The organism is Streptococcus sp. 20925_1_22, from assembly GCF_041431685.1.
Classification (GTDB): Bacteria; Bacillota; Bacilli; order Lactobacillales; family Streptococcaceae; genus Streptococcus.
On the sequence record NZ_JAPVYE010000010.1, the window covers coordinates 1 to 57,671 of the forward strand.

The following is a 57,671-nucleotide window of genomic DNA, read 5'->3' on the forward strand; positions in this document are numbered from 1 at the left end:
AATTGTTTGATTTTTTCTTAAGTTTTGCTATAATGAATATAATATGAATAGTGAGCACCCTTAGCTCAACTGGATAGAGTACCTGACTACGAATCAGGCGGTTAGAGGTTCGACTCCTCTAGGGTGCATTTGGCAACGAAGCCTTATGGCTCCGTTTTTAGATTGTTTAAACACCGGGAAGTAGCTCAGCTTGGTAGAGTACTTGGTTTGGGACCAAGGTGTCGCAGGTTCGAATCCTGTCTTCCCGACTAGATAACATTGAAGATAGATATACTTATCTATCTTTTTTCTTTTTTAAGAAAAAAGTGTGTCCAGTATCTATGACTTAGCTAACATATGTTGTTATTAAGACTTCTTACTTATTGTTGGATTTAATAAGTAATACAATCTTTTAGAACTACTGGTTTTGTCTCTTTATATAATCCTATTTGAAAGCAAGGGATTTGATTATTCAACTAGGTTTAGTTTGATTTTAAAGTCTAGTGTTCCAGAAGTTTAGTTTGTATCAAGCTGCTCAAATGTACTTTCCACTTGAGATGAGTAATATTAAAGATAAAAACCTCTGATAGCGGTGAATAGTTGCCTTCAGAGGTTTTTTATATGTGTTGAGTATGATTTACTACATCAAAGAGTATTCGTCAGATAACATAATGGTTTCTTTGCCCTTGTTATCAACGATGTAGACTTTTCTAGGAAAGAAAGGGTCAAATTGATAGTTTAAATCAAATGAAATAATAGTGTTGAAGTTCTTTTGTGAGAATCGTAGAGATACTCTTCCTTGGTGGTTGATGATTTCGAATTTGAGGACTGGGCGAAGTTCAAAGACCCCTTTGAGATTGTTATCAATGATGTACCAGAATGAATCGACAATTTCTTCAGGGAGGCTCGTCATGATGCCAAAGCTGGCATATCGGCCGAGAGTATTTGTAAATGCCATGGGAGACTCCTTTCTTACAGTCTGGATTTTCTTATATGATACCCGAAAATGCTTGAGATTGCAAGAATTTGACCTCTGGCAGGTCTGAATTAGACAAAAGAAAAAGAGCTTGCGCTCTTTGACAACTTTATCGATTCTTTAGTTCAACATAACGTTTGTACCAAATATTGACATAAGCATCTGAAAATGGACCTCTTCCGTTGTTAATCCAATCAACTAGGATTTTGACATTTTCTTTGAGAATGAAATCCAAATCATCAGAATAGTGCATCTGTTTTTTGTGACGTTCATATTCTTCTACATCCAACAGGCGTTTTTCACCATCAGCAAAGACTTTGACGTCTAAATCATAGTCAATGTATTTTAGAGCTTCATTATCCAGATAGTAAGGACTGGCTAGGTTGCAGTAGTATGAAGTTCCATTGTCGCGAATCATGGCAATGATATTAAACCAGTATTTTTTATGAAAATAGACAATGGCTGGTTCACGTGTTACCCAACGTCGGCCATCACTTTCTGTTACCAGTGTGTGGTCATTAACGCCAATAATGGCGTTTTCTGTTGTCTTTAGTACCATGGTATCTCGCCAGGTGCGGTGAAGATTCCCATCATGCTTATAACTTTGAATTGTAATAAAGTCGCCTTCTTTTGGAAGTTTCATAACTTACCAACTTTCTACAATTTATAAGTTTATCTTCTTTATTGTAACATATTTTCATAGAAATGCATAAGTTTTCATAGAAAATCTTAAAGATATTCTCTCAGAGCGCTGGCGATGTCGGAGAAATCATAGCCTTTGCGAGATAGAGCTTGGGTCAGACGCTGTTTTAAGTCATAGCCGTCGTATTTTTTTGAGTACTTGCGGTATTGCTTGTCTAGCTCTTTATAGAGCAGTTCTTGCTGGTTTTCTTGGTCTTCTTCGATTTGCAAATGCTGATAGGCGGTTTTGGCTTGACTATAGGAAAAACCTTTGTTTATCAAGGATTGAAGAATTTTATCTTGTAAGGCCTTGCTGGGCAGTTTTCCCTGGTATTTTCTGAGCAGCTTTTGGGCAACCTTGTCTGTTAGTTCAGTGAAATCAAACTGGCTCAATTCGTCTTCAATAATAGTGCTAGAAATCCCTTTTTGACTGAGTTTTTGTTTGAGAACAAAAGCGCCTTTGTCACCAGTGAGAAGGTTGGATTGGATAAAAGAATGAGCATATTTTCTATCATTAATCCAATTATCCTTTTTTAGATTGTCCAAGACCTGACTGATGATTTCTGGTTGGATGTCGTGCTGCGTTAAGTAGTCTTTAACTTCTTTAGCAGTTCTTTGCTTGAAGGAGAGATGATAGAGGGCTAGATTTTTTCCGTAAGAAAATTGGGCATAGTCTTGAATTTTTGATAGCTCCTGCTCTGTGATTTCCATTCCTTTGGACAGCATGAAGCGAACGATGGTGTCTTCTGTAATATAGAGCTTTTCACTGTCGTCCAACTCCAAGAGGTAGAGTCTTTTTTTCTTTTCGATTTTTGTGATTTTCATAAGAGATTTTGGTAGAATCCTTTCTTTTAGCCAAATGCTTCAAAGGCAGCTATCAAGCGCAGTTTGTCTGTATCAACATCCTTCTGGCCATAGTAGTCAAGAAAGAGCTCTGCGTATTGGGGGTCAGATAAATTATAAGTAAGAGACCAGATTGCCCAGTAAAGGTCAAGGTGGCGATCACTAAGGCCAGCGAGTCCAAGGTCAATAAAGCAGGAGAAGGTTGCTGCGTCTTTCAAAATGAAATTGGGTAAGCAGGCATCTCCGTGAATCAAGGCATCCACCGTCAGTAAGTGTCCCTGTTCTTGGATAAGCTGATATGCTTCCTCACGGCTTTGGATATGAAACTGAGGCAGTAAAGCTTTTTGATAAAAGCAACCTTTATGGTAATTTTCCTCTGCTTGTTCTTTATAGTGTTGGAGGCGATGCTGGATTGGGAAATGCTGGGGTTGGAGGCTGTGAAGTTTTCTGAGTGTGACAGCCATCGTTTGGCAAAGTTCTTCTGGCTGTTGGAGAAAGGCTAGGGCGTCCTTACCCTCGGCTTCTTTAGTCAGTAAGTAGTCTTTATCTGCTGTTAGGTAGTGAATGACCGGCACACCGAGTCCTTGCTCTTCAAACCATTTGGCAAGTGTGGCTTCTTGTGCTAACTGGCCTTTTTGATCGATTTTCAAATAATAGCCCGTATCGGCATAGAAAACACTGGCTACAGAATGTGAGGAACTGTCGTAAAAAGTGGCTCCCTCTAGATAAGTTCGTATTTGCTCAGGAAAATGGTCTACTGGAAGGGATGTCTTTTCTGCTTTCATACTTTTATTGTAACATATTCTCAACTAATGCGAGGCAGCGTGGTATAATAGAAGCATGAATGTGAAAGTGAAACAAAGAATCCCTTTGAAAATTAAGAAAATGGGGATTAATGGGGAAGGGATTGGATTTTATAAGAAAACGCTGGTCTTTGTGCCAGGGGCTTTGAAGGGTGAAGAAGTCTACTGTCAGGTGACCAGGGTTCAGCGTAATTTTATCGAGGCCAAGCTCTTGACCATCAACAAGCGGTCGAAATTTCGGGTGGAAGCGCCTTGTGAGATTTATGATAGCTGCGGGGGCTGTCAAATCATGCACCTCCACTATGACAAGCAGTTAGAGTTTAAGGAAGATTTGCTGCGTCAGGCCTTGAAAAAATTTGCGCCAGCTGGTTATGAAAACTATGAGATTCGTCCGACTATTGGTATGCAGGAGCCACTCTATTATCGGGCAAAACTTCAGTTTCAGACTCGGAAATATAAGGATGAGGTCAAGGCTGGGCTCTATGCCCAGAATTCCCACTATCTGGTCTCGCTGAAAAATTGTCTGGTTCAGGACAAGGTAACGCAAAAGATCATCAATAAGGTGGCTCGGCTTTTAGGCAAGTATAGGCTGCCCATCTATGATGAGAGAAAGACTGCTGGGGTACGAACAGTCATGATTCGCAGGGCCAGAAAGACAGGTCAGGTGCAGATGATTTTTGTGACAGGTCGCAAGCTAGACTTTTCTCCAGTCGTCCGAGACCTAGTGGCTGAATTTCCAGAGTTGGAGACAGTAGCGGTCAATTATCATACGAGCAAGTCCAGTGAGATTTACGGGGATAAGACAGAGATTATCTGGGGAGAGGAGGCTATCCAAGAAGGAGTGCTGGACTATGAGTTCTCCCTGTCGCCTCGAGCTTTTTATCAGCTCAATCCTGAGCAGACAGAGGTGCTCTACGGGGAGGCGGTTAAGGCGCTGGATGTGACGAAAGAAGAGCATTTGATTGATGCCTATTGCGGAGTGGGGACCATCGGCTTTGCCTTTGCTAAAAGAGTCAAGTCTCTGCGTGGCATGGACATCATCCCTGAGGCCATTGAAGACGCTAAACGCAATGCAAAACGCATGGGCTTTGACAATACACTCTATGAGGCTGGAACGGCAGAGGAAATTATTCCTCGCTGGTACGCTGAGGGTTATAGGGCGGATGCCTTGATTGTCGATCCGCCACGAACTGGTCTGGATGATAAGCTGCTGGGGACGATTGTCCGCTATGCACCTGAAAAGATGGTCTACGTTTCCTGCAATGTCTCAACTCTGGCTCGGGATTTAGTCAAGCTCTCTCAGGTCTACGATGTTCACTATATCCAGTCGGTTGATATGTTTCCGCATACCGCTCGGACCGAGGCAGTGGTGAAATTATCCAAGCGAGATAGCTCTCGTTCGAGTTAATCGTAAGCAGCTCGCAAGAGCTGACAAAATCATTCTAAAAAGGACTTAGTTTTCTTGTAATACAGAGCTAAGCCTTTTCTTTTGTCAAAATCGCAATGGTTTTATAGGGAGATCAGTTTCCGCCTAATCAATTAGTCACAAAAAGAGAACACTCGTCAAGTGTTCTCTAATGGCAATCAGTTATATTAGAATAAACCGAAGACTAGGACTGCAAGGACGGCACCAATAATTGGTCCGACAACTGGAATCCAAGCATAGCTCCAATCGCCATTTCCTTTATTTGGAATCGGAAGAAGACTGTGCATGATGCGAGGACCTAAGTCACGAGCTGGGTTTAGGGCATAACCTGTTGTTCCACCAAGCGAGAGACCAATTCCGACAATTAGTGTTCCAACTGCAAAAGTACCAATGCCTGCTTGCAGCTTATAAAGTCCAAGAGCGAAGATAGTCAGTACAAGAACAAAAGTTCCAAGGATTTCACTAATCAGGTTAGAGAAGGTATCTTTGATAGCTGGGCCTGTGCTAAATGTACCCAGGACGTTAGCCGGATTTTCTTCAGCGAGATAGTGAGGTTTGAACTGTAGGAAGACTAGGAACTGTCCGACCATAGCACCTGCAAACTGAGCAAGGACGTAAGGAAGAACAGATGCCCAAGGCAAATCACCTTTCAGAGCTACTCCGATAGTTAGGGCAGGATTCAGATGGGCTGGGCCAAGGTTGCCAGATACAAAAGCAGCGATGGCAACAGCAATCCCCCATCCCATGGTGATTACAATCCAGCCTGAATTGTGACTCTTAGTTTTGGGAAGAACCACACCTGCAACTACACCATTACCCAGAAGGAGCAAGAGCAGTGTTCCTAAAAATTCGCCAAATATTTCTTTCATCATCTATATTACTCCATTTAAAAGAAGGGGTGGCAGACAGTTGTTTTGCCTACCGCCTCTTCTCGTATTTTCTATTTTTTTAATTCTTCTAAATCGTTATTTGCAAGGGCAGCTTGAACATCTTTTCGATAAGCTGCTTTTTCTTCTTCTGTCCAGTCGTAGAATCGTCCCATTTCATCAAGAACAGGTTCTACAATCGCATCTAAGCTGTCCCGCATAAAGAGCATGTGGTTTGTCCGGCGCAGCAGGAAGTCAACAGGGCTGAGTGCTAATTCGTTACGCATAGCATAATGCAGTGACAAGGTATCCGCTAGGCTGAGACCTGGTGCTTGCTCGATGCTGTGTGCGAGGGCAAAGACTTTAGGAGCATTTGAACCGTAAAGGTTTGCAAGATAGAAGGCTTCTTTGCTGTCTAAGCCGCGTGAGACACCAAGTTGCGCAAAAGCTTCGATTTCGGAATCCACATTTGCTGGATTGAGCTCTCCGCCTGAAACAGGGTAGGTCTTCGAGTTGATGAGTTTGAAGCTACGGTCGAACTCTGCTTTGAGGATTTCAACCACGCGCTCCATCGCGCCTTCCGCCATCTTACGATAGTCCGTAATCTTACCGCCAGCAAGAGTCAAGAGGCCATTGTTATCACGTTCCAGGCTGGAACCGCGAGACACAGCAGATGGATCCAAGTGTTTTTCAGAAGTGCTGCTTTCGAGTTGAGTAACAGCCGCTTCAACATCTTCACGGGATTTTTCTTTGGCCAGATAGCTTTCAACAGTCGCAATCAGTGAATTGAAACTTTCGTCGCTAATGGTACCGTTATTTCCGCCGTTATAGTCAGAAGCGCTGTTTCCTGCAATGAGAGGACGAAGACCTGCCCAGCTGCTTTCGATATCGTCAATTGTGATGTTTGCTTCTGGGAAGCGATTATTGACAATGCCCAAGAGGTAATCCACATCTTCTTGTGTTACTTTTGGATGCTCTAGGTCGCCAGTGTAGTCAGTATCAGTCGTACCAAAGTAGGTTTTATTTTCACGTGGAAGAACAAAGACCATCCGGCCGTCTCCCAAGCCTGTGTCAAAGTAGACTGGCTGAGAAACCTTGATCTTGCTAGAGTCAACCACCAAGTGAACTCCCTTGGTTGGACGCATTTGTGAGTATTGCTCACCGTCATTTGATAGATTGCGCACCTTATCGCTCCAAGGTCCAGTTGTGTTGATGACCAAGCGAGCCTTGATTTCAAAGACTTCATCTGTCAAGAGGTCACGCGCAACAACGCCTGTAATCTTTCCAGATTCATCAAAAAGGAAGCCTTCTGCCTTGACATGGTTGGCAATCAGAGCGCCGTCTTGGTTGGCCCGTTTGATATTTTCAATTACGAGGCGCGCATCGTTGTTGCGGAAGTCAAGATAGACACCGCCACCGACCAAGCCTTCTTTCTTAAGTTCAGGTTCCCGTTCTAAGACTTCTTCTTTGCTGAGGACCTTATTGGCAGCAGGAGTGTTGTTGACACCGGCTAAGAGGTCATAGAGGTCCATAGCCACTTTGAGACGGAAGAGGCTGAAGGTAGCGCCCTCTTCTTCATAAACAGGAAGCAGCATAGGATCTGGTTTTGGAATATGGGGGGCAATTTGCTGTACCACAGCACGCTCAGAAACCGTATCTGATACCACCTCTACGTCGAATTGCTTGAGGTAACGAAGGCCACCATGGACCAGTTTGGTAGAACGGCTAGAAGTCCCTTCGGCAAAGTCCTGCATTTCAATCAGACCAGTCTCCAGGCCACTTGCAGCTGCTTGCAAGGCTACTCCAGCACCGGTAATCCCGCCGCCAATAATCAGGAGGTCCAAGGTGCGTTCCTGCATTTTTTTTATCGATAATTCACGTGTTTTCTTTGAAAATTCCATATTTATACACTTTCTAACTTAGTCATTTCATGCTTCTACTGACTTAATTATAAAAATATGAATCAGTATCAGTCGTCGATTTCTGCAAAGACTTGAGTTGCCTTAACGGCTTTTTTCCATCCTTTGTAGAGTTGTTCCTTACGGGATTCATTCATAGATGGTTCAAAGAGTTCTCCAGTTTCATTGAGAGTGCGGAGTTCGTCTAAGTCTTTCCAGTAGCCTACTGACAGTCCTGCCAAGAAGGCTGCACCAAGAGCAGTTGTTTCTAAGTTTTTAGCACGGGCAATATCGATTCCCAAAATGTCAGCCTGAAACTGCATGAGGAAGTTGTTCATAGCAGCACCGCCGTCGACTTTGAGGACTTGAATAGCAGTCTTGGCATCCACCTGCATAGTGTCAATGATGTCGCGTACTTGGTAAGCGATGGATTGAAGAGTAGCCTTGATAAAGTCTTCCTTGCTGGTTCCGCGTGTCAAGCCAAAGACAGATCCGCGGGCATTTTGATCCCAATACGGAGCGCCCAGACCTGTGAAGGCAGGTACGACATAGACTTCGTCATTGTTGTGAGAATTGAGAGCATATTTTTCAGATTCTGGTGAATTTTCAACCATCCGAAGACCGTCGCGCAGCCATTGAATAGCACTTCCGGCAATGAAGATAGAACCTTCTAAGGCATAGTAAACTTTGCCGTTGATACCGTAGCCAATAGTTGTCAAGAGGTTGTTTTCAGACAGCTGCATCTCTTCACCAGTATTCATGATAATGAATGAACCAGTTCCGTATGTATTCTTGACCATACCAGGCTCAAAAGCTAGCTGTCCAAAGAGAGCTGCCTGCTGGTCACCAGCCATACCAGAAATTGGAACTTCTCCACCGTAGAAATGGAATGGAGCGGTTTTACCATAGATTTCTGAGTTAGAACGAACTTTTGGAAGCATAGCCTTTGGAATGTTAAGGATTTCCAAAATTTCATCATCCCATTTAAGATCCTTGATATTATAGAGCATGGTACGAGCTGCATTTGAGTAATCGGTCACGTGAGCCGCGCCGTCAGTTAATTTCCAAACCAGCCAGGTATCAATAGTACCAAAGAGCAATTCGCCCTTTTCAGCTCTTTCTTGCGCACCTTCTACATGGTCCAAAATCCAGCGAACCTTGGTAGCAGAGAAGTAAGCGTCAATAATCAAACCAGTCTTTTCGTGGAATTTTTCCACATAGCCTTGGCTTTTCAGCTGTTCAGCCAGAGGAGCGGTCTGGCGAGATTGCCAAACGATAGCATTATAGATAGGAAGACCTGTATTTTTATCCCAGACGACAGTTGTTTCACGCTGGTTGGTAATTCCGATGGCTTCGATTTGATTAGGTTTGACTCCACTTTCGATGAAGGCGCCGGCGATAACGGACTGCACAGAGTTCCAAATTTCATTGGCATTGTGCTCAACCCATCCAGCTTGAGGGAAAATTTGAGTAAATTCTTTTTGACTGGAGCTAACTTTTTCTCCTTTTTTGTTAAAGATGATGGCGCGGGAACTAGTAGTTCCTTGGTCGATGGCCATGATGTATTTTTCTTGTGACATGAACTGTCCTCCTAGTAAAAATCTTGAGGTTGTTTCCTCTACAGTAACTAGTATATAAAATAAAACGCTTTCTTTTTTATCAACTTTTTTTAAATTTTAAAAAAATCTGAGGAGATTGTGCGAAAATCACAAAGAAACCTAGATTTCTCCAAGTTTCTTAATGAAATATCATGTGACGGATTTGAGCCAAATCTTCCAAATCCAAGTCATTTTTTAAATAATAGATAGGAACTTGCTGGGCCTGATGAATAGGATTGTTGGTAATAATGAGGTCATAATTTCGGGTAAGGTCGTAGGATTCAATCGTAATAAAGCGATTGTACTCTAAGTACCGCCTTAGAATGGCCGTCATCCTGGAAACAACGATAAAGCTATCTGTCAAGTCCATGCCTATCTTGATGACTTGACCGTCGTTTTCAGCAATGTACTCCATCAGCTGGAGCCATTCCCACAACACCTTTTTATCCAGAGATGTTCCCTGCTGGAAAATAGGCAGTTTGCTAAAAATAGTGTCTGCCACTTGTCGATAATCGTCTTCGCTCCATAAGTAAGGATGGCGCAATTCTAAATCATGCTTGTATTTGTCTTGCAAGAGACAGCCTTTGAAAAGAAAGACATGGGCGCAGAGCTGACTGAGTTCGTAGGTCACTTGATCTTCGATGTAGTCACCAAGCAAGTCCTGGCCCTTCATCTCTTGAATCAGTTGCGTAATCAGACCGGCAATTTCACCGCCAAAGCCTAGTATATACTCCATGGTATGCAGGGGTAAAATCCGATGAGAAAGTAGAAATGAAAAGAAAATCATCATTTCCCCATCTTCCTGACTTAGAGTGATGTGCTGTCCGGCAAAGAAATCATTTGTTCGGCGATGCAAGCGCTGGTAGAAGATATTTTTAAAATAGCCCTGCATTTTCTGCTCAATGTTTTGGAATTGACAGGCATTGACTCTTAGGCGCTGTTGGGTAATATGCGCCCAAAGGGCCAAGTCCAATCGCTGACCTTGAGAGAGTTGGGCTCCGCAGAGTTCTTCTAAGACGGCAACTTCCTGCCTTCTTTCTGATTTTTGAAGTTCTTTTTCCCAATCTTGACTAGACCAAACCTTGCGAAAGAGGCAGAAATAAAAATAGCGGATCTGGTGTTCAGGCCCTTTCAGGCGGCCATTTTGGATAGATAGCTCAAACTCTGATAAAATCTGATTTAGACCGGATATATGACGGCTGAGGGTTGCTTCACTGATCATGAGCTCTTGGGCTAATTGATGGGCTAAAAACTGTTGATGATAGAGCAAGTAGTTTAAAATCTGGTGTTTGATAGCATTGCCCAAAAAGAGTCTGCGAATGTCCCGTCCCTTGGTATCCGGTCCGATGGACAGACTGAGTGTTTCGTCTTGAAGCTGGATGGATAAGGTTGCATGATGGTCCATAGCCTTGTCGTTAATCAAGCTAATGTACTTGGTCAAGGTTGCTTTCGAGAAGCCTGTTTCAGACATGACGTCCTTCAAACTGGATGTAGAATGCTGCTGTAAATAAGACAGGACAATAAACTGCCCCGCTTCACTCTTTTCCATTAAGTCTGCAAGATACATACGAAAACCCTCTCAATTCACTAATCTTAGCTTATCACAAAAGGGAAAAAAGACGAAGCAATGTGCTTTATATTTTCTTATCGTTGCCTGAGGCAATAATGGAAGCATAAGTCTAACATCTTATCTATCTTAATTCGCTATTCCATTTCTTTTGAATAAGCATAAGAGGAGCAGACACTCCTGCTTTTTTTGCTTTGAGTCTGATAGCTTTTTTATGGTATAATTGTAGAAAAATGACGATGAAGGAGCAGCTATGGATAATGTGATTGATTTGTCTATCCCGGTGGCAGAAGTGATTGAGAAGCAGCCAGAAGTTTTGGATGTTCTGGTCGAGTTGGGCTTTACGCCTCTGGCCAATCCCGTTATGCGCAATACAGTCGGGCGCGTGGTTTCTATCAAAAAAGGTGCTGGTATGAATGGCATTGACCTTAATAAAATCAAGCAAACTCTGGAATTAAATGGCTATGAAGTGGTGGGGATTTAGGCATGGCTACTGAACGCATTGAAGTCCTCAAGTCTATCTTGCTGGATCTACATAACGGAGCTTCGGCAGAGTCCGTCCAGGAGCTTTTCAATGAGCATTTCGCTGGTGTGTCCGCTATTGAGATCAGTCTGATGGAGCATGAGCTAATGAACTCAGATACGGGAGTGACCTTTGAAGATGTCATGTCCCTCTGCAATGTCCATGCCAACCTCTTTAAAGGGGCCATTCAGAATGTAGAGGTGGCGGATACTGACCATCCAGGCCATCCGGTTCAGATCTTTAAGCAGGAAAATCTAGCCTTGCGGGCTGCCCTCATGCGGGTTCGCAGGCTCCTATCTACCTATGAAAGCACAGAAGATGAGGGCCTTCTTCCAGAAATCCGCAAGGGACTCCAGCGCCAGCTGGGTTTGGTGGAGCAGTTTGATATCCACTATCAACGCAAGGAAGAGCTCATGTTTCCCATCATGGAGAGCTACGGCCACGATTCGCCGCCCAAGGTCATGTGGGGGGTAGATGACCAGATTCGAGACCTTTTCCAAGAGGCTAAGATTGCTGCAGAGCAGCTGCCAGACACTTCGATTCAAGAAGTCAAGGAGAAATTTGAGACTTTTGCAGCTGAGTTTGAAGCTATGATTTTCAAGGAAGAGTCCATTTTACTGATGATTCTCTTGGAGTCCTTTCATCAGGACGACTGGCTCAAGATTGCTGAGGAGAGCGATGCTTATGGTTATGCTATCATCAAGCCAACGGAGAAATGGATTCCTGCGCGGCACTCATTCTCGGAGGAGGAAGCTGGGGATGCTGCTGATGAAGGAAGCGAAGCGCCAGCCAGCACAGAACAGACTAGTGATGGCAGGTTTCAGCAGGTCATTGATACGCCAGATGGTCAGGTCACCATTTCCTTTAAGCCCAAGGAAAAGAAGGAGCAAGCCTTTAATCGGGAGTCTCAGCAGTCTTTTGGTCATGGCTATCTGTCGATGGCGGAGGCCAATCTGATTTTGGATCATCTGCCCATGGAGATTACCTTTGTCAATAAGGACGATATTTTCCAGTATTATAATGAAAGTGTGCCAGCGGACGAGATGATTTTCAAGCGGACGCCGTCCCAGATAGGACGCAATGTCGAACTCTGCCACCCGCCCAAGTTTTTGGACAAGGTACGGCGGATTTTCAAGGCGCTGCGCGAGGGAGAGCGGGACAAGTTTGAGATGTGGTTCAAGTCGGAATCGCGGGGCAAGTTTGTCCATGTGACCTATGCAGCGGTGCGAGATGAATCTGGTGAATTTCAGGGGGTGCTGGAGTATGTGCAGAACATTCAGCCCTTCCGTGACATTGACCGTGATTTTTACCGAGATTTGGACTAGGTATTTGCAGTTAGAAAGTGAGAAAAATGAGTTACGAACAGGAATTTTTACAGGAGTTTGAAGCTTGGGTCAAGACCCAGGTCATGATTAACGAGATGGCGCTCAAGGAGAGCCAGGCGGTCTACGAGGCGGACCAGGATGAGCGTGCTAAGGAAGCAGCCATTCGTTATGAAAGTCGTCTCGATGCCTACCAGTTCCTTTTAGGGAAATTCGCCAACTATCAGGCGGGCAAGGGATTTCACGACCTGCCAGATGGACTTTTGGGTGAGAGAAATTATTGATTTTTCACTGGAAAGGTGATAGAATAGGTTCATCAGAGGTGTTTTGAATCCCACATTTTACAGAAAGTGGCGGTGCTGAGAAGTCCATAAGTGTGTCAAAACTGGTTGCTGATGGATAAAAAATGAAATAATTTTGTCTTTTTATTATAAAGACGAGAGTTGCGGGCTTTGCCCGAAATTGGGTGGTACCGCGGATAAACTCATTCGTCCCTGTCATGTAGATGGCAGGGGCGATTTTTTGTAGAAAGCGAGGGAGGAATGACAAGAGCAGAGTTGCCAGAACGAATCGAAACAGAACGGTTCGTGTTACGAGTCCGCACCGTGGCTGATGTTGTGGATATTTTTGACTATGCCAGTAGGCCAGAAGTTTCCTACCCAGCAGGCTTTCCGCCCGTCAAGACCTTGGAGGATGAGATTTATTATCTGGAGCATATCCTTCCTGAGCGCAATCAAAAGGAAAATCTCCCAGCAGGTTATGGGATTGTCGCTAAAGGAACTGATAAGGTCATCGGCTCTGTCGATTTCAACCATCGGCACGAAGACGATGTGCTGGAGATTGGCTATACCTTACACCCAGACTATTGGGGACGTGGTTATGCGCCCGAAGCAGCGCGTGCCTTGATTGACCTGGCTTTTAGAGAACTGGGGCTTCACAAGATTGAGCTGACTTGCTTTGGCTACAATGTCCAAAGTCAACGAGTTGCTGAGAAGCTTGGCTTCACCCTTGAAGCTCGCATTCGAGACCGTAAAGATGCCCAAGGCAAGCGTTGTGATGATTTGAGATATGGCTTGCTTAGGAGTGAGTGGGAGGTAATTTGATGTCTGAAGAAGACAAACAATTAATCTCATTATCAGAGGAGCAGTTACGTCAAATTGATGAGCAATACTCTGAATTAAGTGATAGCGATATTATTGAACGATTAGCTTATTTAGAAATTAATAGTAATCACAAACGTATAGTTATCTCCGATATTGAACCAACCAAGGGAATAATGTCAGTATCGAACCAAATTTTTGAGATTAAAAAGGATTTCCAAAAAATCAAGAATATGTTTGAATTGTTTGTTTCAGATGTCTCGGATTTTTTAAGTATTAAGAATAAACTTGAGTCAAAGGAATTAGAAATTGAAGATGCTGATATGAATCGCTTCATGATTCATTTGTTATCCAGCGGAAAATTGTTTGTTGATTTTAATGAAAACCAAATCAAACAAAAATATTCCAAGGATAGTGAGGAATTTGATTGTATACATAGTTTTGCAAGCTATCAGTATGATACGAACTTTGCCTATCGATTTTGCTATTCTTTGAGAAATTATTCGCAACATATTGACTTACCAGTAAATGAAGTAAAAGTTGTTAGCCCAGATGATGAAACAGTTTTAGTTGATTTCTATATTGATTTAGATTATCTTTTAAATTCCAACTTTAAATGGAAAAAAATAAAAATGGAGTTGATAAAACTAAACCAAGAAACATCTAAGATTGATGCTATAGCTCTAGTGAAAGAATATTTTAATGCTCTCACAGAACTCTATGGTAATTATAATAAATTGTTTTTAAAGTTAAATCATAATACATTAGTCGATATTAAATCAAAGTTGGAATCATTAAAATTGAAACATTCTCGGTATTATATTTTAAAGATAAGCAAGTACGATCTCAAATATAATCCTGGGAACTATACTATGTCAGCACTCGCAGCATTTGCAGAAATTGATGAAATTTATATTGAATTATCAAAAATTGGTTTGATAAATATTGTAAATAAAAATAGTTAAGGAGAACACACATGTCTAAACAACTTTCACCTAAATACAATCCAGCCGAGGTTGAGGCTGGTCGTTACCAAAAATGGCTTGAGGCTGATGTTTTCAAGCCTTCAGGAAATCAAAAGGCTAAGCCTTATTCGATCGTTATTCCACCACCAAACGTAACTGGGAAACTTCACCTTGGTCACGCTTGGGATACAACTCTTCAGGATATTATCATCCGTCAGAAGCGCATGCAAGGTTTTGACACGCTTTGGCTACCAGGTATGGATCACGCTGGGATTGCCACTCAAGCTAAAGTTGAAGAGCGCTTGCGTGGTGAAGGCATTTCCCGCTATGACCTTGGTCGTGAGAAATTCCTCGAGAAAGTCTGGGAATGGAAAGACGAATATGCCACTACCATCAAGGAACAATGGGGCAAGATGGGGCTCTCTGTAGACTACTCTCGTGAGCGTTTCACTCTTGACGAAGGTTTGTCAAAAGCCGTTCGCAAGGTCTTTGTGGACCTTTACAAGAAAGGCTGGATCTATCGTGGTGAGTTTATCATCAACTGGGACCCAGCAGCTCGCACAGCACTGTCTGATATCGAGGTGATCCACAAGGATGTCGAAGGTGCCTTCTACCACATGAACTACATGCTGGAAGATGGCTCACGCGCCCTTGAAGTTGCGACAACTCGTCCTGAGACCATGTTTGGGGACGTTGCGGTTGCGGTCAATCCAGAAGACTCACGCTACAAGGACTTAATTGGAAAAAATGTCATCCTTCCAATCGCTAATAAATTGATTCCAATCGTGGGAGACGAGCACGCAGACCCTGAATTTGGTACGGGTGTCGTGAAAATCACACCTGCTCACGATCCAAACGACTTCTTGGTCGGTCAACGTCACAACTTGCCACAAGTCAACGTTATGAATGACGACGGAACTATGAATGACTTGGCCTTCGAATTTGCAGGCATGGACCGTTTTGAAGCTCGTAAGGCAGTCGTGGCTAAGTTGGAAGAATTCGGTGCCCTTGTTAAAATCGAAAAACGTGTTCACAGCGTTGGTCACTCAGAGCGGACTGGCGTTATGGTTGAGCCGCGTCTGTCTACCCAGTGGTTCGTCAAGATGGACCAATTGGCTAAGAATGCTATTGCCAACCAAGACACAGAGGATAAGGTTGAGTTCTACCCACCTCGTTTCAACGATACCTTCCTCCAATGGATGGAAAATGTCCACGACTGGGTTATCTCTCGTCAGCTCTGGTGGGGTCACCAAATCCCTGCTTGGTACAATGCAGACGGTGAAATCTATGTGGGCGAAGAAGCACCAGAAGGTGACGGATGGACTCAAGATGAAGACGTCTTAGATACATGGTTCAGTTCTGCCCTTTGGCCCTTCTCAACTATGGGCTGGCCTGATGTCGACTCAGAAGACTTTAAGCGTTACTTCCCAACCTCAACCTTGGTAACTGGTTATGATATTATTCCATTCTGGGTATCTCGGATGATTTTCCAAGGTTTGGAATTTACTGGCAAGTCGCCATTCAAAAATGCCTTGATTCACGGTCTCATTCGTGACGAGCAAGGACGTAAGATGTCCAAGTCACTGGGCAATGGGATTGACCCAATGGATGTTATTGATAAGTACGGAACAGATAGCCTGCGTTGGTTCCTCTCAAACGGTTCTGCCCCTGGCCAAGACGTGCGCTTCAGCTATGAAAAGATGGATGCTTCTTGGAACTTCATTAACAAAATCTGGAACATTTCCCGCTATATCCTCATGAATAATGAAGGTTTGACGCTGGATGCGGCGCGTGAGAATGTCGCTCAGGTGGCGGCTGGTCAGGCAGGTAATGTCACCGACCGCTGGATTCTCCACAACCTCAATGAAACCATTGGCAAGGTGACTGAGAACTTCGACAAGTTTGAGTTTGGTGTGGCTGGTCACATCCTCTACAACTTCATTTGGGATGAATTTGCTGACTGGTATGTGGAGCTGACCAAGGAAGTGCTATACAGCGACAATGACGACGAGAAAGTCATCACTCGCTCTGTACTCCTCTACACGCTGGACCAAATCCTGCGCCTGCTCCATCCAATCATGCCTTTCGTGACCGAGGAAATCTTTGGACAAATCTCAGAAGGAACCATTGTGACAGCGGCTTATCCAGTGGTTCGTCCAGAATTTGAAAATGTCGAGGCAGCAGCTGGCGTGGAAGCCCTCAAGGATCTGATTCGTTCGGTGCGCAATAGCAGAGCTGAGGTCAATGTGGCGCCAAGTAAGCCGATTACCATCTTGATTAAGACGACAGATAGCGCGCTGGAAACCTTCTTCAAGGATAATGTCAACTACATCAAGCGCTTCACCAATCCTGAGCATCTGGAAATCGCAGCAGACCTTGCAGTGCCAGAGCTGGTCATGTCCAGCATCATCACAGGCGCAGAAATCTACCTGCCACTTGCTGACCTCCTCAATATCGAGGAAGAACTGGTTCGTCTCGAAAAAGAACTAGCCAAGTGGCAAAAAGAACTGGATATGGTCGGCAAGAAACTCTCTAACGAGCGATTCGTGGCTAACGCCAAACCAGAAGTCGTCCAAAAAGAACGTGACAAACAAGCCGACTACCAAGCTAAGTACGATGCGACAGTGGCGCGGATTGATGAGATGAAGAAACTCGTGTAAGTTATTAAAATCAGTTGTGAATTTGACTTAATTTCACAACTGATTTTTAAGTTGATTTATGGTATAATGAATGATAAAAAGCAAAAAAATAATAGGAGGCCGATATGAAAATAAATGCAATTGATTTATTTTGTGGCGTAGGCGGTCTAACGTATGGAGTTCAACAAGCTGGGATAAATGTGGTTGCTGGCTACGATATTGATGACAAAAGCAAATTTGCATACGAATATAATAATGACGCAAAATTTATTTTAAAAGATATAAAGGAAATTGAGGATGATGAAATATTAGCTTTGTATCCAAAAGATACAGATATAAAAATATTGATTGGTTGTGCTCCCTGTCAACCATTCTCGTCCTATAGCCATAAATACCAAAACAACGAGAATACTCTAAAAAAAATAGATCTATTAGATTACTTTGGAAAACAAATTGAACTTGTACAACCGGATATAGTTTCAATGGAAAATGTTCCTCAAATGGAAAAGAGGGAAGTTTTTCAGCGTTTTAGAACTTTATTAGAAAAGAATGGTTATAAGGTAACTTTTAAGGTCGTGTACGCACCAGAATATGGTGTGCCTCAAATGAGAAAACGCCTACTTTTACTTGCTTCTAAATTGGGTGATATCTCATTACTTGAACCAGAATTTAATTCAGAAAGTTATCCGACTCTTCGTGACGCAATTGAAAACTTACCGAAAATAAAAGCTGGGGAAACATATGCTAAAGATCCATTGCATAGAAGTAGAAATATGTCTACTTTAAATTTAAAAAGAATCCAACAATCAAAACCTGGTGGTACGTGGAGAGACTGGGATGAAGATTTACTTTTGGAAGCGTACAAAAAAGAAAGTGGGCAGTCGTTTGGTTCAGTTTATGGTCGATTAGAGTGGGATAAACCAGCTAATACCATTACTACTCAGTTTCCTGGCATAGGTAATGGTCGCTTTGGCCACCCAGAACAAGATAGAGCACTTAGTCTTCGAGAGGGGGCATTACTCCAAACCTTCCCCTCAAATTATCAGTTTGTTAGCCCTAAACAGGGTGGGAATTATCCAATAGGCCAAGTAGCGTTACAAATTGGGAATGCAGTGCCACCTAAATTAGGTGAGATTATTGGTAGAAGTATTATAAAACATTTGGAGGAACTTGATGAATTCTAACAAAGAGTACCCTATACATATTAGTCCCGAAATTTTGGAGCTTTTAGGACCTAGTCTTTATACAAATATTTATTATATATTAGCAGAACTTATTGCAAATAGTTATGATGCTGATGCGGAAAATGTTTGGTTAGATCTGTCTGGAGATTCCATTATTATAGAAGATGATGGACATGGTATGACTTATGCAGAGACAGTTAATAAATATCTTGAAGTTGCAAAATCAACAAGAAATACAGAAGCTGAATCAAAGAGTAGAAAATTCCAGAGACCTAAAATGGGAAGAAAGGGAATAGGTAAACTTGCGGCTCTGGCTGTTTCAACTGAAGTTAATGTAAAAACTAAGTCAAATGGTGAATTATCTGGTTTTGTTTTAACAAGAAATGTCCCAAAAGATCGTAACCTTCATCCAATTCCAGAATCAGAAATCACATTTTCAAATATTTCTGAATCAGGTACTAGGATTGAGATGCTGAATTCGGAATTTAAGCTACCTGCTACGACAATAACAGTAAAAAATAATCTAGCTAAATTTTTCCCTCAGTTAAGTTCAAATCCTAAAAATCCATTTGTACTCCATATTAAGGGAAAAGATGGTATTAATAAAAAATTAGATAATTTCGTGGATTCATTGGCGACATCGTTAGATTCTCTATTGTTATTAGGAGAAGATAAGTATGCTATTTTAGATAAATTTGAAAATACTGCACCAAAGTATGCAAAAGATAATCTGAAAAAAGAACCACCTCGAACTCTTTCTTATAATATAAATAATAATCAAGGAGAACAAGAAAATAGAGAATTGAAGATAGAAGGTTGGATTGGAACATACCATACAACAAGAGGATTAAAAGCAAAAGAATCTTCCGATTTTCCTGATAATTTTTTAGCTATTTATTCAAATGGAAAGTTAGGTCAATTTAATATATTAAACGAAATTGGACAAAATCGATTGAATGAAGTTTATGTTGTAGGTCAATTGTATGTTGATGAATTTGAGGAAACTAATTTACCCGACATGGCATTAAGCAACAGGCAAGGGTATAAAACTGATGATATCAGATTTCAAATTTTCCTTGCAGAGGCTAAAAAGCTCCTTACCCAAGTTCTACAATTGAAAGAAAAGGCAATTAAAGCTAAAAATAAAAATTCTGAAAAAAGTAAAAAGGAGAAAAAAATAAAAGAAGAGGAACTGTTATCTAAAAAGGTAGAGACGTCAATTGAGTATATGGAAAAGGTTATCCAAACTCAGAGTTTTAATAAAAAAGATGCAGAAAAAATTTTTACAGATTTGGGAATTAAAAAAATTGCGACAGATCAAGATAGTAGAAAAATTTTAATTAGTCATACGAGGAGTGATCAGCAATTAAACAATATTTTATACGGCTTATTATTGTTGAATGGCTTCTCTCCAGATGAAATTATTTACACAAGTGATCCTAGCTACAAGTCAGTTGTACCATATGGACTAGATGTTTTCGAGTATCTTAGAGAGTTTTTTATTAAGAGTTATTCGAAGAAAGAAATATATGTGTTGTATGTTTACTCTGACAATTCTTCTAAAAGACCTGGAGTTTTACAGGAGATAGGAGCCGGTTGGGTTGTTAAGACTAAGCATGGAATTATTAAAGCTGGAAAAACTAATCCTGAACCTCCTTTGAATATCTCTATCACTTATCCTAGTATTTATTTAGATAAAAAAGCCAATAGGGTGTTTACGACAGAAAATCACTTTAGAGTTTTGTATGCGTTGATTGACTCTATTTGCTCAATGTTTAATAAAGAGATTAAGTCTTTTAAGGAAAATAGGGATTATTTTGAAAATAATAATGGAGCTATTATTGATGAAAGTTCATTTGATTTCAAAATAAATAGTGAGGAGATAATTCTATGAAAGAATCAAAATTAAAACATATAGATATAGTTCAGTCAACGATTAGTCGGATGGCGCAAAATTCATTTACAATCAAAGGTTGGACTATCACAATATTAGTTGGATTATTTGTTTTTTTACAAAAGGATAATTTTAGAAATAATATGATCATTTATCTAGTTCCGATAATATTTTTTTGGATCTTGGATTCTTATTATTTATGGCAGGAGCGTCTTTTTAGGAAGTTATATAACGATGTAATAGTTAATGTAACTGAAGAATCAGATTTGTCTATGAATATTATACAATATAAAAATACTGTTAAATTTTTTAGTTCATTGTTCTCAGTATCAGAAATAATGGTTTATTTGCCACTTTTATTAATTACGTTGTTGCTTATATGCAACGGGAACTGAAAGCAGGTTAAATGTCGATTTTCCTAAGGCACCTGGAAAATATTTGTCAGGTATACTTTCTGTTTATGTGCGCTTTCGAGTAGGCTCTTATCGGATTATTGCAAAGGTTGATGATGAAGATTTTGTGATTCTGAATGTTCATGTAGGAGAGAGTTCGGAAGTCTATAAGTTTCGAGGCAGGATTGAACCTAAGTTCTTTTAAAAAATCGGTCATCTTACTTTACTTTTTACTGTAACCCTCACAACCAAGTTCAGTTTCACCTGAGCTTGGTTTTTCTCCCCATCCCCCCTTTCATCTCTCACCGACTTAATACTTTCTTTTAAGCCTTAAAAATGATAAAATAAGACAAACAAACTATAGGAGAACATAATGACTAAAGCAAATTTTGGTGTTGTTGGTATGGCTGTTATGGGCCGTAACCTTGCCCTAAATATCGAATCTCGTGGCTATACAGTTGCTATTTATAACCGCTCAGCAAATAAGACAGAGGACGTCATTGCCTCTCATCCTGAGAAAAACTTTGTGCCAAGCTATGATGTGGAGTCTTTTGTCAACTCTATCGAAAAACCACGTCGGATCATGCTGATGGTTCAAGCTGGTCCTGGTACAGATGCGACTATTCAGGCCTTGCTTCCTCACTTGGATAAGGGTGATATCCTGATTGACGGTGGGAATACTTTCTACAAAGATACCATTCGCCGTAATGAAGAGTTGGCTAACTCTGGTATCAACTTCATCGGTACAGGTGTTTCTGGTGGTGAAAAGGGCGCATTGGAAGGGCCATCTATTATGCCGGGTGGTCAAAAAGAGGCTTATGAGTTGGTAGCCGATGTATTGGAAGAAATCTCTGCTAAAGCTCCTGAAGACGGTGCACCATGTGTGACCTATATCGGTCCTGATGGTGCTGGTCACTATGTAAAAATGGTCCATAACGGGATTGAATATGGAGATATGCAGCTGATCGCTGAGAGTTATGACTTGATGCAGCACTTGCTGGGGCTTTCAGCTAGTGAAATGGCAGACATTTTCACAGAGTGGAACAAAGGCGAGCTGGACAGCTATCTGATTGAGATTACAGCGGATATCTTGACACGCAAGGACGATGAAGGTCAAGCTGGCCCAATCGTTGACTACATTCTGGATGCTGCTGGTAATAAGGGAACTGGTAAGTGGACCAGTCAATCTTCTTTGGATCTAGGTGTGCCGCTGCCATTGATTACAGAGTCAGTCTTTGCGCGTTACATTTCTACCTATAAAGATGAGCGTGTGGCTGCTAGCAAGGTATTACCAAAACCAGCTGCATTCACCTTTGAGGGAGACAAGGCAGAGCTGATTGAAAAGATCCGCCAAGCTCTTTACTTCTCAAAAATCATGTCTTATGCTCAAGGATTTGCTCAATTGCGTGTAGCTTCTAAGGGAAATAATTGGAATCTGCCGTTCGGAGAGATTGCTTCTATCTGGCGTGCTGGCTGTATCATCCGTGCTCGTTTCTTGCAAAAGATTACAGATGCTTATGGCCGTGACGCTGATCTTGCAAACCTGCTCTTAGATGAATACTTCATGGATATTACGGCTAAGTATCAGCAGGCAGTCCGTGATGTAGTCAGCTTGGCTGTACAGGCAGGAGTACCGGTGCCAACCTTCTCCAGCGCCATTGCTTACTTTGATAGCTACCGTGCGGAAAATCTGCCAGCGAATCTGATTCAGGCGCAGCGTGATTACTTTGGTGCTCATACATATAACCGTAAAGACAAAGAAGGTACCTACCACTATTCTTGGTACGACGAAAAATAGGATAGGCCTATGGCAAAGCGAATTTTACTAGTAGAAAATGAAAAAAATCTTGCACGATTTGTAAGTTTGGAACTGCAAAAGGAAAGCTTTCTTGTAGATTTGTCTGAGACTGGTCAAGAGGGACTGGCTTTGGCTAAAGATGTGGATTATGACTTGCTCTTGCTCAACTATGATCTTCAAGATATGACTGCCAGCAATTTTGCTCAGCAGCTGAGCTTGATTAAGCCTGCGTCCGTCATTATCGTTCTGGCTAGTCGTGAAGAGATTGCAGATCAGCAGGAAGCAATCCAGCATTTTGCTGTTTCCTACGTAGTCAAGCCTTTCATTATCAGTGACTTAGTGGAGCGTGTCTCCATCATTTTCCGCGGGCGGGACTTTATCGACCAGCACTGCAGCCTCTTAAAAATTCCGACCTCTTACAGGAATCTGCGAGTGGATATTAAAAATCATACAGTTTACCGCGGTGAGGAAGTCATTGCACTGACGCGGCGGGAGTACGATCTGCTGGTGACCCTGATGGGCAGCAATAAGGTCATGAGACGTGAGCAACTACTGGAGCGTGTCTGGAAGTACGAGAGTGCAACGGAGACCAACGTTGTAGATGTTTATATTCGTTATCTGCGCAGTAAAATTGATGTGGAGGGGCAGCCAAGCTATATCAAAACCGTTCGCGGTGTTGGTTATGCCATGCAAGAATAAAAAATTCAAAACTCTGTTCTCCTTAGGAGACGGAGTTTTTTTGCTCTTGTTATAGTATAGATAGGAGAACTAATGGGATTTTTCTAACTATTTTATGCAATCGTTTTCGTTGAAATATAGCAAAAATATAACTCTTGAAGAGAAAATGCAGTATTTTAGGTGCAAAAAAAGAGAAAATTTTTTTATAAAAGCCTTTACAAAATAAAAAATCGTGCTATAATAGATGTATCGATATGCAAACGATTTCACAAAAACGGACTTGTTTGTAAAAAATATAAGGAGGTCTGAATGATGAAAGATTCATTCAAGAACATTTTTAGCTTTGAATTTTGGCAAAAATTCGGTAAAGCTTTGATGGTGGTCGTTGCTGTTATGCCGGCAGCAGGACTGATGATTAGTATCGGTAAGACAGTTCCAATGATTAACCAAGATTGGGGAATCTTAGTCACTATTGGTGGCGTAATGGAACAAATTGGTTGGGGTGTTATCGGTAATCTTCATATTTTATTTGCTCTAGCTATTGGTGGAAACTGGGCTAAAGAACGAGCTGGCGGTGCCTTTGCGGCTGGTTTGTCCTTCATTTTAATTAATCGAATTACTGGTGTTCTATTTGGGGTAACTGGCGAATTGTTATCTAAACCAAATGCTACGGTGCACACTATGAGTTTCGGTATTAAATCATTGGATCTTTCTCTGAAAGTGTCTGATTATTTTGAATTAATTCTAGGAGCCCCTGCTCTTAAAATGGGAGTTTTTGTCGGAATTATTGCTGGTTTTGTCGGAGCAACTGCTTACAATAAATATTATAATTTCCGAAAACTTCCAGACGCCTTATCTTTCTTTAATGGGAAAAGATTTGTTCCTTTTGTTGTCATCTTAAACTCAACTATTATTGCTTTAATTCTTGGTGTATTTTGGCCGTTTATTCAGGCGGGAATTAATGCCTTTGGTATTTGGATTACAAATGCACCGCCAATTTTGGCACCATTTATCTATGGTACACTAGAACGTCTCTTGCTTCCATTTGGTTTGCACCACATGTTGACTATTCCAATGAACTATACTGAGCTAGGTGGTACCTACATAATCCAAACAGGAACAGACATTGGTAAAGAAATTGCTGGTCAAGATCCACTTTGGTTGGCTTGGGTTCAGGACTTAATTAGTCTGAAAGGAAGTAATCCATCTAAATATCAAGACCTTCTTGCCGCATATACTCCAGCTCGCTTCAAAGTTGGTCAGATGATTGGATCTTTCGGTATTCTTATGGGGGTAGTAGCAGCTATCTATCACAATGTGGATGCTGACAAGAAACACAAATACAAAGGTATGATGATTGCGACTGCTCTGGCAACCTTCTTGACAGGGGTTACTGAGCCAATCGAGTACATGTTCATGTTTGTAGCGACACCGCTATACATCATTTATGCTTTTGTACAAGGGGCAGCTTTTGCTATGGCTGATATTGTTGATTTGCGTGTTCACTCTTTTGGCTCAATTGAGTTCTTAACTCGTACCCCTATGACTGTTAAGGCTGGTCTTGGTGGAGATATCATCAACTTTATCTGGGTAACGATTCTCTTTGGTGTTGTGATGTACTTCATTTCTAACTTCATGATCAAGAAGTTCAACTATGCGACTCCAGGACGTAACGGTAACTATGAGACAGCAGAAGGTTCAGATGAAGCTTCTTCATCAGAGTCAACTGGTGGTAAAGTTGCTGCAGCTTCTCAAGCAGTAAATGTTATCAATCTTCTTGGCGGCCGCGCTAACATCGTTGATGTAGATGCATGTATGACTCGTCTGCGTGTGACTGTCAAGGATGCTGAAAAAGTTGGAACAGAAGAACAGTGGAAAGCTGAAGGCGCTATGGGCTTGGTTATGAAAGGCCAAGGCGTTCAAGCTATCTACGGACCAAAAGCTGACGTTCTCAAATCTGATATTCAAGACTTGTTGGATTCTGGTGAAGTGATTCCTGAAACACTTCCTAGCCAAAAAGCAGAATCAGCGGCTGCCAAAGTTACTTACAAAGGTGTGACTGAGGAGGTTGAAACTGTTGCGGACGGTCAAGTCATTGACTTGGCAGATGTTAAAGATCCAGTATTCTCACAAAAAATGATGGGTGATGGATTTGCAGTTGAGCCAGAAAATGGTAAAATTTATTCACCAGTTGCTGGTACAGTAACTAGCGTCTTCCCTAGCAAGCATGCTATCGGTCTTGTGACAGATAACGGCTTGGAAGTCTTAGTACATATTGGTTTGGAAACTGTTAGCCTTGAAGGTAAACCATTTGAAGTTCATGTTTCTGAAGGTCAAAAAGTTGCAGCTGGAGATCTTCTAGTCACAGCTGACTTGGAAGCAATCAAAGAAGCAGGACGTGAAACTTCAACAATCGTAGTCTTCACCAATGCAGCAGCCATCAAGTCTGTAACGGTAGAAAAACTTGGTCAAGCATCTGCTAAGACAGTTGTTGCTAAGGTTGAATTGTAATATAGAAAAGAGAAATCATGGCAAAATTCCTGACATTAAATACTCATAGTTGGATGGAAGAAGAGCAAGAAACCAAGCTTAATCAGCTTGCAGAACGCATTCTTCAAGAAAAATATGATGTCATTTGCCTGCAGGAAGTCAATCAATTAACGGAGTCTGAACAGGTTGTTCAGGCTCCTTTCTATCAGGCGGTTGAGGGTGCAATTGAGATTCATCAAGACCATTTTGCTCTTTGTTTGGTAGAAAAATTGGCTGAGGCAGGACTGGACTATCATTGGTCCTGGGCCTATAATCATATTGGGTTTGATATTTACAACGAAGGAGTGGCAATCCTATCTAGAAATCCTATGGCTCCTAGAGAAGTTCTGGTATCAGAGGCTAATGATCCTACGGATTACCATACCCGCAAGGTCTTGCTAGTCGAGACTGAGGTAGAAGGTCAATTGCTGACAATTGCCTCCTGCCATCTGTCTTGGTGGGATAAAGGTTTTCAGGGGGAATGGGCTAAGCTTGAAGCAGAGCTGCTAAAAGCAGAAAGTCCCTTGGTCCTGATGGGGGACTTCAACAATCCGGTCGGACAGCAAGGCTACCAGGCCATCTTAGCCAGTCCGCTGAAGCTGCAGGATAGTCATACCGCTGCAAAAGAAGCTAGCGGAGAGGCAACAGTAGAAGGGACTATCGCAGGCTGGGATGATAATAAGCATGCTCTGAAGATTGATTATGTTTTCACTAGTCAAGGGATGGACGTTGAGCGCTCCGCTGTCGTTTTTGACGGGAAAGAAACCCCTGTTGTCAGTGACCATTTCGGTTTAGAAGTGCAAGTGACTTTATAATAGTAAAAAGATGAGGCAAGACTGAGAATGAGACAGGTTTGCCTCTCTTTTTCTTTTTGATAAACATATTTTTAGATCAAAATGGTGAAATTTTACCCTCCAAACGGCTGTCTTTTGTTATTCTTGAAAACGTGTTATAATGAAGTATTAGGATTCTAGGAGGAAATGGTATGCGTTGTCCGAAATGTGGTGGGAATAAATCAAGTGTAGTTGATAGCAGACAGGCAGAAGATGGAAATACGATCCGCCGTCGCCGTGAGTGTGAAGAATGTCAGCACCGCTTCACGACCTACGAGCGCGTCGAAGAGAGAACCCTAGTGGTTGTCAAAAAGGACGGGACACGTGAGCAATTTTCTCGGGATAAGATTTTTAACGGTATTATTCGCTCCGCTCAAAAGCGGCCAGTATCTAGTGACGAAATAGAGGAGATTGTCAACCGAATCGAGCAAAAGGTCCGCAGTCAGAGCGACAATGAAATCAATAGTGAATATATTGGATCCTTAGTCATGGATGAACTGGCAGAGCTGGATGAAATCACCTACGTTCGTTTCGCCAGTGTTTACCGGAGTTTCAAGGATGTGGGCGAGCTAGAAAGCCTGCTCAAGCAGATTACCAAGGGGTCCAAGAAGAAAAAGGACAAATAAATGAAACCAAACCATCAGTTTTCTTTCTTGCGCAATAATGCAGTCAGCCCAGATATTGCTATCTTGACCAAGCTCTATCTGCCGATTCTGGGGAGAGAAGCGGTAACACTTTATCTTTATCTGCTGTCTTTTGGGGATAATGGACAAAAGCAGCACCTCTTCAGTCAGATTCTCAATCATTTAGATTTTGGACTTAATATTTTAGAAGAAAATTTTGAGCGTTTGGCGGCGATTAAGCTAGTGGACCTTTATCAAACAGATGACCGATATCTGATACAACTCCACCCGACCTTAACGGCGGAGGAATTTTTCAGCCATAATGTGTACAGCCGGCTCTTGGAAAAGAAAATCGGCGAAGCTGCTGCAGAAACCCTGCGACCAGAAAATCCTAGCGGAGAGAAATTGGTCAAACCTTTTATGCAGGTGTTTGGTATGGAAGCTGAGCAACCAAGAGCAGTGCGAAAGGTCAATGATTTTGATTTGGAGTACTTCAAGCAACGGATGGCTCAGGACAATCTTCGTTTTGCCAATGAAAAGGAAGATGTGCTAGAATTGTTTGCAATTGCTGAGCAGAAAAAGTGGACTTGGTATGAGACCTATGTCTTGGCTAGAGAAACTGCAGTTTCTCAGGTTATTTCGACCAAGCGGATGAAGCAAAAGCTAGCTCAGAAGCCAGCAGAAGGTCAGTTTTCTAAGCAAGAGCAGTCTATTATCCAAGAAGCGAAACGAACATCGCCAATGGTTTTCCTGGCAGAAATCAAAAAAACCCGTCAGGCTGCTATTACGCGGACGGAGAGAAAGCTTTTGCTGGATTTAGCTGAATTAGGCCTTTTGGACGAAGTTATCAACGTAATCTTGCTCTTGACCTTTAATAAGGTGGATTCAGCCAATCTCAATGAAAAGTATGCTCTCAAGGTAGCCAATGATTTTTCTTATCAAAAGGTGACGACAGCTGAGGAAGCTGTCTTGAAAATCCGTGAGCGCAACCAGCAGCCCCAGAACCGTCCAGCTAAATCTGGACAAGGCTCTACCAAGAGCAACGTACCTGACTGGAGTCAGCCGGATTATAAAAATGAAACGAGTGCAGAGAAGCAGGCCGAGCTTGAAGAGCAGAAACGTCGGCTCTTAGCCAAACTTGAAGGAGGAGGCGAATAAATGGAGAAAATAGGACAGAATATGCCTCATATGAATAGGGTGAGGCAGTTTGACTATCAGGAGCTGGTCAAGCAGATTATGGCCGATCCAGATGTGGCAGCCTTTATCCAGCAGGAAAAGCTGACCCAAGCTGAGATTCAGCGCAGTGTTTCCAAGTTTAACCAGTATATTACGGAGCGCAACCGCTTTTTGCTGGGGGATGAGACCTATATTGCTAAGGGCTATAAGCCAATCTTGGTGAAAAATGAAGGCTACGCGGATGTTGCCTATGAAGAGACGCCTGAGTTGATTGAGCAGGAGAGACAGGAAGCCATTAGAAGCCGTCTCAATCTTATCAGCCTACCAGCCAGTCTCAAGGAGGCCAGTCTGGCTCAGGTGGATCTGGATGATGTTGGTCGCTACAAGGCTTTTGAACTGTTGACCAACTTCATTGCTGAGTTTCCGAATTATCAGAAGGCTGTTTATCTCTACGGCGATTTTGGTGTCGGAAAAAGCTACATGATGGCTGCTCTGGCGCATGATTTGTCAGAAAAACGCAGTGTTTCAACGACACTGCTCCACTATCCGAGTTTTGTTTTGGATGTGAAGAATGCGATCAGTTCAGGCTTGGTCAAGGAGAAGATCGACCAGGTCAAGATAGCCCAAGTGCTGATCTTGGATGACATTGGCGCAGAGCAGTCCAGTCCTTGGATACGGGATGAGATTTTGCAGGTCATTCTCCAGCACCGCATGCAGGAAAATCTGCCAACTTTCTTTACTTCTAACTTTAGTTTTGCGGATTTAGAGCGTCACTTTGCCAGCTCTAAGAATGGCGATGAGACTTGGCAGGCCAAGCGAGTTATGGAGCGGATTAAGTTTCTGACTCAGGAGGTACGCCTAGAAGGAGAGAACCGCCGATGAATGAAACAATTAACTTGATGAAAGCTCATACGTCTGTTCGCCGCTTTACGGAGGCGCAGATTTCGGATAAGGAATTACGTGCCATCATTGATGCTGGGCGGGCTGCGTCCAGCTGGAAAAATTTCCAGTCATACTCTATCATTGTGGTGCGAAGCAAAGAGAAAAAAGAAGCTCTTTTTGATCTGGTGCCCCAAGAAGCCATTCGGCAGTCTTCGGCCTTCCTGCTTTTTGTTGGCGACCTCAATCGTGCCCAAAAAGGCGTTCACATGCATACGGAAGACTTTTATCCTGAGGGAACAGAAAACCTCCTGATTAGCTCAGTAGATGCCGCTTTGGCGGGGCAAAATACCCTGTTAGCAGCTGAAAGTTTGGGTTATGGCGGGGTAATCATTGGACTGGTTCGTTATGCTGCTAGTCAAATAGCGGAGCTTTTCAAACTGCCGGACTACACTTATCCAGTCTTTGGGATTGCTCTGGGAACTCCCAACCAGAACCATGCAGTCAAGCCACGTTTGCCTTATGAAGCAGTGGTCTTTGAGGAAGAATATCGTGAACAGGATTGTGCAACTATTCAAGCCTATGACTGCGTACAGACTGAATATGCTGGCGAGCGAGCTAAGGAAACCTGGAGTCAGCGCCTAGCTGCCCAATTTGGTCAGGAGCCTAATCAGGCTATTGACCAATTGTTCAAAGAAAAGAAATTAGAAAAATAGGGCGGAGTTTGGCTCTGTCCTAAAGAATGAAAGAGGAAAAACATGGCCTTACCAACTATTGCCATTGTCGGCCGTCCCAATGTCGGCAAATCAACGCTCTTCAATCGGATTGCAGGTGAGCGAATTTCCATTGTGGAAGATGTTGAAGGGGTGACCCGCGACCGAATCTATGCTACAGCAAGCTGGCTCAACCGTAAGTTTAGTATTATTGATACGGGCGGAATTGACGATGTTGACGCGCCTTTTATGGAGCAAATCAAACACCAAGCTGAGATCGCCATGGACGAAGCAGATGTTATCGTTTTTGTCGTGTCTGGCAAGGAAGGTATCACGGATGCGGACGAGTATGTGGCTCGCATGCTCTATAAGACTCATAAGCCGATTATTTTAGCGGTCAATAAGGTTGACAATCCCGAAATGCGCAATGAAATTTTTGATTTCTATGCGCTGGGATTGGGTGATCCATTCCCAGTTTCCTCAGTTCACGGGATTGGTACAGGGGATGTTCTGGACGCTATTGTTGAAAACCTGCCAAATGAAGAAGTCGTCGAAAATCCTGATATGATTAAGTTTAGCTTGATTGGCCGCCCTAATGTTGGCAAGTCTAGCTTGATCAATGCTATCTTGGGGGAAGACCGAGTCATTGCTAGTCCTGTGGCTGGTACAACGCGTGACGCTATTGATACGGTCTTTACGGACAGTGAAGGTCAGGAATTTACCATGATCGACACGGCTGGTATGCGCAAGTCAGGCAAGGTCTATGAAAATACGGAAAAGTACTCTGTCATGCGGGCTATGAGGGCGATCGATCGCTCAGATGTCGTTCTGATGGTGCTGAATGCCGAAGAAGGAATTCGTGAGTACGACAAGCGAATCGCTGGCTTTGCCCATGAAGCTGGAAAAGGTATTGTTATTGTTGTCAATAAGTGGGATACGCTGGACAAAGACAACCATACCATGAAAGACTGGGAAGAAGATATCCGAGACCAGTTCCAGTATTTGTCTTATGCGCCAATTATCTTTGTTTCTGCCCTGACCAAGCAGCGTCTCCATAAGCTGCCGGACATGATTAAGCAGATTAGTCAAAGCCAAAACACGCGTATTCCGTCAGCAGTGCTTAATGACGTTATCATGGATGCTATCGCGATTAATCCGACACCGACTGACAAGGGCAAGCGTCTCAAGATTTTTTATGCGACTCAGGTAGCGACCAAACCGCCGACCTTTGTCATCTTTGTCAACGAAGAAGAGCTCATGCACTTCTCTTATCTGCGTTTCTTGGAAAATCAAATCCGCAAGGCCTTTATCTTTGAAGGGACGCCCATTCACCTGATAGCAAGGAAGCGGAAGTAGAGTTTGAAAACAGCAATTTGACAAACATACGTTTATATGTAAAAATGAAAGTAAGCATAAGAGCTTGCTTTTCTTTTTTTATATCGAAAGTGTGGTATAATGGGGAGATAAATGTAAGGTGGTAATTATGGCAAAATTAATTCCTGGTAAGATTCGGACAGAAGGAATTGCCCTGGTTGAAAACAATAAGGTAGTAATCCTTGAGGTCAGTGATTCACTTTTATATGCTCGTGTAGATGAGTGCAATTTGCGCTATAGCTTGGATGATGATGTCATCTTTTGTTATTGTGACTTTTTCCAGAAGAAAAAATACTGCGCCCATCTGGCAGCCTTGGAGTATTATCTGAAAAATGCCCCATCAGGAAAAGATGTGCTAAAGAGTATGGAAGAAGAGGAGTTGACCAGTCAGGAGACCCAAGAGTTGGTTTCTTTTGGAAGCTTGTTCTTGGATAAGGTCTTGCCGGATAAATCCAATCAACAGGTTCGTTATGAGCTTTCGGCTACTGGTCAGGAGGATTCTTATACAGGACAGTTTCTCTGGAGTCTCCGAATCAGTCGCTTGCCGGACGAGCGCTCTTATGTTGTCCGAGACGTTCTTTCCTTCCTTCGGACCTTGGAAAAGGGCGGGCATTATCAGATTGGTAAGAGTTACTATGAGGCTATTCATTTGGAGGATTTTGATGAAGCCAGTCAAGATTTGCTCGTTTTCCTGCAGGGGCTAGTGCCTGACTATCAGGGGCAAGATTCCTCTTTGATTTTCCCAAATGCTGGGCGCAATCTTTTCTTCCCGGCTAGTATCTTTGAAGAGGGGGTTATCTTCCTGATGAATCTGTCTTCTTTCCGCTTAGAGTACAGCCTTTATGACTACAGTGAAGTCTTTTTCCAAGATTTGCATGAAGAGGCAGAAGTTTATACTTTCCAAGTGGAAGAGCATGAAGAGCATTTTGAGCTAGTCATTGCTGAGAAGAATTATAAGATGCTTTATGATGGGCAGTTTATCTTTTATGGAGATACCTTCTACCAGCTAAATCCTCAGCAGATTAGACTAATAAAGGCTTTACGGGAGTTGCCTATAGAGCATGATCGGTTGAAGCGCCTGCAATTCGACTTGTCAGAGAGAACAAAGCTGGCTTCCAGTTTGTCTGAGTTTAAAAAGGTTGGCCGAGTAGAAGCGCCTGAAAGTATGATGATTCATGACTTTACAGCCAAGTTTGCCTTTGACATCGGTCCTGACAAGCGTTTGATTTTGGACACTGTCTTTGACTATGGAGACAGGAAGGTGACGACTCGCAAAGATTTGGAACGTCTGCCTTTTGCGGGTAATTTTGAGCATGAGCAGCAAGTCTTTAAGCAAATGCTGCAGGCAGGTTTTGTGGCAGACTTTTACAGTCAGCGACCGCCTCTGAAGCCAGAAGAAATTTACCATTTCTTCTCGGAAGTGATTCCCAATTTTGAGGCTTTGGGCCGTGTCAGCATGACAGAAGAGTTAGAGGCACTGGCACAGACAGAAAGTCCAAGGATCTCTGTCAAGATGAAGGGCGGCCTCTTAGATATTGGTTTCGATTTTGCTGGCATTGCGCAGTCAGAGATTGACGCAGTTCTTGATTCGCTCTTTAAGGAGCAGGACTTCTTTATCAGTAAGTCCGGGCAAGTCTTGATTTTCGATGAAGAGACCAAGGAGATGAGTCGGACTTTGCAGCAGCTGCGGAGTAAGCGGACTAAAAATGGCTTCATTCAGACCAGCAGTCTGGCAGCTTATCAACTGGCAGAGTTTTTTAAGGGCAAGGATAGGGTACAGTTTTCAAAAGATGTACAGCAGCTGGCCTTTGACCTGACTCACCCTGAGGAATTTCCTCTTCCCCAGCTGCAAGTCAAGGCTGACCTTCGGGATTACCAAGAGACGGGTGTCAAGTGGTTATCCATGCTGGATAAGTATGGCTTCGGTGGCATCTTGGCTGACGATATGGGACTAGGGAAAACCCTGCAGACAATTTCTTTTCTGAGTTCGCGTATAGATGACTCTAAGAAAGTCTTAATCTTGGCGCCATCCAGCCTGATTTACAACTGGAGCGATGAGTTTGCTAAATTTGCTCCGCATTTGGATGTGGCGGTGGTGTATGGTCTGAAAAATGTTCGTGATGAGCTGATTGCGGAGAAGCATCAGATTACCATTACCAGCTATGCTTCCTTCAGGCAGGATGTGGAAGAATACCGGGATAATCACTTCCAGTATTTGATTTTGGATGAGGCTCAGGTGATGAAAAATGACCAGACCAAGATTGCGCAGTATTTGCGGGATTTTGAAGTGGAGCATACCTATGCCCTTTCTGGGACGCCGATTGAAAATAATCTGGGAGAACTTTGGTCTATTTTCCAGATTGTCATGCCAGGACTTTTGCCAAGCAAAAAGGAATTTTTAAAACTGCCGGCTGAGAAAGTCGCCCGTTATATCAAGCCATTTGTCATGCGGCGCAAGAAAGAAGATGTGCTGCAGGAGTTGCCTGATTTGATTGAAGTTGCCTATCGCAATGAATTGGCAGATAGCCAGAAGACCATTTATCTGGCTCTGCTCAAGCAGATGCAGGACAGAATTATCCATGCGACAGAAGATGAAATCAACCGCAGCAAGATAGAGATTCTGTCAGGTCTTATGCGCCTCCGCCAGATCTGTGACACTCCGAAGCTGTTTATGGATGATTACGAGGGCGAGAGCGGTAAGCTGGAAAGTTTGCGGGAATTACTTGAACAGATACAAGATGGTAATCGCCGTGTCCTCATATTTTCACAATTTCGTGGTATGCTAGATATCATCGAGAGTGAGCTGGACAAGATGGGCATGGAGTCCTTTAAGATTACAGGCTCTACTCCAGCCAAGGAGCGTCAGGACATGACAACAGCCTTCAATGAGGGCCAGCGTTCAGCCTTTCTGATTTCCCTCAAGGCTGGAGGTGTCGGTCTCAATCTGACTGGTGCAGACACAGTCATCTTGGTCGACCTCTGGTGGAATCCAGCGGTTGAGGCCCAGGCCATCGGCCGTGCCCACCGTATCGGTCAGGAGCGCAATGTCGAAGTCTATCGGATGATTACACGGGGTACGATTGAGGAGAAGATACAGGAGCTGCAGGAGAGCAAGCGCAATCTGGTTTCGACTATTCTCGATGGAGCTGAAGCCAAATCCAGTCTCTCTGTGGAGGAAATTCGAGAAATTCTGGGAATTTCAGCAGAATAGCTTGAAAAATAGCCTGAATAGTTTATAATAATGAAGGGTTGAAAGGAAAAAGATATGACTGATAAACAATTTCCTCTGGTGTCAGATGATGAAATCATGCTGACGGAAATGCCGCATATGAATCTTTATGATGAACTGGATCTCATTAGCAACATTACCGGAGACTATACAGACCGTAATTATTTGGAATGGATGCCGATTGTGGACTCCAACAGGCATGCTCCCATCGCTGCCAGTCAGGCTATCAGAAGACCGCTGCAAAAGCAGTCTGCTTTCAAGGATTTTAAAAAGCCGATTGATAAGAAAGATCCGGCCATTCGTTATGCTGAGCAGGCACGCGAGGAAGCTCGGGCAGATTTGAAAAAGAAGCGTTCAGCGCCTTATCTGACCAGCGACCTTCCGACTAAGGTCCGCAGCAGAAAGCTTCCGACAGCTTCTAATGCGGAAAGACCGAAGCCAACTGCCCCTTTTCAAAAGAATACATCGGGCGAATTTACGAAGTTTGGCGACAGGCTTCAGCAGGATAACTATATTTTGGCAGATATTCAGCCTGAGTACAGCCCTCATCCGCAGGAGCCGGAAGAAAAGCCTAAGAAGAACAATTATGATTTTTTGAAAACCAGTCAGATCTATAATCAGGATAAAGCTAAGGAAGAGCAGTTGAAGCATTCTAAGGCTCAAGAGCTGAACTTGACAGGTCTTGATAGCGATTAAAGCTGGCTTGCTCGAGTCTTTTCTGCCTGCAATTTTCTGATGTTTATAAGGAAAATTGCTAGTTGATTATGTAAATGTAAAATCTATCTGCATATAACATCCATTATCGGTTGAAGAAGACTGATGCTAGAAGCTGGGACTTACTGATTGGTCCGGCTTCTTTGGTGTTTTGGTGGTGCCTAAAAGCTTGTACATAAAGAAAATCCCTGCGGGCTGATTCCAGTCCGCGGAGATTTTCCTCTTTTGTCCTGCTTTTATGGCCTTGTATCTTAAGGAGTAATCATGACGAAAACCTATCATTTTATCGGGATTAAGGGCTCTGGTATGAGCGCTTTGGCTTTGATGTTGCACCAGATGGGCCATAAGGTTCAGGGCAGTGATGTTGATAAATATTATTTCACTCAGCGCGGTCTGGAGCAGGCTGGCATTTCCATCCTGCCTTTTGATGAAAAGAATATCCAGCCAGACTATGAAATCATTGCCGGCAATGCCTTTCGTCCGGATAACAATGTAGAAATTGCCTATGCAGACGCAAACGGTATTGGCTATAAACGCTACCATGAATTTTTAGGTGGCTTTATGCGTGACTTTGTCAGCTTGGGAGTGGCTGGTGCCCACGGGAAGACCTCTACAACGGGTATTCTCTCCCATGTTCTCTCCAATATCACGGATACTAGCTATCTGATTGGGGATGGCACAGGCCGCGGTTCTGTCAATGCCAAGTACTTTGTCTTTGAGTCGGACGAGTACGAGCGTCATTTCATGCCTTATCATCCGGAATATTCGATTATTACCAATATCGACTTTGACCATCCGGATTATTTCACGAGCCTGGAAGATGTCTTTAACGCTTTCAATGACTATGCCAAGCAGATTACCAAAGGACTCTTCATTTATGGAGAAGATGAGCAGCTGCGCCGGATTACGTCCAAGGCTCCGATTTACTACTATGGATTCAAGGAAGAAGGCAATGACTTTGTCGCTCACGACCTCTTGCGCTCCACCAGCGGTTCAGGATTTAAAGTTTCTTTCCGCGGTCAGGAACTGGGTGAGTTCCAAATTCCAAGCTTTGGCCGCCACAACATTATGAATGCGACAGCAGTCATCGGCCTCTTGTATACAGCAGGTCTTGATCTGAATCTAGTTCGGGAACACCTCAAGACCTTTGGCGGAGTTAAGCGCCGCTTTACTGAAAAGATTGTTAACGACACAGTCATCATTGATGACTTTGCTCACCATCCGACGGAAATTATTGCGACTCTGGATGCAGCTCGTCAGAAGTATCCAAGCAAGGAAATCGTGGCAATCTTCCAACCGCATACCTTCACTCGGACCATTGCTCTTTTGGACGAATTTGCGGATGCCCTTAATCAGGCTGACTCAGTCTACCTAGCTCAGATTTACGGATCTGCGCGTGAGGTGGACAATGGTGATGTTAAGGTCGAAGATTTGGCTGAAAAGATTGTGAAGCGGGCCAAGGTCATTGACGTGGATAATGTTTCTCCGCTTCTTGACCACGATAATGCCGTTTATGTCTTTATGGGAGCTGGAGACATCCAGACCTATGAATATTCCTTTGAACGTCTCCTGTCCAATCTTACCAGCAACGTTCAGTAGGAGGAGACTTGATGGAAGCACCGATTCGAATCAGGCAGGCCGACTTGAGCGACTGGGAGGAAATTCTTGCAATCGAGCAGCTGAATTTTCCAGCAGCAGAAGCAGCCAGTTCAGAAGTTCTCAAAGAGCGGATTGAGCAGATTCCAGATACTTTTTTGCTAGCAGAGCTGCATGGTCAGCTGGCGGGCTATATTGTTGGACCAGCTGTTCAGGCGCGATATTTGACAGATAACCTCTTTAGCAAGGTGGGTGCTAATCCTCCAGAAGGTGGCTTCATTGCCGTCCAAAGTCTGTCCGTCCATCCTGATTTTCAGAGGCAGGGGGTCGGAACCTTGTTGCTTGCAGCTCTCAAGGAGACAGCTGTTCAGCAAAATCGACAGGGCATTAGCCTAACCTGTCATGATGACCTGATACCTTATTATGAGATGAATGGCTTCGTCCACGAAGGGATTTCTGATTCAACTCATGGTGGAGCCGTCTGGTCTGATATGGTGTGGGAAAATCCCAGTTTTAAGGAGAAGTGATGATTATCCGTCAAGCTCAAATGGCTGACTTAGACGCCATTTATGCGATTGAATTGGAAAATTTCAGTCCAGAAGAGGCTGTTAGCGGAGAAAGTCTAGCAGCTCATATCCAAAACCTATCTTCGACTTTTTTGGTGGTGGAAAAGGATGGTAAGATTCTAGGCTATCTGGAGGGACCTGTCCGTCCAGAACGTTATTTAAAGGATATTTCCTTTACAGAGGAGATTGAAGATTATGGTCATCTGGACGGTGGCTTTATCTCATTGACCAGCCTTTCTATCTCGAAAGATGCTCAGGGGATGGGAGTCGGCCGCAAGCTATTGGAAGCTATGAAAGAGATTGCTATAGCAGATGAACGCCACGGCATCAATCTGACCTGCCACGACTACCTCACCGCATACTACGAGAAGCATGACTTTGTAAATGAAGGTTTGTCAAAATCAACTTATGCAGGCGCTACTTGGTTTGATATGGTCTGGGAAAATCCTAGTCTCAAACTGCAAAAAAACCAATAATAAGCTAGAAAATCCTACTCTTATTGCATTTATCTGACTTTTAAGATATAATGTTAGGGATTATGATGAAGGAGGTCAAATTTTTGACTGAAAAATCACAAGACAAAGAGAAGAATCTGAGCTTTAAAGAGCAGATTTTGAAAGACTTAGCTGGAGAAAAGGAAGAACAAACTCCCTCTTCAACTAGCCAATCAGAAGCGGACGCTGCTTCTGCAAAAGAAACAGCAGCTGCGGAGGACTTTGAAGCTAGACCGGCTTCGGTAGATGTCTCCTACAAGGTTGCAGAGAATGAAAAGGCTCACCCTCAGGTCTATGGCCGAGTGGATGAGGAAGATAAGAAGCCCAATGAGGTTCTATCTCGGGCTAATCGGGCCAACAACACGGTCAAGAAAAAACGTCAAAACACCTTAGCCCGCAGGATTATGACAACGGTTCTGCTGATTGTCCTGCTGGGACTTGTAGTCACAGGAGTTGTCGGCTATACTTATGTATCTTCAGCTCTTAAACCTGTTGATGCAAACGCAACAGAATATGTGACGGTTGAAGTACCAGAAGGCTCTAGCTCTAAGCAGATTGGAGAAATCCTTGAGAAAAAGGGGCTGATTAAAAATGCCCAAGTTTTTAGTCTCTATTCCAAGATTAAAAGCTTTAACAATTACCAGTCTGGCTATTACAATCTCCAGAAGAGTATGGATCTAGATACCATTGCTCGGCAGCTTCAGGAAGGTGGAACAGATACGCCGCAACCACCAGTTGTTGGCAAGGTTACGATTCCTGAAGGATATACAATGGAGCAGATTGCAGAGGCTGTGACGGTTAATGCAGCTGCAACTTCTAAGAAGACTAGCAAGACGCCTTTTAGTAAGGACGATTTCCTAGCTAAGGTGCAGGATGAAGCTTTCATTTCCAAGATGGCGGCTAAATATCCACAGCTGCTGAGCACTTTACCAAGCAAGGACAGCGGAGTCAAGTACCGCTTAGAAGGTTACCTCTTCCCTGCCACTTATAACTATGGTGAGGATGCGGATTTGGAAAGCTTGATTGACCAGATGTTGGGCGCAATGAATACCAATCTGTCTTCTTATTACTCTACTATTGAAGCGAAGAACCTAACTGTTAATGAAGTTCTGACACTTGCTTCTCTGGTGGAAAAAGAAGGTTCAACAGACCAGGACCGCAAAGATATTGCCAGCGTCTTTTATAACCGTCTCAATCAAGCGATGCCGCTTCAGAGTAATATCGCCATCCTTTATGCTCAAGGCAAGCTAGGAAAGAAAACGACTCTGAAAGAGGACGCTGAGATTGATACCAATATCGACTCGCCTTTCAATGTCTATAAAAAAGAAGGGCTTATGCCTGGGCCGGTTGATAGTCCGAGCCTATCTGCTCTGGAGGCTACCATTAATCCAAGTAAGACGGACTACCTCTACTTTGTGGCAAATGTTGAAACAGGCGCTGTTTACTTCGCCAATACTTATGAGGAACACGCTAAAAATGTTGAGGAGCATGTCAATAGCAAGCTCACTCAATCCAGCAGCAGTTCTAATTAGACTGCTGTCATTGCAGATAAGAGAAAGCTAGTGCATTTAGTTCTAGCTTTCTCAGTCCTGCTATATAAAAAAGGGACTGATACAGACTTGTCTCAGCCTCTTGTTTTAGTTTTTAAATAAAAGAAAATAAAAGAAAAGAGAAAAAATGGCTGAAAAAACTTATCCTATGACCCTAGAGGAAAAGGAAAAACTAGAAAAAGAATTAGAAGAATTGAAATTGGTGCGTCGTCCAGAAGTGGTAGAACGCATCAAGATTGCCCGCTCATACGGCGATTTGTCAGAAAATAGTGAATACGAAGCTGCTAAGGACGAACAGGCTTTTGTGGAAGGTCAGATTTCTAGTCTGGAAACCAAGATTCGCTACGCTGAGATTGTAAACAGTGACGCTGTAGCCAAGGACGAGGTAGCTATCGGCAAAACAGTTACCATCCAAGAAGTAGGTGAAAGCGAAGAGGAAGTCTACATTATCGTTGGTTCTGCTGGTGCAGATGCTTTCGCAGGTAAGGTATCCAATGAAAGCCCGATTGGTCAAGCTCTAATTGGCAAGAAAACAGGCGATACTGCAACAGTCGAAACACCGGTTGGCAGCTACGACGTTAAAATTCTCAAGGTTGAAAAAACCGTTTAATAAATACCAAAAGGAACTGGCTAGAAGACTGGTTCTTTTTTCGTTTCTTTTAAGACAGAGAGTGTAGGCTAGATAAGAAGAGCAGGGGAAAAATAGAGAAAAGACAGATGGTTATGCTATAATGAGAATAAGCTAGAAAAGTAGGAGAACTGTATGCAAGAGCAAGATATTTATGGGAAATATGGGGCCTACCTGCCCAAGATTTTAGAGGATCTTAGTCAGCGTATTCAAGAGGCTAATGATCGAGTCAAGCAGGAAACAGGGCAGAAGCTTTTTGAGCATTTTAATGCACGGATCAAGCAGGCAGCCAGTATGGAAGAGAAATGTCAACGCAAGAATCTGCCTAGGGTGCCAGTGTCTGCCCTGAAAGAAATTCGTGATGCGATTGGGATTCGGATTGTTTGCGGTTTTATTGAGGACATCTATCAGACTATTGAGGTGCTTCGTCAGCTGGAAGGCTGTGAGATTGTTCTGGAAAAGGACTATATCCGGGCTGCCAAGCCTAATGGATATCGCTCCTACCACTTGATATTAGAGGTGGAGACTCCTTATGAGGACTGCCATGGTCAAAATCCCGGCCGCTATTTTGTAGAAATCCAGCTTCGGACCATTGCTATGGACTCTTGGGCCAGCTTAGAGCATCAGATGAAGTACAAGCATGAGATTAAAGACAGCAAGCGGATTGTCCGCGAGCTGAAACGCTGTGCGGATGAGCTGGCTTCCTGTGATGTGACCATGCAGACCATCCGCAATTTGATTCGAGAAAGTGAGTGAGATGATGAAGATTTTATTAGCTGAAGATGAGCAGCAGCTGTCTCGTGTCTTGGAAACAGCAATGACCCATGAAGGCTATCAGGTTGATATAGCCTTTGATGGGCAAGAAGCTGTGGACTTGGCCAAGGAAAATGCCTATGATTTGATGATTCTGGATATCATGATGCCGGTCAAGACAGGCATTGAAGCATTGAAAGAAATCCGCCAAACCGGCAATACGACCCACGTCATCATGCTGACAGCTATGTCAGAGGTGGATGACAAGGTCACAGGGCTGGATGCCGGTGCAGATGATTATCTGACCAAGCCCTTCTCTCTGAAAGAGCTTCTGGCTCGCCTGCGCTCTATGTCCAGACGGGTAGCGACTTTCACCCCCAATTTGCTGCAGATTGGCCAAACCAGCCTCAATGTCGGAGAGCATGAGCTCATTAGCTCCAACTCTATTCGCTTAGCTGGTAAGGAATCTAAAATGATGGAATTTCTCATGCTCAATGCCCAGAAGAGTCTTTCCACTCAGGAAATCTTCCGTCATGTTTGGTCCAAAGACGAGGATGAGGATTTGGACGAAGGCTTCGTCTGGATTTATATTTCCTATTTGCGTCAGAAGCTGAAGGCTATTCATGCTGACCTTGCTATCTTGGGTGAGGAAGGCGGCAGTTTCACTCTGGTGCCGCTGGAAGGAGATAGCCATGTTTCGGAAGCTTAAAATTCGGTTCATTCTGCTGGCTTCGGCGGCTATTGTCTGTATTTTGCTGACCATGATTGCTGTCTTAAACTCCGTTCGCTTTCTGCAGACCAACGGAGAAATCCAAGCCGTTCTCAATATTCTATCTGCCAATAATGGAGATTTTCCCAGCGTAGAAGAAACGGCAGAGAGCTTGCAAAACGACCGTATCACTATTGACACCATCTACCAATACCGCTATTTTAGCGTGGTCTATAAGGAAGACAAAACACTTTACTCCTCCAACTTAGACCATCTTTCCAATCTATCTAAGGAGCAGGCGCTCAGCTATGCTAACAAAGTGATTAAGGACAGCCGCAGCAGTGGGGTTTTTAAGGTAGGCAGTCAATTTTATTCCTACCAGATAACGCAGGATTCCAAGACCAAGCGCTATTTACTGGTGGTCTTAGATTCGACCAATTACCTCGAAAGCCGCAATGACTTCTTCTGGCTGTCTATCCAGTTATGCTTCTATAGCTTTATTTTCTTTGTCTTGGTCGTGTCTGGATTTTCCAACTTTGCCATCCGTCCCTATATCAAAAACTATGAAAACCAAAAACGTTTTATCACTAACGCAGGCCATGAACTGAAGACGCCATTGGCCATCATCTCAGCCAATACGGAGCTGCAAGAGCTGATGACTGGCGAAAATGAATGGACAGAAAGCACCAAGGAACAGGTCAAGCGCCTCAGTAATCTAATCAATCAAATGGTCGTTCTGGCCCGTCTGGAAGAGCAGCCAGATGTTACCTTGGTGGATGTGAATTTCTCAGAAGTTGTCAAAAAAGTGGCTGGAAACTTCAAGTCTGTCATCGAGAAGGCAGGTAAGAAGTACGAGATCAAGCTGCAGGAAGACATCCATGTCAAGGCAACTGAAGATGAACTTTATGAATTGGTTAGTATCCTGATTGACAATGCCTGCAAGTATTGTGACGAAGATGGACAAATTTTTGTCACCCTAACCAAGGCTAAGCGTGGGAAACGAGCTCGTCTGACGATAGCCAATAGTTACGCGGACGGTAAAAATGTTGATTACAGCCGTTTCTTTGATCGTTTCTATCGCGAAGACGAATCGCACAATCAGAAGCAGCCTGGCTACGGGATTGGCCTATCCATGGCAGAAAGTCTGGTGCGTATTTTCAAGGGCAGGATTTGGGTTTCATATAAGAAAGGCTTGATTGGCTTTACCGTTTTACTGTGATAGCGTCACCTCGTTCATCAGTTATTGCTTTGTTTGCTGAGCTTTTTGTATTGGTTACGCCCGATTCTTACTCGAGATTAAAAAATTCTTCTAGTATTAGCTAGAAGAATTTTTCTTTATCTTGACCGTTGCTTACCAGCATTGCGGTTCTTTTTCTTTTTGTTCTTTTGCTCAATAGCCTGCTGAGATTTTGGAGTAACATCTTTAGCCCGACTCGCCTTTTTCAAGCCTTTAGGAGGATTTTTTTCAAATTCCTCTGCTACCTGTTTTCTCAAGCGAGGTCGGATGATGTAGTTGATGATAAATTGCTGGATGATTTGGATAAATCCACCGACTACCCAGTAGAGAGTGACTGCAGCAGGGGAGAAGAAAGAGAAACCGACAATCATGATAGGACTCATATAAGAAGCCTGTTTCATGCTGTTTCTTTGAGTTTCATCTTCAATACCATGCAGAGAGAGCACCGACTGGATATAGTAGAGGATACCGACAATGGCAGTCAAAGCCAAGTCGCTTTTGGCTAGGTCTTTAATCCAGAGGAAGGAACTGCCTGCAACTCCTTGAGTATACTGTGCTGCAAAGAAGAGGGCTGAGAAGAAAGGCATTTGGATGAGCAAAGGCAGACAGCCAATACCGCCAAACATGCTGAGTCCATTTTCTTTTTGAGCAGCCATCAGTTCTTGCTGAGCCTGCATTTTCTCTTCCTGAGTCTCAGCATTTTTGATTCGCTCTTGGATTGGGGCAAAAATCGGTTTAAAGTAGTTCATCTTTTCAGACTGAAGCGTTGCCTTCCAAGACTGATAGATTCCCAGCGGAAGAATGATAATTCGCACGATGAGCGTAACGATAATAATCGCCAGACCATAACCCAGACCTGAATTCTTGGCAAAGAATTGGATACCATCCGCCATAGGCTGACCAATCACGTCCCAGATCAGACCAGAAGGATTGCCGGCCTTGTCGCGGCCTACACAGCCGGACAGGAAAAGAAGGGCAGCCAGTCCCATACCGGAGAATAAAAAGCGTTTGAAATGTTTCACGAGTTCATATCCTTTGTTTCTAAAAAATAATACCTATCTATTCTACTGTTTTTTTGCAAAATATACAATAGTTCTGCAGACCTAATTTGAAATTTTAAAGTCGGGATAGGAGTCGAAATTAGCCATAGTCACATCCAAATAACTGACCTTAGAAAAAGGTGTCGGTCCCTTGCGGATTTCTTGGATAAATTTGGCCATCAGAGCTGGGTCATCGGCCTGAGCCAGAATGCCAACAGTACCGTCATCATTGTTCCAGACCCGGCCGGTAATACCTCCGATTTCCAGCGCTAGAGAATAAACTCCCCAGCGGAATCCAACCCCTTGTACCCGTCCTTGGGCTATCATTTTTACTTTCTGCATGGCGTCCTCCTTTAGTGAGCGGACCGAGGGGATTTAAGCCCTCAGTATGAGTGCAAGTCTGTTAAATTGTGGTATAATGTTCTTATGAATATTATAACCTCAAAAGCCAATAATGTGGTAAAAAAAGCTAAAAAACTTCATCACAAAAAATACCGCAAGGATTCTTATTTGATCGAGGGCTGGCATTTATTTGAGGAAGCTGTCAGCAGCGGGGCAGAGCTGATTCGGATTTTTGCTTTAGCGGAATACGCAGAGCGATTAGCTGATTTTTCTCAAGTGATTTTTGTCAGTCCAGAGATTTTAGCAGATTTGGCTGATAGTAAGACACCACAGGGAATTGTCGCGGAAGTGGCTTTTGAAAGGGGAAAAATACCAGCGGAGTTAAGTGGACGCTATCTTTTCTTGGAGGACGTTCAGGATCCAGGTAATGTCGGTACCATCATTCGGACAGCTGATGCAGCTTGCTTTGATGGAGTCTTCATCTCTAGCTCGTCAGCAGACATCTATAACCTAAAAACGCTGCGCTCTATGCAGGGGAGTCATTTTCACCTGCCCGTTTATCGGATGGATACGGCTGATTTTATTAGGCTGGCTCAGTCTTCCCGTCTGCCAATTCTAGCGTCGACCTTGTCGTCAACATCTATCGATTACAGAAATGTAGATAGCAAAGAGAGCTTTGCTCTAGTCATGGGCAATGAAGGGCAGGGGATTAGTCCAGAAATGACAGCAGCAGCTGATGTTCTGCTCCATATTTCCATGAAGGGGCAGGCAGAAAGTCTCAATGTTGCGGTCGCCGCTGGTATTTTAATCTTTCATTTAAGCTAAAAATCAGAAAAAGAGATATAATAGTTGGCAAGGGAGGTGATTCTATGCCTTACAAACAGGACGAGGAATTTATGGCCTATGTTGGGCACTTGATTGAAAAGCCCAGTGTACAGCGCCTGAAGGAAATTCCCCATCATATTCATTCCAATAGACTTGAACATTCCATCAATGTAAGTTATACTAGTTACAGAATTGCCAAAAAATTTGGCTGGAATGCCCGCAGCACGGCACGCGGTGCCCTGCTTCATGACTTATTCTACTATGACTGGCGTGTGACCAAGTTTAAGAAGAGTCATGCTTGGGTTCATCCGAGGCTGGCAGTTCGCAATGCTCGTAAGATTACCAATCTTAATAAAGTCGAAGAGGACATTATCGTCAAGCATATGTGGGGCCTGACTTTGGCACCGCCTCGCTACAAAGAATCATTCGTTGTGACGATGGTGGACAAGTATTGGGCCGTCAAAGAAGCAACGGCACCTTGGAGACGCAAGGGCAGTAATCGCAAGCTCTTTCATCGAAAGATGCTAAAACCGTAAATGTTTTATTATAAAAGGAGTAACTATGAATCATTCTATTATTCAAGATCAATCAGATATTAATTCTTTCTATGCCAAGATTTATTCTATCGTTGGTGTCGGTATTGGAATCTCAGCAATCGTGTCTCTCTTGATGCTATTTGTCTTTCAAGATGCTATTTATACTATTTTGACAAGATCTGTCTGGATCTATTATGCAGCTATTGCAGTTGAGTTTATCCTTGTGTTGGTAGCATCTGGAACTGCTCGGAGCAATAGTCCGGCAGCGCTGCCAATGTTTTTAGCTTATTCAGCCATTAATGGATTTACCCTGAGTATTATCATGGCGCTGTATCTTCAGTCAACTGTTCTCTTAGCCTTTCTGACAACGACCGTTATGTTCTTTGCTATGGGCTTCATCGGCAAGGTGACCAAGAAGGATCTTTCTGGAATGGGCAGAGCTTGTATGGCCGGTTTGATTGGTATTATCGCTGCTAGCGTCCTTAATATCTTCTTGAGAAGCAGTGGCTTGGACTTTATCATCAGTATCGTTGGTGTCCTTATTTTCTCAGGACTCATCGCTTGGGACAATCAGAAAATCCGCTATGTCTATGAGCAGACCAATGGCAATCCAGGGAATGGCTGGGCAATTTCGCTGGCTCTGCATCTGTATCTGGACTTCATTAATCTCTTCCTCAGCTTGTTGCGTATTTTTGGAAGAAACAAATAACTCAGCTAAATAAGACTCAAGCATTGGACGTTTGCTCCAGTGCTTTTTGTTTCTCCTATGGATTTATGGTATAATAAACCCAGCAAATAGAAAGCGAGAACAGTATGAAAACTCCTTTTGTCAATCATGAAAAGTTAGCTGAGATTACGGCGCAGTTTCCAACACCTTTCCATCTTTATGATGAGAAGGGAATTCGGGAAAGAGCGCGTGCTCTGCATGAGGCCTTTTCTTGGAATCCAGGTTTTAAAGAGTACTTTGCCGTCAAGGCCACTCCCAATCCTGCTATTTTAAAAATCCTCAAAGAAGAAGGCTGCGGGGTGGACTGTGCCAGCTATGTCGAATTGCTCATGAGTCAAAAGCTAGGCTTTGCTGGACAGGACATCATGTTTTCGTCCAATAACACACCAGCTGAGGACTTTCAGTTTGCGCGTGACCTAGGAGCGACTATCAATCTGGATGCTTATGAAGATGTAGCTTTTCTAAAGGAAGCCGCTGGTATTCCCAAGGTCATTTCCTGCCGTTACAACCCTGGCGGTGTCTTTGAGCTGGGAACCAGCATTATGGATAATCCAGAAGAAGCCAAGTTTGGTATGACCAAGGACCAGCTGATTCAGGCTTTCAAAGAGCTCAAGGAGTTGGGAGCTGAGAAGTTTGGCATTCATGCTCTCTTGGCCTCAAATACTGTCAGCAATGACTACTATCCTGAACTGGCCTGTCAGCTTTTTGAGCTGGCTGTAGAAGTAGTGGCTGAGACAGGAGTTGAGTTGGACTTTATCAATCTCTCTGGTGGAGTCGGCATTAATTATCAGCCTGAAGGCGAGGAAAATGACATTGCGGTCATCGGTCAAGGAGTTCGTCAGGCCTATGAAGCTATTCTGACACCTGCTGGTCTAGGACAGGTCAAGATTTATACGGAGCTTGGCCGCTTCATGTTGGCGCCTTATGGCCTGCTGGTCACCAAGGTTACCCATAAGAAGCAGACCTACCGAACCTATCTGGGAGTGGATGCCTCTGCGGTCAATCTGCTGCGTCCTGCCATGTACGGTTCTTATCACCACATTACCAATATGGATCGACCCGAGGGAGAGACAGAGATTGTGGATGTTGTCGGCAGTCTTTGTGAGAATAACGATAAATTCGCCATTAATCGCCCGCTGCCTGTCAGCCAAATTGGCGATACACTAGTGATTCACGATACGGGTGCTCATGGTTTTTCTATGGGTTATCAGTACAATGCCAAGCTCCGCTCCAGCGAAATTCTCTTGGAACAAGATGGCAATATTCGCATGATTCGTCGGGCTGAAAAACCAGAAGATTATTTTGCGACACTGTATGGCTTTGATTTTGAAAAATAGAGAAAATTTGATATAATGAAGAGCAATGTAAAAATGGAAATAGAGGAGTTCTCGATATGAATTTAGTTTTAGCAATTTTCTTGATTATGGCAGCATTTGCTGGAGGCGTGATTTTGGGTATGTATCTGCTTCGTCGGCAAGTTGAGAAGGAATTTGCAGAAAATCCGCGTCTGAATGTAGAAGCAGTTCGGACCTTGCTTAGCGCTAGCGGTCAACGGCCAAATGAAGCGAAAGTACAGCAAGTCTATCGTCAAATTATCAGCCAGCAGAAAGCTGCGCTTGCTAAGAGCAAAAAGAAAAAATAATTTTCTAGTGGCTGGCTGTTAATACCAGTAGAGAAAATCTATAAAAAAATGGGGATTTGGAATCGGCTTCCAGTCCCTTGTTTTAGAAAGAAGACCTTATGGATAATCGACCAATCGGTTTTTTAGACTCAGGAGTGGGCGGTTTGACTGTAGTCCGTGAGCTCATGCGGCAGCTCCCCCACGAAGAGGTCATTTATATCGGAGATTCAGCGCGGGCTCCTTACGGTCCTAGGCCTGCCGAGCAGATTCGCGCTTATACCTGGCAATTGGTCAACTTTCTCCTGACCAAGGATGTTAAGATGATAGTCATTGCCTGCAATACAGCGACTGCTGTTGTCTGGGAAGAAGTGAAGGAAAAGCTGGATATTCCAGTACTAGGCGTGATTCTGCCGGGGGCTAGCGCGGCTATTAAGTCAACTGCCAGCGGCCGCATCGGTGTTATTGGAACGCCAATGACAGTTTCTTCTGATATCTATCGCCAGAAAATTGAAGCGCTCTCGCCGGAGATGCAGGTGGAAAGTTTGGCCTGCCCTAAGTTTGTGCCTTTGGTAGAGTCCAATGAACTTCATTCCAGTCTTACCAAAAAAGTGGTCTATGAAACCCTGCAACCTCTGGCTGGCCGAGTAGACACCCTTGTCTTGGGCTGTACCCACTATCCCTTGCTCCGGCCTATTATTCAAAATAGGATGGGACCAAATGTGAAGCTGATTGATAGCGGGGCAGAGTGCGTACGGGATATTTCTGTCCTGCTCAATTACTTTGAAATCAACCGCAGTCGGGAAAAACAGGAGTTCAATCACCAATTTTACACAACTGCCAATGCCAAGAGCTTTTCGGAGATTGCAGAAAGCTGGCTGGGCCTGAAAGTGAATGTGGAGCATGTAAGCTTATGACAAATAAAATTTATGAATACATTGACGAGAACAATTGGTATATCGGAGAATGGACTCGCTTTCGTAAGGCTGGCTATCATTTCAACGACATCCCATACAGGCTCTTGGAGCATATTGATGCGGAGTTGAGCGAGCTGATTGAGCGGGATTTGGAAGAAGAATACAATGCCTTTACCACAGTTGTGGTCAAATACGGATCGCCCATGTCTTATATCCAGTTTGTCCTCAGTATGATTAACGACCGCCAGAAGCGGGATTTTAAGGCGACCAGTCATAAGGGGGCTATTCTGATTACAGAAAAGGACTTGCTGCGCAAGGTTTTCTTCCTGTCTAAAGATGGAGTTAAGATGACTGACTTTTTTGGTCAGGGGCAGGAGTCGGAGATGGCTGTCGGAGATACGATCTTGATTGCGACGCGCAACGAAGGAAAGACAGCAGAGTTTCGCAAACTCTTTGAGAAGCTGGGCTATAAGGTTGAAAATCTCAATGATTATCCTGATTTGCCAGAAGTGCAAGAGACTGGAACCACCTTTGAGGAAAATGCGCGGCTCAAGGCAGAGACAATCAGTAAGCTGACCGGTAAAATGGTGCTAGCTGACGACTCAGGTCTGCAGGTCGATGTTTTAGGTGGCTTGCCTGGAGTATGGTCGGCTCGCTTCGCTGGAGTAGGCGCGACAGATGATGAAAACAACATCAAGCTCCTGCATGAATTAGCTATGGTGTTTGATATCAAGGACCGCTCGGCTCATTTTCATACGACCCTAGTGGTGGCTAGTCCTGATAGGGAGTCTCTGGTAGTTGAAGCGGATTGGCCAGGCTACATTGCCCATGAGCCAAAAGGGGAAAATGGTTTTGGCTATGATCCCTTGTTCTTAGTGGGAGAAACAGGAAAAACGTCTGCCGAACTAACGATAGAAGAAAAAAATGCGCAATCCCATCGGGCTCAGGCAGTTAAGAAATTAGTGGAGGTATTTCCAGCATGGCAAAGCAAACCATTATGGTCATGAGTGATTCTCATGGCGACCGTGCTATTGTAGAAGAAATTAGGAATCATTATATTGGAAAGGTAGATGCGATTTTCCATAACGGAGACTCTGAGCTTCCTTCTGATGATGAGGTATGGCAAGGGATTCAGGTTGTTGCAGGGAATATGGACTTTTACGACGGCTATCCAGAACGATTGGTGACGGATTTGGCGGGGACCATTATTGCCCAGACTCATGGCCATCTCTTCCATATCAACTTTTCTTTTCAAAAGCTGGATTTGTGGGCGCAAGAGGTTAATGCAGACATCTGCCTCTACGGTCACCTGCATATCCCAGATTCTCGAATGGAGGGCAAAACGCTCTTTCTGAATCCGGGCTCCATCAGCCAGCCACGCGGTCTGATCAACGAACGTCTCTACGCTAAGGTAGAGATTGATGATGACCGCTTTAAAGTTGATTTCTATACACGAAATCATGAACTCTATCCAAGCTTGTCCAAGGAGTTTAGCCGATGATTGCTAAGGAATTTGAAGACTATCTGCTGCAACATGAAGAAACTTTTTTGACGCCTGGGGAAAATCTGGCGGTTATGATTGACACCCACAATGTGGATCATGCTATCCTACTATTGAGCCAGATGACATACTCACGTGTACCAGTCGTGACAGCAGATAAAAAGTTTGTTGGCACGATTTCCCTGACAGACATCATGTCCTATCGCATGCGCCATGATTTGCCAGAAGAGGAATTCATGATGACAGACATCGTCCACATGACCAAAATGGACGACTTGACAGTTGGGCCAGATTATACTGTATCAGATGTGCTTCATAAGCTGGTCGACGAGTCCTTTCTGCCGGTTGTGGGCGAGGATCAGCATTTTTACGGAATTATTACTAGAAAGTCCATTTTGAAAGCTGTCAATTCTTTGTTGCACGGCTTTAGCAAGAAGTACGAAATTCGCAAAAAATGAAAGAATACATTAGACCGTTTTTAAATCAAAAAAATATCTCAGAAAATTCTAAAATTGCCTATTCTTATGATTTGGAGCAGTTTATCGAGGAAGTACATGACCGGATTACCGAGACCAATCTGCGGATTTATCAGGCCTCTATCAAGGATTTTAAGGCAGCTGTTCAGAAGCGGAAGCTCTCAGCAGTCAATCAATTTCTCTACTTCCTTTATCAGCAGCAGCTTATTGAGGAGTTCCACCGTTTGGTCCTGCCCAAGGTTTCCATATCAAAGGAGCAGGAAAATGAACTGCTGGATCTGTCTGCTTTTTGGCAGGAATCAAGCGTTCCCAGGGGGCGGCTGATGGCTCTTCTTATCTTGGAAATGGGCTTGCTGCCCAGTGAGATTCTGCAGGTCAGAGTGACAGATGTCAATCTTGATTTTCAGGTTTTGAAGATTGAAAAGGCCGGTCAGAAGCGGGTCATCAAGATTCCTGAGAGCCTGACGGGTGAGTTAGAAGACTATCTGACAGGGACATATTTATTTGAGAAAAACGGCAAATCCTATTCTCGTCAATGGGGCTTCCGTCAGCTAGAGGCTTTCTTGATTGAGCAGGGACAAGCCAGTCTATCTGCCCAAAGCCTGCGTGAGCAGTTTATTTTGCGCCAGCGGGAGAAGGGGATTGGCCTCTATGATATTGCCCAAGATTTGGGCTTGAAAACCATGATTACACTAGAAAAATACAGATAAAAATGGATATCAAACTAAAAGATTTTGAAGGCCCGTTGGACCTGCTGCTCCACCTTGTATCTAAGTACCAGGTGGATATTTATGATGTGCCCATTACGGAGGTCATCGAGCAGTATCTGGTTTATGTGGCTACTTTGCAGGCCATGAAGCTGGAAGTGACGGGCGAGTATATGGTCATGGCCAGCCAGCTCATGCTGATTAAGAGCCGCAAGCTTCTGCCTAAGGTGGCGGATAATGCTGAACTGGAAGATGATTTGGAGCAAGACCTCTTGAGCCAGATTGAGGAATACCGTAGGTTCAAGCTCTTAGGTGAGAAAATGTCGCTCCAGCATGATGACCGGGCGCTTTATTATTCTAAGCCCAAGCTGGAGCTGGTTTATGAAGATGCTGAGCTCCTGCATGACAAGTCAACGATAGATCTTTTCTTGGCTTTTTCCAAGGTTATCGCCAAGAAGCAAGAGGAGTTTTCTAAGAGCCATACAACCATTGTGCGAGACGAGTACAAGATTGAGGACATGATGTATGTGGTGCGTCAGCGCTGTGCAGGTAAGAGCCGTCTGGCTCTGCAGGAGATTTTTGCAGAGACCAAAGACATGAATGAGGTTATCACACTCTTTCTGGCGACCTTAGAATTGGTCAAGGTGCAGGAAGTGCAAGTCATTCAGGAAGAAAATTTTGGAAATATTTATTTAGTAGGAAGAGGAAATGAGTAAGTTAGCAGAGATTGAAGCCCTGCTTTTTGTAGCGGGAGAAGATGGACTAAAGGTTCATCAATTGGCAGAAATCCTTTCTTTGCCGCCGACCGGTGTCATTCAGAGTTTGGAGAAGTTGGCTGAGCAATATGAAGCCAATCCAGACTCTAGCCTGACCCTGCTGGAAACCTCAAAGACATACAAGCTGGTCACAAAGCCTGAGTTTGCTGAGATTCTGCGGGCCTATTCGCGTGCGCCAATCAATCAAAGTCTGTCGCGGGCGGCCCTTGAAACCTTGTCTATCATTGCCTATAAGCAGCCGATTACAAGGGTGGAAATAGACGACATTCGCGGGGTTAATTCCAGCGGTGCTTTAGCCAAGCTCTTGGCTTTTGAACTGGTTCGAGAGGATGGTAAAAAGGAAGTCATTGGCCGGCCAAATCTCTATGTGACAACGGATTATTTCTTAGACTATATGGGGATCAATCACCTAGATGAGCTGCCGATTGTCGAAGAAACAGAGCTAGTTGCTGAAGAAAGCCAGCTCTTTATTGAAAGGACAGATATCGATGAGAATCAATAAATACATCGCTCATGCTGGGATAGCCAGCCGTCGTAAGGCAGAAGAGCTAATCAAGCAGGGGAAGGTCAGTATAAACGGCCAAGTGGTACGTGAGCTGGCGACAAACGTCAAGTCTGGCGACCGTGTGGAAGTAGAAGGCCAACCTATCTACAATGAAGAGAAGGTTTATTACCTCCTCAATAAGCCGCGCGGAGTCATTTCCTCTGTCAGTGATGACAAGGGTCGTAAGACGGTCGTGGAGCTCTTGCCTCAGGTTAAGGAGCGGATTTATCCGGTCGGTCGTTTGGACTGGGATACTTCTGGCATTCTCATTCTGACCAATGACGGAGATTTTACCGACGAGATGATTCATCCCCGCAATGAGATTGATAAGGTCTATGTGGCGCGTGTCAAAGGATTGGCCAATAAAGAAGTTCTTCGTCCTCTGACTCGCGGTATTGAGATCGAGGGGCGCAAAACCAAGCCAGCAGTTTATGAGATTATCAAGGTTGATCCGGCGAAAAATCGCTCGGTCGTTCAGCTGACCATCCACGAAGGCCGTAATCATCAGGTCAAGAAGATGTTCCAGGCGGTTGGATTGCAAGTGGATAAGCTTTCACGGACTCGCTTTGGTCATTTGGACTTAACTGGCCTCAAGCCTGGTGAGTATCGTAAGCTCAGTAAAAAAGAAGTCAGCCAGCTGCATACACTGGCTGTAACCAAGACCAAGAAATGATAAAGAAACTGCTTATTGCTCCTGTCCGCTTTTATCAACGCTTCATATCGCCTGCTTTCCCTCCATCTTGCCGCTTTCGGCCCAGCTGCTCTAACTATATGATAGAGGCTATCCAGAAGCATGGTGCTAAAGGAGTTTTAATGGGCTTGGCGCGCATTCTCCGCTGTCATCCCTGGTCTCAGTCGGGAGAGGATCCTGTACCAGACCATTTCAGTTTGAGAAGAAATAATTCAAGAAAAAAGTCACACTAGATAAGTATCTAGTGTGACTTTTATATATATATATATATATTTTCCGAACATTTCCTATCTTCTAGACCAAGTCTTAGGGAGGAAGAGCAGGAGAATCGGGTAAATTTCCAAACGACCGCCAATCATAGCAAAGGCTAGCAGCAATTTGGAAAAAGGACTAAAGATAGAAAAATTATCTGTCGTCCCAATCATGGGACCGATATTGTTGAAGCAAGAGACAACCCCGCTGACAACCGTCATGAAATTATTATTATCCAAGCTGACAATGAAAATGAGAGCTAGAATAATCAAGATATAAACGGCTAAGTATTTCAGTACCTTATGCTGTGTATCCTTGTCAATTACCGCATCATTGACATGCAAGGTCAGGACGCGATTAGGTGATAAGGTAGATAGAATCTGATTTTTAGCAATGCGGGAAATGATAATTCCCCGAATGACCTTGAATCCCCCAGCTGTTGATCCAGCTGAGCCCCCGATACACATGAGCAGGAGCAGGATAACTTGAGAAAAGAGCGGCCATTTGACTGTATCGCCATAGCTAAATCCAGTTGTTGTGATGACATTAGCTACCTGGAAGAAGGAAATCTCCACGCTCTTGGCAAAGCCTTGATAGAGGTGGAAGACATTAAAGGCAATCAAGGCTGTGGAAAGAAAGACAATCCAGAGATAGCCCTTGAGCTCCTCATCTTCAAAGCAAGCTTTAAACTTACGAATCAGCAAGTAATAGTAGAGATTGAAGTTGACCCCGAAAGCTAAAACTCCAAAGCTGACCAGATAAGTAATCAGCGAGCTGTTATAGTGGGCGATACCGTCATTGTATACGGTGAATCCTCCCGTACCAGCTGTTCCCATGGCAATGACCAGACTGTCAAAGAGGGGCATGCCCGCTAGGAAATAAAGCAGAGCAAAGATAGCAAAGAGAGCCAAATAGATGATATAAAGAATTTGAGCAGTATGCTTAAGCTTGGAAACGACCTTGCCAAAGACTGGTCCCGGAACTTCTGCTTTCATGACCTCCAAGTGACCATTTTTAGCATTGTCCATAATAGCTAAGGCAAAGACCAGCACTCCCATCCCTCCGATTAAGTGAGTAAAGCTGCGCCAGAAGAGCAGCGAATGGGAGAGAACGCCGACATCGTTAAGGATAGTCGCTCCCGTGGTGGTAAAGCCAGAGCTGATTTCAAAGAAAGCATCAATAACGTCTGGAATCTGCCCGGAAAAAACAAAGGGCAGAGCTCCGAAAAAGGACCAGAGAATCCAGCACAGGGCTACAATCAGGACACCTTCCTTGGCGTAGATATGCAGGTCCTTGGGCTTGAAATAAGAGCCTATTCCACCTAAAACTAGCAGGATAGCCATGGTCGCCCCGATAGAGAGAAAGACTTTTAAAGGCTCACCGTAGATTAGAGCGACGATAATAGGCACAATCAGCAGAGCCGCCTCAATCAGCAGTAATTTTGCCAGCAGGTAGCGAATCATAGATCTATTCATGGGCCTACCTCGCTAACAGATCGTAAATCTGCGTGATATTTTGCAGCAGAGTAGTGACGATAATCTTATCTCCAACTTGCAGGTCGTCATCACCGGTAGGGAAGATGGCTTTGCCTTGACGGATAATGGCCGCAATCAGAACATCTTTCTTCAGATGAAGCTGAGATAGAGGAATACCAGTCATCTTGTTTTCTTCCTTGATTTGGAACTGCAGGGTCTCGATTTGGCCGTTGGCTACATGGTGCAGAGCTTCTAGGTTAGAGAATTGAGCATTGTAGCGACCGCGGATAAAGTGCATAACCGTATCAACGGCGATACCTTTAGGAGTCACGATGCTGGCAAAGTCTTGGTTATCAATGATTTCCAACAAACTGGTCCGGTTAATCTTGGTGATGTTTTTCTGTACACCTAGATTATTAAGGAACATGGAAGTGATGATATTTTCTTCATCTACACCAGTCAGGGTAGCGATGGCATCAAAGTTATTGGCGCGTTCCTCCAGCAGGATATCCTTGGCAGTACCATCGCCATGGACGACATAGAGATCAGGAAATTCCTGACTGAAAAAGTTTGCCCGCTCACGGTTGGATTCAATGATTTTGAGCTCAATTTTACTGTTCTTGAGAATATTGAGCAAGTAATAGGCGATCTTGCCAGCCCCGATAATCATCAGGCTCTTAACCACTCTAGGGCGTACCATATTGTGGAATTGAACGATGTCTAGGCGGTTACCTGTTACATAGATCTTGTCTCCGGCCTCCAAAGTGAAGTCGCCGTCAGGAATTTCCAAGTGCCCTTTTCTTTCAATAGTACAGACAATGATATTTCCAAATTTCTTACGGAACTGGGAAATATTCATCTGGCAGAGATTGCTGTCTTCCTTGAGTTTGAACTCCATCAGTGCCACTCGGCCATTGGCAAAGTGCTCTACTGACAGGGCATTAGGGAAGTCAATGATATTAGCGATATAGCGAGCAGTTAGGAGCTCAGGATTGACCACCAGCGAGAAGCCCAGAATGTTCTTCTCCTTAAAGTAAGGGTTGGAATACTCAGGATTACGCACCCGAACGACGGTTTCCTTAGCCCCCATCCGTTTGGCCAGAACAGCTGAAACCATGTTGACCTCATCATGCTCTGTCATAGAGATGAAGATGTCACAGTGACTAACATCCGCCTGTTCTAAGATTTTGAAGTTAGCTCCATTGCCAGCAATACCAATAATGTCATAGCGCTTGGTAATCTGGTTGAGAACAGCCTCATCCTGCTCGATCAGGATAACATCATGTTTTTCAGCCACTAAGGAGCGACAGAGGGCCGTTCCGACCTTCCCGCCGCCAACAACGATAATTTTCATAAGTTTAGATTCCTCCAAAGTATGTATCTATCATACTCTTTTTTCATTTAAATTTCATCTATTTTCAACAATTTAAGGGAAATTATAGCAATAAATAAAATTTTCATTATGATAATATTTACAAAAAACATAGAATAGTATACAATAAAAACAGGTTAATATGTAAAAGATTTATCACTAATTATTAGTATAATATAAAAGTTTTTTTGGATCGGGGTTGAGAATGTGGGATAAGGATGAAAAGATGAGAAAAGAATATATCACAGTTCTTATCTATTTGATAGATGATGGATAAGTGGAATAATAAGATACGAAATAACCATTAGTAAAATATGAAAAACGAGCAATTCAATGTGTTTTGCTATTTAAAATCTTACTGTCTAGCTATGAGATTATTGGGAATTAGACTAACAAGGTAGGCAGAGAAAGATAGAGAAAAATTTGGATTAAAATGCTAGATGTTATAAATTAATATACTATCATAAAGGAACTACAGATAAGGGAAAAGTTATTTCCATAGGTAACTTGTTATCCTAATCAAGCTAATAAACCAAAATTCGTTAATTTATTACAGAGATTTTTCAACATATTATTAATAAATTCAAAATAGAATTAATTCTATTGCTAGAACTACTCTAATGTAGAAAAGAAAAAGGAGATAAAAAGAATGTATCAAACTAAACAGAATATCATTGATTTTGTCAAAAATTATCAGGAAAAGCTAAATACAGATGATGATAAGGCGAAATTTGCAGCGGAACTTGGCGAACGGATTAAACAAATGGATTTTAGAGCCAACAATGGCGGAGCAGCTATTATTTTCTCTGGGCAATATGGAAATGAAGAGGGTGTCCAGTCACAAATTTTCTGGACAGTGAAAAATATTTCAGAAAATAGTAAGGGATCTTATAGTTTAGTCAATGATTCGTGTGAAGATCTTTTAAATGATAGTAATTTCTATGAAGTACTTATAAAAAAAGTTGGGGAACCTGATGCCAATCGAATTATGGAAGGAGGAAAAACAGCTTCAGGAGAACGGAACAGATATATATATGAGGGATATGAAGCTTTGTCTGTGAAGGACCTCGTCTCAGATAACTATATACGTGATAATGCTAGAGGAGATGTGCTGGTCTTGATGAGCACAAATTTACC

The 57,671-nt window shown here is 43.4% G+C and carries 56 protein-coding genes, 2 tRNA genes and 1 pseudogene (1 of these 59 running past the window's edge); 47 read left to right on the forward strand and 12 right to left on the reverse strand.

Translation table 11 applies throughout. From position 1 onward, the window contains the following. Positions 1-54 precede the first annotated feature (54 nt). Positions 55-128: transfer RNA gene (locus O3621_RS11035), tRNA-Arg, on the forward strand. Between the two features lie 46 nt (positions 129-174). Then, positions 175-248 (forward strand) — tRNA-Pro (locus O3621_RS11040). A 371-nt stretch (positions 249-619) separates the two neighbouring features. Here O3621_RS11040 and O3621_RS11045 read toward each other — a convergent pair. The 4 genes from O3621_RS11045 to O3621_RS11060 form a co-directional block, all read right to left on the reverse strand. Further along, positions 620-937 carry a DUF960 domain-containing protein gene (locus O3621_RS11045; protein WP_002913192.1) on the reverse strand — a complete coding sequence of 106 codons (318 nt, stop codon included), beginning with the start codon at positions 935-937 and terminating at the stop codon, positions 620-622. 127 nt (positions 938-1,064) lie between these two features. After that, a complete protein-coding gene (locus tag O3621_RS11050) occupies positions 1,065-1,598 on the reverse strand; it encodes a DUF402 domain-containing protein (RefSeq protein ID WP_002896978.1) in 534 nt (177 codons plus the stop codon). A gap of 86 nt (positions 1,599-1,684) precedes the next feature. After that, a complete protein-coding gene (gene recX / locus O3621_RS11055) occupies positions 1,685-2,461 on the reverse strand; it encodes a recombination regulator RecX (RefSeq protein ID WP_101772195.1) in 777 nt (258 codons plus the stop codon). Positions 2,462-2,487: 26 nt separating this feature from the next. After that, on the reverse strand, positions 2,488-3,264 hold the full coding sequence (locus tag O3621_RS11060; RefSeq protein ID WP_002894527.1) for an aminoglycoside 3'-phosphotransferase: 777 nt from the start codon (positions 3,262-3,264) through the stop codon (positions 2,488-2,490). A gap of 55 nt (positions 3,265-3,319) precedes the next feature. Between O3621_RS11060 and rlmD the strand changes: the two genes are divergently transcribed. Next, entirely contained in the window at positions 3,320-4,690 is a 1,371-nt protein-coding gene (gene rlmD / locus O3621_RS11065) for a 23S rRNA (uracil(1939)-C(5))-methyltransferase RlmD (RefSeq protein ID WP_270619286.1), read from the forward strand. 185 nt (positions 4,691-4,875) lie between these two features. On the opposite strand, the gene O3621_RS11070 is transcribed toward rlmD, so the two are convergent. The 4 genes from O3621_RS11070 to O3621_RS11085 all read right to left on the reverse strand — a co-directional run bounded on the left by O3621_RS11070 (position 4,876) and on the right by O3621_RS11085 (position 10,637). Beyond that, the gene (locus tag O3621_RS11070) at positions 4,876-5,580 is read right to left on the reverse strand and encodes an MIP/aquaporin family protein (protein WP_002899687.1); all 705 of its coding nucleotides are present in this window, start codon (positions 5,578-5,580) and stop codon (positions 4,876-4,878) included. Between the two features lie 68 nt (positions 5,581-5,648). Then, entirely contained in the window at positions 5,649-7,475 is a 1,827-nt protein-coding gene (gene glpO / locus O3621_RS11075; RefSeq protein WP_168955850.1) for a type 1 glycerol-3-phosphate oxidase, read from the reverse strand. 68 nt (positions 7,476-7,543) lie between these two features. Further along, a complete protein-coding gene (glpK, locus tag O3621_RS11080; RefSeq protein ID WP_125390599.1) occupies positions 7,544-9,052 on the reverse strand; it encodes a glycerol kinase GlpK in 1,509 nt (502 codons plus the stop codon). 157 nt (positions 9,053-9,209) lie between these two features. Next, entirely contained in the window at positions 9,210-10,637 is a 1,428-nt protein-coding gene (locus O3621_RS11085; RefSeq protein WP_002899690.1) for a helix-turn-helix domain-containing protein, read from the reverse strand. Between the two features lie 253 nt (positions 10,638-10,890). Here O3621_RS11085 and O3621_RS11090 point away from each other — a divergent pair, with 253 nt between their 5' ends. The 29 genes from O3621_RS11090 to O3621_RS11230 all read left to right on the forward strand — a co-directional run bounded on the left by O3621_RS11090 (position 10,891) and on the right by O3621_RS11230 (position 42,717). Then, positions 10,891-11,121: a DUF1858 domain-containing protein gene (locus O3621_RS11090; protein ID WP_002894544.1), complete on the forward strand. Its 231-nt coding sequence runs from the start codon at positions 10,891-10,893 to the stop codon at positions 11,119-11,121. A 2-nt stretch (positions 11,122-11,123) separates the two neighbouring features. Then, positions 11,124-12,485, forward strand: a complete 1,362-nt coding sequence (locus tag O3621_RS11095) for a DUF438 domain-containing protein (protein WP_371514159.1) — start codon at positions 11,124-11,126, stop codon at positions 12,483-12,485. Positions 12,486-12,511: 26 nt separating this feature from the next. After that, complete coding sequence (locus tag O3621_RS11100; protein ID WP_002899692.1) at positions 12,512-12,766, forward strand: DUF1912 family protein; 255 nt, start codon at positions 12,512-12,514, stop codon at positions 12,764-12,766. A 258-nt stretch (positions 12,767-13,024) separates the two neighbouring features. Beyond that, positions 13,025-13,585 carry a GNAT family N-acetyltransferase gene (locus tag O3621_RS11105; protein WP_371514160.1) on the forward strand — a complete coding sequence of 187 codons (561 nt, stop codon included), beginning with the start codon at positions 13,025-13,027 and terminating at the stop codon, positions 13,583-13,585. Then, entirely contained in the window at positions 13,585-14,547 is a 963-nt protein-coding gene (locus tag O3621_RS11110) for a ribosome-binding factor A (RefSeq protein ID WP_371514161.1), read from the forward strand. The genes O3621_RS11105 and O3621_RS11110 overlap by 1 nt, the downstream gene beginning before the upstream one ends. An 11-nt stretch (positions 14,548-14,558) precedes the next feature. Beyond that, positions 14,559-17,207 (forward strand): valine--tRNA ligase, encoded by a 2,649-nt coding sequence (locus O3621_RS11115; protein ID WP_371514162.1) that lies wholly within the window; start codon positions 14,559-14,561, stop codon positions 17,205-17,207. Positions 17,208-17,311: 104 nt separating this feature from the next. Continuing rightward, the gene (locus O3621_RS11120) at positions 17,312-18,370 is read left to right on the forward strand and encodes a DNA cytosine methyltransferase (protein ID WP_002899696.1); all 1,059 of its coding nucleotides are present in this window, start codon (positions 17,312-17,314) and stop codon (positions 18,368-18,370) included. Beyond that, complete coding sequence (locus O3621_RS11125) at positions 18,360-20,264, forward strand: ATP-binding protein (RefSeq protein ID WP_314449578.1); 1,905 nt, start codon at positions 18,360-18,362, stop codon at positions 20,262-20,264. The genes O3621_RS11120 and O3621_RS11125 overlap by 11 nt, the downstream gene beginning before the upstream one ends. After that, complete coding sequence (locus O3621_RS11130) at positions 20,261-20,659, forward strand: hypothetical protein (RefSeq protein WP_314449576.1); 399 nt, start codon at positions 20,261-20,263, stop codon at positions 20,657-20,659. Before O3621_RS11125 ends, O3621_RS11130 begins: the two co-directional genes overlap by 4 nt. A 43-nt stretch (positions 20,660-20,702) precedes the next feature. After that, a complete protein-coding gene (locus O3621_RS11135) occupies positions 20,703-20,861 on the forward strand; it encodes a plasmid addiction system poison protein (RefSeq protein WP_314449573.1) in 159 nt (52 codons plus the stop codon). A gap of 168 nt (positions 20,862-21,029) precedes the next feature. Next, entirely contained in the window at positions 21,030-22,454 is a 1,425-nt protein-coding gene (gene gndA / locus O3621_RS11140) for an NADP-dependent phosphogluconate dehydrogenase (protein ID WP_371514163.1), read from the forward strand. A 9-nt stretch (positions 22,455-22,463) separates the two neighbouring features. Next, a complete protein-coding gene (locus tag O3621_RS11145) occupies positions 22,464-23,153 on the forward strand; it encodes a DNA-binding response regulator (RefSeq protein ID WP_371514164.1) in 690 nt (229 codons plus the stop codon). Between the two features lie 288 nt (positions 23,154-23,441). Further along, a complete protein-coding gene (locus O3621_RS11150; RefSeq protein WP_111675416.1) occupies positions 23,442-25,643 on the forward strand; it encodes a PTS transporter subunit IIBC in 2,202 nt (733 codons plus the stop codon). Between the two features lie 17 nt (positions 25,644-25,660). Beyond that, positions 25,661-26,476, forward strand: coding sequence for an endonuclease/exonuclease/phosphatase family protein (locus tag O3621_RS11155; protein WP_314449564.1), 816 nt, complete (start codon positions 25,661-25,663; stop codon positions 26,474-26,476). 170 nt (positions 26,477-26,646) lie between these two features. Continuing rightward, positions 26,647-27,120: a transcriptional regulator NrdR gene (gene nrdR / locus O3621_RS11160; protein WP_002894570.1), complete on the forward strand. Its 474-nt coding sequence runs from the start codon at positions 26,647-26,649 to the stop codon at positions 27,118-27,120. After that, positions 27,121-28,275, forward strand: coding sequence for a DnaD domain protein (locus tag O3621_RS11165; protein ID WP_314449561.1), 1,155 nt, complete (start codon positions 27,121-27,123; stop codon positions 28,273-28,275). Further along, complete coding sequence (gene dnaI, locus O3621_RS11170; RefSeq protein ID WP_314449559.1) at positions 28,276-29,175, forward strand: primosomal protein DnaI; 900 nt, start codon at positions 28,276-28,278, stop codon at positions 29,173-29,175. It abuts the gene before it with no gap. After that, complete coding sequence (locus tag O3621_RS11175; RefSeq protein WP_311154916.1) at positions 29,172-29,888, forward strand: NADPH-dependent oxidoreductase; 717 nt, start codon at positions 29,172-29,174, stop codon at positions 29,886-29,888. Before dnaI ends, O3621_RS11175 begins: the two co-directional genes overlap by 4 nt. 42 nt (positions 29,889-29,930) lie before the next feature. Next, positions 29,931-31,241 (forward strand): ribosome biogenesis GTPase Der, encoded by a 1,311-nt coding sequence (gene der, locus O3621_RS11180; RefSeq protein WP_314449555.1) that lies wholly within the window; start codon positions 29,931-29,933, stop codon positions 31,239-31,241. Between the two features lie 127 nt (positions 31,242-31,368). Next, positions 31,369-34,470: a DEAD/DEAH box helicase gene (locus O3621_RS11185; RefSeq protein WP_314449551.1), complete on the forward strand. Its 3,102-nt coding sequence runs from the start codon at positions 31,369-31,371 to the stop codon at positions 34,468-34,470. 54 nt (positions 34,471-34,524) lie between these two features. Then, a complete protein-coding gene (locus tag O3621_RS11190; RefSeq protein WP_371514165.1) occupies positions 34,525-35,184 on the forward strand; it encodes a cystathionine gamma-synthase in 660 nt (219 codons plus the stop codon). A gap of 282 nt (positions 35,185-35,466) precedes the next feature. Further along, complete coding sequence (murC, locus tag O3621_RS11195; protein ID WP_371514166.1) at positions 35,467-36,801, forward strand: UDP-N-acetylmuramate--L-alanine ligase; 1,335 nt, start codon at positions 35,467-35,469, stop codon at positions 36,799-36,801. An 11-nt stretch (positions 36,802-36,812) separates the two neighbouring features. Continuing rightward, a complete protein-coding gene (locus O3621_RS11200; RefSeq protein ID WP_371514167.1) occupies positions 36,813-37,325 on the forward strand; it encodes a GNAT family N-acetyltransferase in 513 nt (170 codons plus the stop codon). After that, positions 37,325-37,840: an N-acetyltransferase family protein gene (locus tag O3621_RS11205; protein ID WP_371514168.1), complete on the forward strand. Its 516-nt coding sequence runs from the start codon at positions 37,325-37,327 to the stop codon at positions 37,838-37,840. Before O3621_RS11200 ends, O3621_RS11205 begins: the two co-directional genes overlap by 1 nt. A 50-nt stretch (positions 37,841-37,890) precedes the next feature. Next, positions 37,891-39,390 carry an endolytic transglycosylase MltG gene (gene mltG / locus O3621_RS11210; RefSeq protein ID WP_371514169.1) on the forward strand — a complete coding sequence of 500 codons (1,500 nt, stop codon included), beginning with the start codon at positions 37,891-37,893 and terminating at the stop codon, positions 39,388-39,390. A 145-nt stretch (positions 39,391-39,535) separates the two neighbouring features. Next, positions 39,536-40,018, forward strand: a complete 483-nt coding sequence (gene greA / locus O3621_RS11215; protein ID WP_002894584.1) for a transcription elongation factor GreA — start codon at positions 39,536-39,538, stop codon at positions 40,016-40,018. A 153-nt stretch (positions 40,019-40,171) separates the two neighbouring features. Then, a complete protein-coding gene (locus O3621_RS11220; protein WP_314449536.1) occupies positions 40,172-40,792 on the forward strand; it encodes a GTP pyrophosphokinase family protein in 621 nt (206 codons plus the stop codon). Between the two features lie 4 nt (positions 40,793-40,796). Next, positions 40,797-41,498 (forward strand): response regulator transcription factor, encoded by a 702-nt coding sequence (locus O3621_RS11225; protein WP_308946858.1) that lies wholly within the window; start codon positions 40,797-40,799, stop codon positions 41,496-41,498. Continuing rightward, the gene (locus O3621_RS11230) at positions 41,482-42,717 is read left to right on the forward strand and encodes a HAMP domain-containing sensor histidine kinase (protein WP_314449534.1); all 1,236 of its coding nucleotides are present in this window, start codon (positions 41,482-41,484) and stop codon (positions 42,715-42,717) included. The genes O3621_RS11225 and O3621_RS11230 overlap by 17 nt, the downstream gene beginning before the upstream one ends. A gap of 116 nt (positions 42,718-42,833) precedes the next feature. Here the strand turns inward: O3621_RS11230 and yidC are convergent, their stop codons facing one another. Beyond that, positions 42,834-43,757 (reverse strand): membrane protein insertase YidC, encoded by a 924-nt coding sequence (yidC, locus tag O3621_RS11235; protein WP_314449532.1) that lies wholly within the window; start codon positions 43,755-43,757, stop codon positions 42,834-42,836. An 81-nt stretch (positions 43,758-43,838) separates the two neighbouring features. Continuing rightward, on the reverse strand, positions 43,839-44,117 hold the full coding sequence (locus O3621_RS11240; protein WP_002897016.1) for an acylphosphatase: 279 nt from the start codon (positions 44,115-44,117) through the stop codon (positions 43,839-43,841). Between the two features lie 84 nt (positions 44,118-44,201). Between O3621_RS11240 and O3621_RS11245 the strand changes: the two genes are divergently transcribed. The 14 genes from O3621_RS11245 to yidD all read left to right on the forward strand — a co-directional run bounded on the left by O3621_RS11245 (position 44,202) and on the right by yidD (position 53,668). Then, positions 44,202-44,942, forward strand: a complete 741-nt coding sequence (locus O3621_RS11245; RefSeq protein ID WP_314449529.1) for an RNA methyltransferase — start codon at positions 44,202-44,204, stop codon at positions 44,940-44,942. 44 nt (positions 44,943-44,986) lie between these two features. After that, positions 44,987-45,478, forward strand: coding sequence for an HD domain-containing protein (locus O3621_RS11250; RefSeq protein WP_314449525.1), 492 nt, complete (start codon positions 44,987-44,989; stop codon positions 45,476-45,478). 25 nt (positions 45,479-45,503) lie between these two features. Further along, a complete protein-coding gene (locus tag O3621_RS11255; RefSeq protein ID WP_371514170.1) occupies positions 45,504-46,187 on the forward strand; it encodes a Bax inhibitor-1/YccA family protein in 684 nt (227 codons plus the stop codon). Positions 46,188-46,291: 104 nt separating this feature from the next. Beyond that, complete coding sequence (locus O3621_RS11260; RefSeq protein WP_371514171.1) at positions 46,292-47,542, forward strand: diaminopimelate decarboxylase; 1,251 nt, start codon at positions 46,292-46,294, stop codon at positions 47,540-47,542. 56 nt (positions 47,543-47,598) lie between these two features. Next, positions 47,599-47,847: a YneF family protein gene (locus O3621_RS11265; RefSeq protein ID WP_002894600.1), complete on the forward strand. Its 249-nt coding sequence runs from the start codon at positions 47,599-47,601 to the stop codon at positions 47,845-47,847. Positions 47,848-47,945: 98 nt separating this feature from the next. Next, on the forward strand, positions 47,946-48,740 hold the full coding sequence (racE, locus tag O3621_RS11270; RefSeq protein WP_111675433.1) for a glutamate racemase: 795 nt from the start codon (positions 47,946-47,948) through the stop codon (positions 48,738-48,740). After that, complete coding sequence (locus O3621_RS11275) at positions 48,737-49,747, forward strand: nucleoside-triphosphate diphosphatase (protein ID WP_371514172.1); 1,011 nt, start codon at positions 48,737-48,739, stop codon at positions 49,745-49,747. Before racE ends, O3621_RS11275 begins: the two co-directional genes overlap by 4 nt. After that, the gene (locus O3621_RS11280; RefSeq protein WP_371514173.1) at positions 49,720-50,241 is read left to right on the forward strand and encodes a metallophosphoesterase; all 522 of its coding nucleotides are present in this window, start codon (positions 49,720-49,722) and stop codon (positions 50,239-50,241) included. The genes O3621_RS11275 and O3621_RS11280 overlap by 28 nt, the downstream gene beginning before the upstream one ends. Continuing rightward, positions 50,238-50,699, forward strand: coding sequence for a cyclic-di-AMP-binding protein CbpB (cbpB, locus tag O3621_RS11285; protein WP_002897025.1), 462 nt, complete (start codon positions 50,238-50,240; stop codon positions 50,697-50,699). Before O3621_RS11280 ends, cbpB begins: the two co-directional genes overlap by 4 nt. Continuing rightward, positions 50,696-51,427 carry a site-specific tyrosine recombinase XerD gene (gene xerD / locus O3621_RS11290; RefSeq protein ID WP_125331126.1) on the forward strand — a complete coding sequence of 244 codons (732 nt, stop codon included), beginning with the start codon at positions 50,696-50,698 and terminating at the stop codon, positions 51,425-51,427. The genes cbpB and xerD overlap by 4 nt, the downstream gene beginning before the upstream one ends. A 2-nt stretch (positions 51,428-51,429) precedes the next feature. After that, complete coding sequence (locus O3621_RS11295; protein WP_125331127.1) at positions 51,430-52,140, forward strand: segregation/condensation protein A; 711 nt, start codon at positions 51,430-51,432, stop codon at positions 52,138-52,140. Continuing rightward, positions 52,133-52,702, forward strand: a complete 570-nt coding sequence (scpB, locus tag O3621_RS11300) for an SMC-Scp complex subunit ScpB (protein ID WP_002894610.1) — start codon at positions 52,133-52,135, stop codon at positions 52,700-52,702. The genes O3621_RS11295 and scpB overlap by 8 nt, the downstream gene beginning before the upstream one ends. Then, positions 52,689-53,417, forward strand: coding sequence for a pseudouridine synthase (locus O3621_RS11305; RefSeq protein WP_061591977.1), 729 nt, complete (start codon positions 52,689-52,691; stop codon positions 53,415-53,417). The genes scpB and O3621_RS11305 overlap by 14 nt, the downstream gene beginning before the upstream one ends. Beyond that, positions 53,414-53,668 carry a membrane protein insertion efficiency factor YidD gene (gene yidD / locus O3621_RS11310; RefSeq protein WP_371514174.1) on the forward strand — a complete coding sequence of 85 codons (255 nt, stop codon included), beginning with the start codon at positions 53,414-53,416 and terminating at the stop codon, positions 53,666-53,668. The genes O3621_RS11305 and yidD overlap by 4 nt, the downstream gene beginning before the upstream one ends. Positions 53,669-53,722: 54 nt before the next feature. Here yidD and O3621_RS11315 read toward each other — a convergent pair whose 3' ends face one another. Next, positions 53,723-55,162, reverse strand: coding sequence for a TrkH family potassium uptake protein (locus O3621_RS11315; protein WP_371514175.1), 1,440 nt, complete (start codon positions 55,160-55,162; stop codon positions 53,723-53,725). 4 nt (positions 55,163-55,166) lie between these two features. Continuing rightward, positions 55,167-56,516: a Trk system potassium transporter TrkA gene (trkA, locus tag O3621_RS11320; protein ID WP_371514176.1), complete on the reverse strand. Its 1,350-nt coding sequence runs from the start codon at positions 56,514-56,516 to the stop codon at positions 55,167-55,169. A gap of 667 nt (positions 56,517-57,183) precedes the next feature. On the opposite strand from trkA, the pseudogene O3621_RS11325 reads away from it, so the two are divergent. Continuing rightward, positions 57,184-57,671 (forward strand): annotated as a pseudogene (locus tag O3621_RS11325) (hypothetical protein) (its annotated part continues 3,063 nt past the right edge of the window); the annotation flags it as partial.

What these genes read in the sequence shown, in the direction of transcription:
- mltG (WP_371514169.1), top strand. Translation starts at nt 37,891, where the DNA reads ATGTTAGGGATTATGATGAAGGAGGTCAAATTTTTGACTGAAAAATCA.
- gndA (WP_371514163.1), top strand. Translation starts at nt 21,030, where the DNA reads ATGACTAAAGCAAATTTTGGTGTTGTTGGTATGGCTGTTATGGGCCGT.
- recX (WP_101772195.1), bottom strand. Translation starts at nt 2,461, where the DNA reads ATGAAAATCACAAAAATCGAAAAGAAAAAAAGACTCTACCTCTTGGAG.
- O3621_RS11175 (WP_311154916.1), top strand. Translation starts at nt 29,172, where the DNA reads ATGAATGAAACAATTAACTTGATGAAAGCTCATACGTCTGTTCGCCGC.
- O3621_RS11130 (WP_314449576.1), top strand. Translation starts at nt 20,261, where the DNA reads ATGAAAGAATCAAAATTAAAACATATAGATATAGTTCAGTCAACGATT.
- O3621_RS11115 (WP_371514162.1), top strand. Translation starts at nt 14,559, where the DNA reads ATGTCTAAACAACTTTCACCTAAATACAATCCAGCCGAGGTTGAGGCT.
- O3621_RS11185 (WP_314449551.1), top strand. Translation starts at nt 31,369, where the DNA reads ATGGCAAAATTAATTCCTGGTAAGATTCGGACAGAAGGAATTGCCCTG.
- O3621_RS11150 (WP_111675416.1), top strand. Translation starts at nt 23,442, where the DNA reads ATGATGAAAGATTCATTCAAGAACATTTTTAGCTTTGAATTTTGGCAA.
- cbpB (WP_002897025.1), top strand. Translation starts at nt 50,238, where the DNA reads ATGATTGCTAAGGAATTTGAAGACTATCTGCTGCAACATGAAGAAACT.
- trkA (WP_371514176.1), bottom strand. Translation starts at nt 56,516, where the DNA reads ATGAAAATTATCGTTGTTGGCGGCGGGAAGGTCGGAACGGCCCTCTGT.
- O3621_RS11165 (WP_314449561.1), top strand. Translation starts at nt 27,121, where the DNA reads ATGAAACCAAACCATCAGTTTTCTTTCTTGCGCAATAATGCAGTCAGC.
- O3621_RS11260 (WP_371514171.1), top strand. Translation starts at nt 46,292, where the DNA reads ATGAAAACTCCTTTTGTCAATCATGAAAAGTTAGCTGAGATTACGGCG.
- O3621_RS11240 (WP_002897016.1), bottom strand. Translation starts at nt 44,117, where the DNA reads ATGCAGAAAGTAAAAATGATAGCCCAAGGACGGGTACAAGGGGTTGGA.
- greA (WP_002894584.1), top strand. Translation starts at nt 39,536, where the DNA reads ATGGCTGAAAAAACTTATCCTATGACCCTAGAGGAAAAGGAAAAACTA.
- O3621_RS11060 (WP_002894527.1), bottom strand. Translation starts at nt 3,264, where the DNA reads ATGAAAGCAGAAAAGACATCCCTTCCAGTAGACCATTTTCCTGAGCAA.
- rlmD (WP_270619286.1), top strand. Translation starts at nt 3,320, where the DNA reads ATGAATGTGAAAGTGAAACAAAGAATCCCTTTGAAAATTAAGAAAATG.
- O3621_RS11090 (WP_002894544.1), top strand. Translation starts at nt 10,891, where the DNA reads ATGGATAATGTGATTGATTTGTCTATCCCGGTGGCAGAAGTGATTGAG.
- racE (WP_111675433.1), top strand. Translation starts at nt 47,946, where the DNA reads ATGGATAATCGACCAATCGGTTTTTTAGACTCAGGAGTGGGCGGTTTG.
- murC (WP_371514166.1), top strand. Translation starts at nt 35,467, where the DNA reads ATGACGAAAACCTATCATTTTATCGGGATTAAGGGCTCTGGTATGAGC.
- O3621_RS11250 (WP_314449525.1), top strand. Translation starts at nt 44,987, where the DNA reads ATGCCTTACAAACAGGACGAGGAATTTATGGCCTATGTTGGGCACTTG.
- O3621_RS11295 (WP_125331127.1), top strand. Translation starts at nt 51,430, where the DNA reads ATGGATATCAAACTAAAAGATTTTGAAGGCCCGTTGGACCTGCTGCTC.
- O3621_RS11105 (WP_371514160.1), top strand. Translation starts at nt 13,025, where the DNA reads ATGACAAGAGCAGAGTTGCCAGAACGAATCGAAACAGAACGGTTCGTG.
- O3621_RS11245 (WP_314449529.1), top strand. Translation starts at nt 44,202, where the DNA reads ATGAATATTATAACCTCAAAAGCCAATAATGTGGTAAAAAAAGCTAAA.
- der (WP_314449555.1), top strand. Translation starts at nt 29,931, where the DNA reads ATGGCCTTACCAACTATTGCCATTGTCGGCCGTCCCAATGTCGGCAAA.
- dnaI (WP_314449559.1), top strand. Translation starts at nt 28,276, where the DNA reads ATGGAGAAAATAGGACAGAATATGCCTCATATGAATAGGGTGAGGCAG.
- O3621_RS11280 (WP_371514173.1), top strand. Translation starts at nt 49,720, where the DNA reads ATGGCAAAGCAAACCATTATGGTCATGAGTGATTCTCATGGCGACCGT.
- O3621_RS11230 (WP_314449534.1), top strand. Translation starts at nt 41,482, where the DNA reads ATGTTTCGGAAGCTTAAAATTCGGTTCATTCTGCTGGCTTCGGCGGCT.
- O3621_RS11085 (WP_002899690.1), bottom strand. Translation starts at nt 10,637, where the DNA reads ATGTATCTTGCAGACTTAATGGAAAAGAGTGAAGCGGGGCAGTTTATT.
- O3621_RS11225 (WP_308946858.1), top strand. Translation starts at nt 40,797, where the DNA reads ATGAAGATTTTATTAGCTGAAGATGAGCAGCAGCTGTCTCGTGTCTTG.
- O3621_RS11205 (WP_371514168.1), top strand. Translation starts at nt 37,325, where the DNA reads ATGATTATCCGTCAAGCTCAAATGGCTGACTTAGACGCCATTTATGCG.
- O3621_RS11120 (WP_002899696.1), top strand. Translation starts at nt 17,312, where the DNA reads ATGAAAATAAATGCAATTGATTTATTTTGTGGCGTAGGCGGTCTAACG.
- glpK (WP_125390599.1), bottom strand. Translation starts at nt 9,052, where the DNA reads ATGTCACAAGAAAAATACATCATGGCCATCGACCAAGGAACTACTAGT.
- O3621_RS11100 (WP_002899692.1), top strand. Translation starts at nt 12,512, where the DNA reads ATGAGTTACGAACAGGAATTTTTACAGGAGTTTGAAGCTTGGGTCAAG.
- O3621_RS11145 (WP_371514164.1), top strand. Translation starts at nt 22,464, where the DNA reads ATGGCAAAGCGAATTTTACTAGTAGAAAATGAAAAAAATCTTGCACGA.
- O3621_RS11275 (WP_371514172.1), top strand. Translation starts at nt 48,737, where the DNA reads ATGACAAATAAAATTTATGAATACATTGACGAGAACAATTGGTATATC.
- O3621_RS11155 (WP_314449564.1), top strand. Translation starts at nt 25,661, where the DNA reads ATGGCAAAATTCCTGACATTAAATACTCATAGTTGGATGGAAGAAGAG.
- O3621_RS11050 (WP_002896978.1), bottom strand. Translation starts at nt 1,598, where the DNA reads ATGAAACTTCCAAAAGAAGGCGACTTTATTACAATTCAAAGTTATAAG.
- xerD (WP_125331126.1), top strand. Translation starts at nt 50,696, where the DNA reads ATGAAAGAATACATTAGACCGTTTTTAAATCAAAAAAATATCTCAGAA.
- glpO (WP_168955850.1), bottom strand. Translation starts at nt 7,475, where the DNA reads ATGGAATTTTCAAAGAAAACACGTGAATTATCGATAAAAAAAATGCAG.
- O3621_RS11070 (WP_002899687.1), bottom strand. Translation starts at nt 5,580, where the DNA reads ATGATGAAAGAAATATTTGGCGAATTTTTAGGAACACTGCTCTTGCTC.
- scpB (WP_002894610.1), top strand. Translation starts at nt 52,133, where the DNA reads ATGAGTAAGTTAGCAGAGATTGAAGCCCTGCTTTTTGTAGCGGGAGAA.
- O3621_RS11045 (WP_002913192.1), bottom strand. Translation starts at nt 937, where the DNA reads ATGGCATTTACAAATACTCTCGGCCGATATGCCAGCTTTGGCATCATG.
- nrdR (WP_002894570.1), top strand. Translation starts at nt 26,647, where the DNA reads ATGCGTTGTCCGAAATGTGGTGGGAATAAATCAAGTGTAGTTGATAGC.
- O3621_RS11265 (WP_002894600.1), top strand. Translation starts at nt 47,599, where the DNA reads ATGAATTTAGTTTTAGCAATTTTCTTGATTATGGCAGCATTTGCTGGA.
- O3621_RS11315 (WP_371514175.1), bottom strand. Translation starts at nt 55,162, where the DNA reads ATGAATAGATCTATGATTCGCTACCTGCTGGCAAAATTACTGCTGATT.
- O3621_RS11200 (WP_371514167.1), top strand. Translation starts at nt 36,813, where the DNA reads ATGGAAGCACCGATTCGAATCAGGCAGGCCGACTTGAGCGACTGGGAG.
- O3621_RS11220 (WP_314449536.1), top strand. Translation starts at nt 40,172, where the DNA reads ATGCAAGAGCAAGATATTTATGGGAAATATGGGGCCTACCTGCCCAAG.
- O3621_RS11095 (WP_371514159.1), top strand. Translation starts at nt 11,124, where the DNA reads ATGGCTACTGAACGCATTGAAGTCCTCAAGTCTATCTTGCTGGATCTA.
- O3621_RS11110 (WP_371514161.1), top strand. Translation starts at nt 13,585, where the DNA reads ATGTCTGAAGAAGACAAACAATTAATCTCATTATCAGAGGAGCAGTTA.
- O3621_RS11190 (WP_371514165.1), top strand. Translation starts at nt 34,525, where the DNA reads ATGACTGATAAACAATTTCCTCTGGTGTCAGATGATGAAATCATGCTG.
- O3621_RS11255 (WP_371514170.1), top strand. Translation starts at nt 45,504, where the DNA reads ATGAATCATTCTATTATTCAAGATCAATCAGATATTAATTCTTTCTAT.
- yidD (WP_371514174.1), top strand. Translation starts at nt 53,414, where the DNA reads ATGATAAAGAAACTGCTTATTGCTCCTGTCCGCTTTTATCAACGCTTC.
- O3621_RS11305 (WP_061591977.1), top strand. Translation starts at nt 52,689, where the DNA reads ATGAGAATCAATAAATACATCGCTCATGCTGGGATAGCCAGCCGTCGT.
- O3621_RS11125 (WP_314449578.1), top strand. Translation starts at nt 18,360, where the DNA reads ATGAATTCTAACAAAGAGTACCCTATACATATTAGTCCCGAAATTTTG.